This is a genomic window from Streptomyces cupreus (genome assembly GCF_014257025.1).
Lineage (GTDB): Bacteria > Actinomycetota > Actinomycetes > Streptomycetales > Streptomycetaceae > Streptomyces > Streptomyces cupreus.
The window spans coordinates 112482-168704 of the sequence record NZ_JACMSF010000011.1 but is presented as its reverse complement, the minus strand read 5'-3'; the positions used below and the strand labels follow the sequence as shown (position 1 = coordinate 168704).

Annotated in this window: 54 protein-coding genes and 2 pseudogenes (2 of these 56 running past the window's edge); 39 read left to right on the top strand and 17 right to left on the bottom strand. The window is 70.9% G+C overall.

The window, feature by feature from the left end; translation table 11 throughout:
- Positions 1-182, top strand: the final stretch of a protein-coding gene (nadA, locus tag H4N64_RS13390) for a quinolinate synthase NadA (protein WP_186282493.1). Its footprint begins 1003 nt before the window's first position; 182 of the gene's 1185 nt are visible here — the last part of the coding sequence; its start codon lies off the left edge, out of view; it ends in the stop codon at positions 180-182.
- Positions 183-198: 16 nt separating this feature from the next.
- Here nadA and H4N64_RS13385 read toward each other — a convergent pair whose 3' ends face one another.
- The 5 genes from H4N64_RS13385 to H4N64_RS13365 form a co-directional block, all read right to left on the bottom strand.
- Entirely contained in the window at positions 199-2436 is a 2238-nt protein-coding gene (locus H4N64_RS13385) for a protein kinase domain-containing protein (protein ID WP_186282492.1), read from the bottom strand.
- A gap of 70 nt (positions 2437-2506) precedes the next feature.
- Positions 2507-3190 carry a response regulator gene (locus H4N64_RS13380; protein WP_186282491.1) on the bottom strand — a complete coding sequence of 228 codons (684 nt, stop codon included), beginning with the start codon at positions 3188-3190 and terminating at the stop codon, positions 2507-2509.
- Complete coding sequence (locus tag H4N64_RS13375; RefSeq protein ID WP_186282490.1) at positions 3187-4416, bottom strand: histidine kinase; 1230 nt, start codon at positions 4414-4416, stop codon at positions 3187-3189. Before H4N64_RS13375 ends, H4N64_RS13380 begins: the two co-directional genes overlap by 4 nt.
- A gap of 152 nt (positions 4417-4568) precedes the next feature.
- Positions 4569-4847, bottom strand: a complete 279-nt coding sequence (pspAA, locus tag H4N64_RS13370) for a PspA-associated protein PspAA (protein WP_186282489.1) — start codon at positions 4845-4847, stop codon at positions 4569-4571.
- 22 nt (positions 4848-4869) lie between these two features.
- Positions 4870-5700: a PspA/IM30 family protein gene (locus tag H4N64_RS13365; RefSeq protein WP_186282488.1), complete on the bottom strand. Its 831-nt coding sequence runs from the start codon at positions 5698-5700 to the stop codon at positions 4870-4872.
- A 205-nt stretch (positions 5701-5905) separates the two neighbouring features.
- Between H4N64_RS13365 and H4N64_RS13360 the strand changes: the two genes are divergently transcribed.
- Together H4N64_RS13360 and H4N64_RS13355 are read left to right on the top strand one after the other, a co-directional pair.
- On the top strand, positions 5906-6580 hold the full coding sequence (locus H4N64_RS13360) for a DUF3043 domain-containing protein (RefSeq protein WP_186282487.1): 675 nt from the start codon (positions 5906-5908) through the stop codon (positions 6578-6580).
- Positions 6581-6663: 83 nt separating this feature from the next.
- Entirely contained in the window at positions 6664-7365 is a 702-nt protein-coding gene (locus tag H4N64_RS13355) for a methyltransferase domain-containing protein (RefSeq protein WP_186282486.1), read from the top strand.
- A 92-nt stretch (positions 7366-7457) separates the two neighbouring features.
- Here H4N64_RS13355 and H4N64_RS13350 read toward each other — a convergent pair whose 3' ends face one another.
- Positions 7458-7670 carry a hypothetical protein gene (locus tag H4N64_RS13350; RefSeq protein ID WP_186282485.1) on the bottom strand — a complete coding sequence of 71 codons (213 nt, stop codon included), beginning with the start codon at positions 7668-7670 and terminating at the stop codon, positions 7458-7460.
- Between the two features lie 81 nt (positions 7671-7751).
- On the opposite strand from H4N64_RS13350, the gene H4N64_RS13345 reads away from it, so the two are divergent.
- Positions 7752-8954 carry a bifunctional adenosylcobinamide kinase/adenosylcobinamide-phosphate guanylyltransferase gene (locus H4N64_RS13345; protein ID WP_186282484.1) on the top strand — a complete coding sequence of 401 codons (1203 nt, stop codon included), beginning with the start codon at positions 7752-7754 and terminating at the stop codon, positions 8952-8954.
- Positions 8955-8958: 4 nt separating this feature from the next.
- On the opposite strand, the gene H4N64_RS13340 is transcribed toward H4N64_RS13345, so the two are convergent.
- Positions 8959-9657, bottom strand: a complete 699-nt coding sequence (locus H4N64_RS13340) for a methyltransferase domain-containing protein (protein WP_186282483.1) — start codon at positions 9655-9657, stop codon at positions 8959-8961.
- Between the two features lie 132 nt (positions 9658-9789).
- On the opposite strand from H4N64_RS13340, the gene cobT reads away from it, so the two are divergent.
- Positions 9790-10881: a nicotinate-nucleotide--dimethylbenzimidazole phosphoribosyltransferase gene (cobT, locus tag H4N64_RS13335; protein WP_186282482.1), complete on the top strand. Its 1092-nt coding sequence runs from the start codon at positions 9790-9792 to the stop codon at positions 10879-10881.
- Positions 10882-10944: 63 nt separating this feature from the next.
- Here cobT and H4N64_RS13330 read toward each other — a convergent pair whose 3' ends face one another.
- The gene (locus tag H4N64_RS13330; protein ID WP_186282481.1) at positions 10945-11703 is read right to left on the bottom strand and encodes a hypothetical protein; all 759 of its coding nucleotides are present in this window, start codon (positions 11701-11703) and stop codon (positions 10945-10947) included.
- A 93-nt stretch (positions 11704-11796) separates the two neighbouring features.
- On the opposite strand from H4N64_RS13330, the gene cobS reads away from it, so the two are divergent.
- Positions 11797-12582: an adenosylcobinamide-GDP ribazoletransferase gene (gene cobS, locus H4N64_RS13325; protein WP_186282480.1), complete on the top strand. Its 786-nt coding sequence runs from the start codon at positions 11797-11799 to the stop codon at positions 12580-12582.
- On the opposite strand, the gene H4N64_RS13320 is transcribed toward cobS, so the two are convergent.
- The gene (locus H4N64_RS13320) at positions 12579-13361 is read right to left on the bottom strand and encodes an endo alpha-1,4 polygalactosaminidase (protein WP_186282479.1); all 783 of its coding nucleotides are present in this window, start codon (positions 13359-13361) and stop codon (positions 12579-12581) included. The two genes, cobS and H4N64_RS13320, sit on opposite strands and share 4 nt — an antisense overlap.
- Positions 13362-13638: 277 nt before the next feature.
- Here H4N64_RS13320 and H4N64_RS13315 point away from each other — a divergent pair, with 277 nt between their 5' ends.
- The 9 genes from H4N64_RS13315 to H4N64_RS13280 all read left to right on the top strand — a co-directional run bounded on the left by H4N64_RS13315 (position 13639) and on the right by H4N64_RS13280 (position 25663).
- A complete protein-coding gene (locus tag H4N64_RS13315) occupies positions 13639-15162 on the top strand; it encodes a leucyl aminopeptidase (protein WP_186282478.1) in 1524 nt (507 codons plus the stop codon).
- Positions 15163-15407: 245 nt separating this feature from the next.
- Positions 15408-16796, top strand: a complete 1389-nt coding sequence (lpdA, locus tag H4N64_RS13310; protein ID WP_186282477.1) for a dihydrolipoyl dehydrogenase — start codon at positions 15408-15410, stop codon at positions 16794-16796.
- Between the two features lie 61 nt (positions 16797-16857).
- Positions 16858-18639, top strand: a complete 1782-nt coding sequence (gene sucB, locus H4N64_RS13305) for a 2-oxoglutarate dehydrogenase, E2 component, dihydrolipoamide succinyltransferase (protein ID WP_186282476.1) — start codon at positions 16858-16860, stop codon at positions 18637-18639.
- 136 nt (positions 18640-18775) lie between these two features.
- Entirely contained in the window at positions 18776-19021 is a 246-nt protein-coding gene (locus tag H4N64_RS45040; RefSeq protein WP_260859705.1) for a hypothetical protein, read from the top strand.
- A gap of 269 nt (positions 19022-19290) precedes the next feature.
- Complete coding sequence (locus tag H4N64_RS45035; RefSeq protein WP_260859704.1) at positions 19291-19617, top strand: hypothetical protein; 327 nt, start codon at positions 19291-19293, stop codon at positions 19615-19617.
- 844 nt (positions 19618-20461) lie between these two features.
- Positions 20462-21091, top strand: coding sequence for a GntR family transcriptional regulator (locus tag H4N64_RS13295; RefSeq protein ID WP_186282475.1), 630 nt, complete (start codon positions 20462-20464; stop codon positions 21089-21091).
- Between the two features lie 252 nt (positions 21092-21343).
- The gene (gene aceE, locus H4N64_RS13290) at positions 21344-24046 is read left to right on the top strand and encodes a pyruvate dehydrogenase (acetyl-transferring), homodimeric type (RefSeq protein WP_186282474.1); all 2703 of its coding nucleotides are present in this window, start codon (positions 21344-21346) and stop codon (positions 24044-24046) included.
- 55 nt (positions 24047-24101) lie between these two features.
- Positions 24102-25088 carry a helix-turn-helix transcriptional regulator gene (locus H4N64_RS13285; protein WP_186282473.1) on the top strand — a complete coding sequence of 329 codons (987 nt, stop codon included), beginning with the start codon at positions 24102-24104 and terminating at the stop codon, positions 25086-25088.
- A 56-nt stretch (positions 25089-25144) separates the two neighbouring features.
- Entirely contained in the window at positions 25145-25663 is a 519-nt protein-coding gene (locus H4N64_RS13280; RefSeq protein WP_186282505.1) for a DUF4240 domain-containing protein, read from the top strand.
- Here the strand turns inward: H4N64_RS13280 and H4N64_RS13275 are convergent.
- Both H4N64_RS13275 and H4N64_RS13270 read right to left on the bottom strand, forming a co-directional pair.
- Entirely contained in the window at positions 25660-25848 is a 189-nt protein-coding gene (locus tag H4N64_RS13275) for a hypothetical protein (protein ID WP_186282472.1), read from the bottom strand. The genes H4N64_RS13280 and H4N64_RS13275 overlap by 4 nt on opposite strands.
- Positions 25849-26145: 297 nt before the next feature.
- The gene (locus H4N64_RS13270) at positions 26146-26961 is read right to left on the bottom strand and encodes a peptidoglycan recognition protein family protein (protein WP_260859703.1); all 816 of its coding nucleotides are present in this window, start codon (positions 26959-26961) and stop codon (positions 26146-26148) included.
- 187 nt (positions 26962-27148) lie between these two features.
- On the opposite strand from H4N64_RS13270, the gene H4N64_RS13265 reads away from it, so the two are divergent.
- On the top strand, positions 27149-28333 hold the full coding sequence (locus H4N64_RS13265) for a MarP family serine protease (RefSeq protein WP_186282471.1): 1185 nt from the start codon (positions 27149-27151) through the stop codon (positions 28331-28333).
- A 19-nt stretch (positions 28334-28352) separates the two neighbouring features.
- Here H4N64_RS13265 and H4N64_RS13260 read toward each other — a convergent pair whose 3' ends face one another.
- Positions 28353-28850 carry a GNAT family N-acetyltransferase gene (locus tag H4N64_RS13260; RefSeq protein WP_186282470.1) on the bottom strand — a complete coding sequence of 166 codons (498 nt, stop codon included), beginning with the start codon at positions 28848-28850 and terminating at the stop codon, positions 28353-28355.
- Positions 28851-28920: 70 nt separating this feature from the next.
- Between H4N64_RS13260 and H4N64_RS13255 the strand changes: the two genes are divergently transcribed.
- On the top strand, positions 28921-29820 hold the full coding sequence (locus tag H4N64_RS13255) for a TIGR01777 family oxidoreductase (RefSeq protein ID WP_186282469.1): 900 nt from the start codon (positions 28921-28923) through the stop codon (positions 29818-29820).
- A 168-nt stretch (positions 29821-29988) separates the two neighbouring features.
- On the top strand, positions 29989-31332 hold the full coding sequence (locus tag H4N64_RS13250; protein ID WP_186282468.1) for an FAD-dependent oxidoreductase: 1344 nt from the start codon (positions 29989-29991) through the stop codon (positions 31330-31332).
- A gap of 53 nt (positions 31333-31385) precedes the next feature.
- On the opposite strand, the gene H4N64_RS13245 is transcribed toward H4N64_RS13250, so the two are convergent.
- Positions 31386-32828, bottom strand: coding sequence for a regulator (locus H4N64_RS13245; protein ID WP_186282467.1), 1443 nt, complete (start codon positions 32826-32828; stop codon positions 31386-31388).
- Between the two features lie 234 nt (positions 32829-33062).
- Between H4N64_RS13245 and lipB the strand changes: the two genes are divergently transcribed.
- From lipB to H4N64_RS13225, 4 genes are all read left to right on the top strand, one after another.
- The gene (gene lipB / locus H4N64_RS13240; protein WP_186282466.1) at positions 33063-33860 is read left to right on the top strand and encodes a lipoyl(octanoyl) transferase LipB; all 798 of its coding nucleotides are present in this window, start codon (positions 33063-33065) and stop codon (positions 33858-33860) included.
- A gap of 106 nt (positions 33861-33966) precedes the next feature.
- Positions 33967-34932: a lipoyl synthase gene (lipA, locus tag H4N64_RS13235; protein ID WP_186282465.1), complete on the top strand. Its 966-nt coding sequence runs from the start codon at positions 33967-33969 to the stop codon at positions 34930-34932.
- 247 nt (positions 34933-35179) lie between these two features.
- A complete protein-coding gene (locus tag H4N64_RS13230; RefSeq protein ID WP_186282464.1) occupies positions 35180-35380 on the top strand; it encodes an SCO2195 family GlnR-regulated protein in 201 nt (66 codons plus the stop codon).
- Positions 35381-35437: 57 nt separating this feature from the next.
- Complete coding sequence (locus H4N64_RS13225) at positions 35438-36139, top strand: DUF4191 domain-containing protein (RefSeq protein ID WP_186282463.1); 702 nt, start codon at positions 35438-35440, stop codon at positions 36137-36139.
- A 79-nt stretch (positions 36140-36218) separates the two neighbouring features.
- Here the strand turns inward: H4N64_RS13225 and H4N64_RS13220 are convergent, their stop codons facing one another.
- The gene (locus tag H4N64_RS13220; RefSeq protein WP_186282462.1) at positions 36219-36686 is read right to left on the bottom strand and encodes an RDD family protein; all 468 of its coding nucleotides are present in this window, start codon (positions 36684-36686) and stop codon (positions 36219-36221) included.
- Positions 36687-36896: 210 nt separating this feature from the next.
- Between H4N64_RS13220 and glnA the strand changes: the two genes are divergently transcribed.
- The 5 genes from glnA to pspAB all read left to right on the top strand — a co-directional run bounded on the left by glnA (position 36897) and on the right by pspAB (position 43102).
- The gene (glnA, locus tag H4N64_RS13215; RefSeq protein WP_186282461.1) at positions 36897-38306 is read left to right on the top strand and encodes a type I glutamate--ammonia ligase; all 1410 of its coding nucleotides are present in this window, start codon (positions 36897-36899) and stop codon (positions 38304-38306) included.
- Positions 38307-38406: 100 nt separating this feature from the next.
- Positions 38407-38667, top strand: a complete 261-nt coding sequence (locus tag H4N64_RS13210) for an SCO2583/SCO2584 N-terminal domain-containing protein (RefSeq protein WP_186282460.1) — start codon at positions 38407-38409, stop codon at positions 38665-38667.
- A gap of 150 nt (positions 38668-38817) precedes the next feature.
- A complete protein-coding gene (locus H4N64_RS13205; protein WP_186282459.1) occupies positions 38818-41541 on the top strand; it encodes a substrate-binding domain-containing protein in 2724 nt (907 codons plus the stop codon).
- A 53-nt stretch (positions 41542-41594) separates the two neighbouring features.
- Positions 41595-42512 carry a zinc metalloprotease HtpX gene (htpX, locus tag H4N64_RS13200; RefSeq protein ID WP_186282458.1) on the top strand — a complete coding sequence of 306 codons (918 nt, stop codon included), beginning with the start codon at positions 41595-41597 and terminating at the stop codon, positions 42510-42512.
- 2 nt (positions 42513-42514) lie between these two features.
- Positions 42515-43102 (top strand): PspA-associated protein PspAB, encoded by a 588-nt coding sequence (gene pspAB, locus H4N64_RS13195; protein WP_186282457.1) that lies wholly within the window; start codon positions 42515-42517, stop codon positions 43100-43102.
- A gap of 7 nt (positions 43103-43109) precedes the next feature.
- On the opposite strand, the gene H4N64_RS13190 is transcribed toward pspAB, so the two are convergent.
- Entirely contained in the window at positions 43110-43385 is a 276-nt protein-coding gene (locus H4N64_RS13190) for a hypothetical protein (RefSeq protein ID WP_186282456.1), read from the bottom strand.
- 92 nt (positions 43386-43477) lie between these two features.
- Here H4N64_RS13190 and H4N64_RS13185 point away from each other — a divergent pair, with 92 nt between their 5' ends.
- Entirely contained in the window at positions 43478-43594 is a 117-nt protein-coding gene (locus H4N64_RS13185) for a DUF1269 domain-containing protein (RefSeq protein WP_260859702.1), read from the top strand.
- A 46-nt stretch (positions 43595-43640) separates the two neighbouring features.
- Here the strand turns inward: H4N64_RS13185 and H4N64_RS13180 are convergent, their stop codons facing one another.
- Positions 43641-43952: a hypothetical protein gene (locus tag H4N64_RS13180; RefSeq protein ID WP_186282455.1), complete on the bottom strand. Its 312-nt coding sequence runs from the start codon at positions 43950-43952 to the stop codon at positions 43641-43643.
- Between the two features lie 233 nt (positions 43953-44185).
- Here H4N64_RS13180 and H4N64_RS13175 point away from each other — a divergent pair, with 233 nt between their 5' ends.
- From H4N64_RS13175 to H4N64_RS13135, 9 genes and pseudogenes are all read left to right on the top strand, one after another.
- The gene (locus H4N64_RS13175) at positions 44186-44548 is read left to right on the top strand and encodes an arsenate reductase family protein (RefSeq protein WP_186282454.1); all 363 of its coding nucleotides are present in this window, start codon (positions 44186-44188) and stop codon (positions 44546-44548) included.
- Between the two features lie 269 nt (positions 44549-44817).
- On the top strand, positions 44818-45561 hold the full coding sequence (locus tag H4N64_RS13170; RefSeq protein ID WP_260859701.1) for a hypothetical protein: 744 nt from the start codon (positions 44818-44820) through the stop codon (positions 45559-45561).
- A gap of 115 nt (positions 45562-45676) precedes the next feature.
- A complete protein-coding gene (locus H4N64_RS13165) occupies positions 45677-46342 on the top strand; it encodes an RlpA-like double-psi beta-barrel domain-containing protein (RefSeq protein WP_186282452.1) in 666 nt (221 codons plus the stop codon).
- A gap of 332 nt (positions 46343-46674) precedes the next feature.
- Entirely contained in the window at positions 46675-47703 is a 1029-nt protein-coding gene (gene glnII, locus H4N64_RS13160; protein ID WP_186282451.1) for a glutamine synthetase, read from the top strand.
- Positions 47704-47768: 65 nt separating this feature from the next.
- Entirely contained in the window at positions 47769-49562 is a 1794-nt protein-coding gene (locus tag H4N64_RS13155) for a HEAT repeat domain-containing protein (RefSeq protein ID WP_186282450.1), read from the top strand.
- Positions 49563-49611: 49 nt separating this feature from the next.
- Complete coding sequence (locus tag H4N64_RS13150; RefSeq protein ID WP_186282449.1) at positions 49612-50634, top strand: SDR family oxidoreductase; 1023 nt, start codon at positions 49612-49614, stop codon at positions 50632-50634.
- 120 nt (positions 50635-50754) lie between these two features.
- A pseudogene (locus tag H4N64_RS13145) lies at positions 50755-51156 on the top strand (sensor domain-containing protein); the annotation flags it as partial.
- Positions 51157-51552: pseudogene (locus H4N64_RS13140) on the top strand (LuxR C-terminal-related transcriptional regulator); the annotation flags it as partial.
- A 200-nt stretch (positions 51553-51752) separates the two neighbouring features.
- Positions 51753-53303, top strand: a complete 1551-nt coding sequence (locus H4N64_RS13135) for a DUF1996 domain-containing protein (protein WP_186282448.1) — start codon at positions 51753-51755, stop codon at positions 53301-53303.
- A gap of 70 nt (positions 53304-53373) precedes the next feature.
- Here the strand turns inward: H4N64_RS13135 and H4N64_RS13130 are convergent, their stop codons facing one another.
- On the bottom strand, positions 53374-53796 hold the full coding sequence (locus tag H4N64_RS13130; protein ID WP_186282447.1) for a hypothetical protein: 423 nt from the start codon (positions 53794-53796) through the stop codon (positions 53374-53376).
- Positions 53797-53897: 101 nt separating this feature from the next.
- Between H4N64_RS13130 and H4N64_RS13125 the strand changes: the two genes are divergently transcribed.
- Both H4N64_RS13125 and H4N64_RS13120 read left to right on the top strand, forming a co-directional pair.
- Positions 53898-54398, top strand: coding sequence for a tetratricopeptide repeat protein (locus H4N64_RS13125; protein ID WP_186282446.1), 501 nt, complete (start codon positions 53898-53900; stop codon positions 54396-54398).
- A 49-nt stretch (positions 54399-54447) separates the two neighbouring features.
- Positions 54448-56223, top strand: the 5' portion of a protein-coding gene (locus H4N64_RS13120; RefSeq protein WP_186282445.1) for a hypothetical protein. The gene runs 147 nt beyond the window's last position; the window shows 1776 of its 1923 coding nt (coding positions 1-1776); the start codon lies at positions 54448-54450; its stop codon lies off the right edge, out of view.

Here is a 56223-nt window from a genome sequence, read left to right as displayed (position 1 = left end):
AGATCGTCTTCCTCGACAAGACGGTCTGCTTCTGCTCGACCATGAACCGCATCGACCTCCCCCACCTGGTCTGGGCCCTGGAGTCCCTGGCCGAGGGCAACCTCGTCAACCGCATCGAGGTCGACAAGGAGACCGAGGCGTTCGCGAAGCTGGCGCTGGAGCGGATGCTGGCGCTGCCGTAGCCCGCGAGGGGCACGCTCACCCCGATACCGGTTTCCGGTCGGGGTGGGCGGGGTCGAGGTTGAAAACGGTGCCGTCGGGGGTGGGGACGATCAGCGCGCCCTGGTGCAGCAGCACGCGGGGACCGGTCACGCTGCCGGACGAAGCCCCCGCGCGCGGCAGCGTCTCCCACAGCGACGTGCCCTTGCGGGCGTCGAGGGCCGCCACCCGGCCGCTGATGCTGGCCAGGTAGACGGTGCGTGTCCGCGCGTCGTAGGTGGCGTCGCCCGGTTGTTCCAGGCTGGTCTGGGTCCGCCACAGCTCCTTGCCGGTGCGCGGGGACACGGCGGTCACGAGGCCGTTGTCCGCGACGAACCACACGATGCCGCCGGCCAGCCTCGGCTCTCCTTCGTAACTCTTCGTCAGCTTCGCCGTCGTACGGTCGCCCGTGTCCGGGTCCACCAGCAGGATCCGGTCGATCGCCGGGGCCTCGACGGACAGCGCGTCCTGCGCGGCCCACTGCAGCAGCACCAGCCGCCCGTCGGCGACCCCGAGGATGCCGGCCTCGTACGGGGCCTTCAGGCGCCGCTCCGAGCCGTCGGCCGAGTCCAGCACCAGGAGCACGGCGTCCCCGTCCTCCGCCTCGGCCGGAGTGCAGTGGGCGTACACGTCGGGGCCGCCCGGCGTGAAGGAGCAGTGGTGGCCGATGGGCATCCGCGCGGTCCAGCGCACCTCACCGGTGCGCGGGGAGCGAGCCTCCACGGTCCGGCCGCCGCTGGAGGTGATGACCAGGCCGCCGGATACGGCGATGGCGAGGTTGTCATCGTGGATCTGGTGCTTCCAGAGCTGTTCGCCGGTCTGCGCGTCGAAGCCGACGGCATAGACCGGGTCCACCTCCGCGGAATCGGTGGTGATGACCTGCTGCACGACCAACGTGCCGTCCCGGAAGCCGAGCAGCGTGCCGGTGTACGACGCCGTCTCGGTGTCGGAAAGCGCGACATCGGAGCGCCAGAGGGTCTTGCCCGTCCCGGCGTCCAGGCGTGTGGGAAGGATGCTGTCTCCCGTGCAGTAGACCGCGTCCCCGTTCTTCAGGCATTCGGGCTCGCCCGCAAGCCAGCCTTCGTCCGCGCCCAGCGCCTTCCTCGCGCCCAGGGGCGCCGTCTCGAACAGCGTCGTCTCCCAGGGCTTCCAGCCGTTGGGCAGAGCCGCCCACCGGGAGGTCGCCGAAGGCGAAGGGGTCGCCCTGTCGCCGCTGTCCGCCGACCCCGGGCCGAGCAGCAGATAGGCCGTCAGCCCGAGCGCCGCGGCGCCGACCGTGCCGGTCGCGGCCAGCAGCGGGCGGATACGACCCCGGCGGCGGCCCGTGTGGGTGGTGGCCGTGGGGTCGGCGAAGGTCCTGGGGTGGGTGTCCGCCGTGTCCCGGAATTCGTTCAGGCGCAGGGTCAGGGTTTCCGGGTCGCCCGCCGTCGCCTCCGGCAGCGCCGACGCGAACTCCCGGGCGAGTTCGTCCAGTCCGGGCCGGTCCGCCGCCTCCTTCACCAGACAGCGCTCCAGGACCGCCCGCAGGGGCTCGCTCACGCCGTCCAGGGCCGGTTCGTCGTGGACCACCCGGTACGCCGTCAGGTACGGGCTGTCCGCGTCGAACGGGCCCCTGCCGGTGACCGTGTACACCAGCAGCGCGCCGAGGGAGAAGACGTCGGAGGAGGGGCCCACCGAGCGGGCGTCCGTCAGTTGCTCCGGGGACATGAACGGCGGGGTGCCGATCATCTGGCCCGTCTCGGTCAGGGTGATGTTCTCCGCGGCCCGGGAGATGCCGAAGTCGATGACGCGCGGGCCGTCGTCGGCCATCAGGACGTTGGCCGGTTTCAGGTCGCGGTGGATCACCCCCGCACGGTGGATCTCCCGCAGCGCCTCCACCAACCCCAGCGCCAGCCGCCGTAGTTCAGGATCCCGCAGGGGGCCCAGGTCACGGATCCGGGCGGAGAGCGAGCGGCCCGGCACGTACTGGGTCGCCATCCACGGCCGTACCGCCTCCGGATCGGCGTCCACGACCGGTGCGGTGAAGGCGCCGCTCACCTTGCGGACGGCGTCGATCTCCTGGCGGAAACGGGCGCGGAAGACCGGGTCCTCGGCGTACTGGGCGTGCACCACCTTGACCGCGACCTCGCGGCCGGAGCGCGATCTGCCCAGGTAGACGACGCCCATACCGCCGGCTCCCAGCCGGTCGACCAGTTTGTACCCGCCGACCGACTTCGGATCGTCCTTGTGCAGTGGCACGCCCCGATCCCTCTCCCCCGTAAGCCTGTTGAGAGGAAAGGATACGGCCGGGTCCAAGCCAGGACCGCGCTCAGTCCACCCTTGGACGGACCAGCCCCGACTCGTAGGCGATCACCACGAGCTGTGCCCGGTCCCGTGCGCCCAGCTTGGCCATGGCCCGGTTGACGTGGGTCTTCACCGTCAGCGGGCTGACCTCGAGGCGTTCGGCGATCTCGTCGTTGGAGTGGCCTCCCGCGACCTGCACCAGCACCTCCCGCTCCCGCACGGTGAGCGCGTCGAGCCGTTCGGCGCGGGCCGGGTCGCGGTCGTCGTCGCCCCCGTTGCCCTGTGCGAGGAAGCGGGCGATCAGGCCCTTGGTGGCGGCCGGGGAGAGCAGCGCCTCGCCGCCGGCGGCGACCCGGATGGCGTTCAGGAGTTCGTCCGGCTCGGAGCCCTTGCCGAGGAAGCCGGAGGCGCCGGCCCGCAGCGACTGCACGACGTAGTCGTCGACCTCGAAGGTGGTCAGTATGACCACCCGGACATGGGCGAGGGACGGGTCGGCGCTGATCATACGGGTGGCGGCGAGGCCGTCGGTGCCGGGCATCCGGATGTCCATCAGGACCACGTCGGCGCGCTGCTCCTTGGCCAGCGCCACCGCCTGCGCGCCGTCGGACGCCTCGGCCACGACCTCCATGTCGGGCTCGGAGTCCACGAGGACGCGGAAGGCGCTGCGCAGCAGTGCCTGGTCGTCGGCGAGCAGCACACGGATGGTCATGCGGTCTCCCCCGGCTCTGCCGTGGCGGCGCCACGGGTCTTGACCGGCAGGATCGCATGCACCCGGAAGCCGCCGCCGTAGCGGGGACCGGTGGTCAGCGTGCCGCGCAGGGCGGTGACGCGTTCGCGCATGCCGAGCAGTCCGTGGCCGCCGCCGGAGGCCGGGGCCTCCTGGTCGTGGGCCCCGTCGTCGAGGACCGTGATCTCCACATGGGGTCCTACGCGGACGACGCTGACCTCGGCCTTCGCCTCGTTGCCCGCGTGCTTCTGGACATTGGTGAGGGCTTCCTGGATGACCCGGTAGGCAGCGAGGTCGACGGCGGCGGGGAGGGTGGTGCCCTGGTCGGCCCGGGCGACCTCGACGTGGAGTCCCGCGCTGCGGAAGGTGCCGACGAGTTCGTCGAGGCGGTCCAGACCGGGGGCGGGTTCGGTGGGGGCCTCGGGGTCGCCGGACTGGCGGAGCAGGCCGACGGTGGCGCGCAGTTCGTTGAGCGCGGAGCGGCTGGCCTCTCGTACGTGCGCCAGGGCCTCCTTGGCCTGGTCGGGGCGCTTGTCCATCACATGGGCGGCCACTCCGGCCTGCACATTGACCAGGGCGATGTGGTGGGCGACGACGTCATGCAGGTCACGGGCGATACGGAGGCGTTCCTCGGCCACTCGGCGGCGGGCCTCTTCCTCTCTGGTGCGCTCGGCTCGTTCCGCGCGTTCCTGGATGGCGTCGACGAAGGCGCGGCGGCTGCGGATGGCGTCGCCGGCGGTGGCGGCCATGCCGGTCCAGGCGAAGATCGCGAGGTTCTCCTGGGCGTACCAGGGGAGGGGGCCCGCGAGCATGGCGGCGCCGGTCAGGACGGTCATGGTGAGCAGGCCGAGGCGCCAGGTGGTGTGGCGGTCGGTGGCGGAGGCGACGGTGTAGAGCGCGACGACCGCGGACATGGCCACGGGGGCTCGGGGGTCGCCGGTGACGCTCTCGATGATGGACAGGGTGCCGGTGACGGCGAGGACGGTTCTGGGGGCGCGGCGGCGGAAGACGAGGGCGACGGCGCCGAGGGTGATGAGGGTGAGGCTGGGGAGGTCGGGGGTGTGCAGGCCCCAGGTGACGCCGTCCTTGCCGTGCGGGTCCACGAACGAGCCGGCCACCATGCAGATCAGGACGCCGGCTGCGAGGGCCGCGTCCAGTGCGAGGGGGTGCGCTTTGAGGTGGGCTCTGGCGCGGTCGAGGGTGTTCACGGCTGTTTACGGTAGCCGGGCTTGCTGTCCCTGCGAACGGCTCCGCCGAGGTGGCCGGCACCTGGGGGCTGCGCCCCCAGACCCCCATCGGCCCTGAACGGCCTCGTCTCAATCGCCGGACGGGCTGAGAAAGTCGGCCCGACGCCCAGAAGTCAGCCCGGGATCAAGCCGTCGTCGCTCAGTAGTTCCTGGACTTCCTCCAGCGTCGCGTCCGGGGACGGGAGGATCAGCTCCGAGGGTTCCAGGGAGTCGTCCGGTAGGGGCTCGCCCAGGGCTCGGACCTTGGTCAGGAGGGCCTGGAGGGTGAGGCGGAAGCCGGGGCCGTCGCCGTTCTCCATCTCGGCCAGCAGCTCGTCGTCGAGCTTGTTCAGTTCGGCGAGGTGGCTGTCGGCCAGCCTCACCTGCCCCTCCCCCATGATCCGTACGATCATGTCGCCCTCCTAGGCGTGGGCCCTACTGCTTGTCGAAGCGCGGGGTGTCCTGCGGCTGCTGCTGGGACTGCTGCTGCCCCTGGCCGCTGCCGCCCTCGATGGCCTGCTGGCCAGAGGAACCTCCCCCAGTGCCAATAGCCTGGGAGGTGCCCCCAGCCAGCTCCGCCTTCATGCGCTGCAGTTCCAGCTCTACATCCGTACCACCGGAGAGCCGGTCCAGCTCGGCCTGGATGTCGTCCTTGTGCATGCCGGACTGGTCGTCCAGGGCGCCCGAGGCGAGCAGTTCGTCGATGGCGCCGGCGCGGGCCTGGAGCTGGGCGGTCTTGTCCTCGGCACGCTGGATCGCGAGGCCCACGTCGCCCATCTCCTCGGAAATGCCGGAGAAGGCCTCGCCGATCCGGGTCTGGGCCTGGGCCGCGGTGTAGGTGGCCTTGATGGTCTCCTTCTTCGTACGGAAGGCGTCGACCTTGGCCTGGAGCCGCTGGGCCGCGAGGGTGAGCTTCTCCTCCTCGCCCTGGAGGGTGGCGTGCTGCGTCTCCAGGTCGGTCACCTGCTGCTGGAGGGCGGCGCGGCGGGAGAGCGCCTCGCGGGCCAGGTCCTCACGGCCCAGCGCGAGCGCCTTGCGGCCCTGGTCCTCCAGCTTGGACGACTGCGACTGCAGCTGGTTCAGCTGGAGCTCCAGGCGCTTGCGGCTGGTGGCCACGTCCGCGACTCCGCGGCGCACCTTCTGGAGCAGTTCCAGCTGCTTCTGGTACGAGTAATCGAGGGTCTCGCGCGGGTCCTCGGCCCGGTCAAGGGCCTTGTTCGCCTTCGCGCGGAAGATCATCCCCATACGCTTCATGACACCGCTCATGGGCTTCGCGCGCCCCCTTCTGACGGACTCCAGCTCCAGCTCCTGCGACAGAACCCACAGTACGGGCCCTGCATCCATTACCGCACTGTTCGGGGACGGATGCGCTCATCCCCAAGGACGACTGCGTACGCTCCGGCTCCGGCGTAGGGAGTAGGTGCCCCCCGGGGTTCCGGGAAACGCGTGCAACGTCCCCTCTGTCCCCTACATGACGACTGGTGTTGCCGATTCGTTCCCCACCGGACTGGGGTCCATGCGCGGGTACCCCGTACCCTTGGGTTTTGTGTTCCGTAGCCGTGCCAAGGATGAGAAGGCATCGGTCGCCGACAAGGCGCCCCTGACCGACTCCAATCAGCCCCGCGACCCGCAGGCCCCGAAGGGCAGGCCCACGCCCAAGCGCAGTGAGGCCCAGTCCCAGCGCCGCAGCGTCGCCAATACGCCGACCACGCGCAAGGAGGCGGCCAAGCGTTCCCGTGAGGAGCGCCGACAGGCGCTGTCGCGGCAGCGCGAGGCGCTGGCGAGCGGCGACGAGCGGTATCTGCCGGCCCGTGACAAGGGCCCGGTGCGCCGCTTCGCGCGCGACTTCATCGACTCGCGCTTCAACGTCGCGGAGTTCTTCCTCCCGATGGCCGTGATCATCCTCGTGCTGAGCATGGTCCGGGTGGGCGCGCTCCAGAGCATCGCGCTGCTGCTGTGGCTCGTGGTGATCGTGCTGATCGTGCTCGACTCGATCGTCACCGGTTACCGCATGAAGAAGCAGCTGAACGAGCGCTACCCGGACGAGAACAAGCGCGGCGCCGTCGCCTACGCTCTGATGCGTTCCCTCCAGATGCGCCGGCTCCGGCTGCCGAAGCCGCAGGTCAAGCGCGGGGAGCGGCCCTGAGCACCACGCCGTTCTCCGGGGGCGCGGCGGATGCCTGGCTGAGCAAGCTGGGCGGACTGCGGGACGTCGTACGGCAGGAGCTGGTGGCCCGGCAGCTCGACGAGCAGATAGCCGGGCGCTACCCGGTCGGGCAGCGCCTGAGGATCCTCGACGTCGGTATGGGCCAGGGCACCCAGGCGCTGCGTCTGGCGCGGGCCGGGCATCAGGTGACCGGCCTGGAGCAGGACGCGCGGATGATCGCCGCGGCGCGGCAGGCGCTGGCGTGCGAGCCGGACGGGATCCGCGAGCGGATGCGGATCATCGAGGGCGACGGCCGGGACACCGGTGTGCACTTCCTGCCGGGCAGCTTCGACGTGGTGCTCTGCCACGGCGTGCTCATGTACGTCGAGGAGCCCGACCCGCTGCTGGCGGGTATGGCCCGGATGCTCGCCCCCGGCGGGCTGCTGTCGCTGCTGGTCCGCAACGGCGACGCGCTGGCGATGCGCCCGGGCCTGTCCGGCGACTGGTCCGCCGCCCTGGCCGCGTTCGACACCACGGCCTACCGCAACCGCCTTGGCCTGGACGTCCGGGCCGACCGCCTCTCCACCCTCACCGCGACGCTCGCCGGTATCGGCGCCCCGCTGCACTCCTGGTACGGCGTACGGGTCTTCACGGACACCGCGGCGGACGACGCGGAGATCCCGGCGGACGTGGCGACACTGCTGGCGGCCGAGGAGCGGGCGGGCCGGACGGATCCGTACCGCGGTATCGCGGCGCTGCTGCATCTGTGCGGGGTGCGGGGCTGAGCCCCGTTCGGGCGTTCACCAAAGGCCGAACATGGAGAAGGGGGCGGCCTGTCCCGTCGTCCGGCTCTACGGCCACCCCCACCCCCGCTTCCCTACGCCTCCTCGGCGTGCAGACTCATCGGGCCGTAGATCTCCGTGGCGTCCTCGAACAGGCGTACCTGGTCCACTCCGCCCGCGAGGAGGTCCTTCCAGACCTCGCCGATCCAGGACTCGGCGTCTCCCTGCGTGGTGAACTCCTCGGGCTCCACCGCGGGGGCGGCCTCCGTTCCGTCGGCCTTCTCAAACCGCCACGTCCACGTTGCCATGCAGGCCTCCTTGGTGTGAGCACGAGTGCAGGTCAGCCTACTGGCAGCGCATCTCTTCCCGTGACCGGTGAAAATCAAGTTGTGGAACTGACACTGCTCGGCACCGGAGCCCCCGCCGGCCTCCCCCGGCCCGAATGTCCCTGCGCGGTCTGCGCCACCGCGCTCGGGGTGGACGCGCGGGCCGCTACCGCGTTGCTCGTGGACGGGGCGTTGTTGCTGGATCTGACGCCCGGGGCGGCGTTCGCCGCGGCTCGGGCGGGGCGTTCGCTGGGCGGTGTGCGGCAGGTGCTGCTGTCCCATCCGCATGACGGGCCCGCCGTGGAGGTGCCGGCCGGGTTGCCGGCGCCCGGGCGGGTGCCGGACGGGCGGGAGTTGGCGTTGTTGACGGGGCATCGGGTGCGGGCCATGGCGATGGACGCGGGGGGTACGGGGTACACGGTGATCGGGCCCGATGGGCAGCGGCTGCTGTATCTGCCGCCCGGGAGCGCGCCGGCCGGGATCGAGGACGGGGACATCGGGGCGTACGACATGGTCGTCGCCGATGTCTTGGGGCGGCCGGACGCGCTGGCCCGGTTGCGGGCGGTGGGGGCGATCCGGCCGACGACGGATGTCATCGCCGTACATCTGGACCATGGCGTGCCGCAGGGGGCCGAGGTGCGGCGGCGGCTGGCCTCCCTGGGGGCGCGGGCCGTGCCGGACGGGACGACGTTGGTGGTGGGGGCGTACGAGGAGGTGCCGGACGTGCCGCGGCGGACGTTGGTGCTGGGCGGGGCGCGGTCCGGGAAGTCGGTGGAGGCGGAAAGGCGGTTGGAGGCGTTCCCGGACGTGCTGTACGTCGCGACCGGCGGGCTGCGCGGTGGGGACACCGAGTGGGCGGCTCGGGTGGCGGCGCATCGGGAGCGGCGGCCGGGGTCCTGGCGTACGACGGAGACATGCGACCTGGTTCCGTTGCTGGCGGAGGAGGGGTCGCCGTTGCTGATCGACTGTCTGTCGCTGTGGCTGACGGACGCGATGGACTCCGTCGGGGCGTGGGACGACGCGGTGTGGGCGGACGGCGGGGAGCGGGCGCTGCGGGAACGGGTGCGGGAGTTGACGGAGGCGGTGCGGGCCACTCGGCGGACCGTGGTGGCCGTCTCGAACGAGGTGGGGTCCGGGATCGTTCCGGCGACGGCGTCGGGGCGGCGCTACCGGGACGAACTGGGGCGGCTGAACGCGGTGTTCGCGGGCGAGTGCGAGCACGTGCTGCTGGTGGTGGCGGGGCAGGCGGTGACGTTGCGGGGGTGACGGGCTACCCGGGCTGTTTGCGGGCGATGATTCGGTACGCCGTGCAGTAGCGGGCCGGGGCGGTGGTGACGATCGTGCAGGAGCCGGCGTCCAGTTCTGTGCGGATGTTGTCCTGGGGCATGAGGTGGCGGGGGCGGCTGCGGGGGTGCCACCAGCGGCCCAGGAGCTTTGCGAACGGGCTTTGGGGGTCGGGGAGTTCGAGCAGGAGGTGGCCGCCGGGGCGCAGTGCCGTGAGGGCGGCGCGGAGTTGTTCGCGGGGGTTCGGGGTGTACGGCAGGTGGTGCAGGACGCTGACCACGTCGTAGCGGGCGCGCAGGTGTGCCATGAGGTGGGGGTTCATCAGGTCGCCCGCGTAGGCCTCCTCCACGTGGCCCGCCGCTCGGGCCCGTTCCACGCGGGCCGTGGGGTCCACACCGTCGAAGGACGTGTACGGGAAGATCTCCTTCGCCGCCGCCGGGAACGCCGCGTCGCCGGTGCCGATGTCCAGCCAGCTCTCCGGTTCCGGGAAGGGCAGCATCGCGCGGGCGGTGGCGACAAGGCGCCGGTGGCCGTACGGGTCCCCGGTGCCCGGGGCGCGACAGGGGTTCTGGAAGACGTGCGCGCAGTCGTGGCACTCGTCGAGGGCGAACCCGTCGCCGGTGAGGCGGGTGCGCAGGCGGTTCGAGCCGCACCAGGGGCAGTGGTCACGACGCGGTTCGGACATGGGCGGCTCCGGGCGCGAGAGGCATACGACATTCCGCTGCAAACGGAACGTATGGGATCGCGATCTTGGGTGCAACGACGTGGGGGCGATGTGGCGGCGTTCCGTTCGCCCGCTGCCGGTACTGTTCGGCGAATGAGCTCGCTTAATCTCGACGACTTCACCGATCTGATCGAGCGCCCCGACGGCGGGGTGCGCCGCGACGCGGAGGCGCGCCGGGAGCGTCAGATCGTGCCGCCCGGGTCGCTGGGCCGCCTCGACGACCTGGGTGAGTGGCTGGCGGCGGCGCAGGGCGCGGTGCCGGTGCGGCCGGTCGAACGGCCTCGGGTGGTGCTGTTCGCCGGTGACCACGGGATCGCCGAGCTGGGTGTCTCGGCGCGACCGGCGGGCAGCGGGGGGCAGTTGGTGCGGGACGTCCTGGAGGGCGGCCGGCCCGTGTCCGTGCTCGCGCGGCGCCTGGGTGTTCCGGTGCGGATCGTGGACATGGGTCTTGAGTGCGACCCCGAGACGCTGCCCGAGGACGTCGTACGGCACCGGGTGCGGCGCGGCAGCGGCCGGATCGACATCGAGGACGCGTTGACGCTGGAGGAGGCGGAGGCCGCGTTCCGGGTCGGGGTCGAGATCGCCGACGAGGAGGCCGACTCCGGTACCGATCTGGTCGTGCTCGGTGATGTGAGCGTGGGCGGTACGACGGCGGCGGGTGTGCTGGTCGCCGCGCTGTGCGGGACGGACGCGTCCGTGGTGACCGGACGTGGTGGGCTCGCCATCGACGACCTGGCCTGGATGCGCAAGTGCGCGGCGATCCGGGACGCGCTGCGCCGGGCTCGGCCGGTGCTCGGGGACCAGTTGCAGTTGTTGGCGACGGTGGGCGGCGCCGACCTCGCCGCGATCACGGGCTTCCTGCTCCAGAGCGCGGTGCGGAAGATGCCGGTGATCCTGGACGGGGTCGTGGTGGCCGCGTGTGCGCTGGTGGGGCAGCGGGTCGCGTTCCGGGCGCCGGACTGGTGGCTGGCGGCCCGCGACAGTGGGGAGCCGGGGCAGGCGAAGGCTCTGGACCGGATGGCCCTGGAGCCCCTGCTGACCCAGGGCGTGAAGGTCGGCGAGGGCGCGGGCGCCCTGCTGGCCCTGCCGATGGTGCAGGCCGCGGCGGCGCTGGCGGCGGAGCTGCCGGAGATTGCGGAGGCCGAGGAGAAGCCTGAGGACGACTCGGACTCGTCGGAGGAGTAGGCGGGTCGGGCAGCGCCGTACGAGGGCCGCTTGTGCGGCGGGGGTGGCGGTGGCCGAACCGCGTCAGCGGGGGTCCAGGAAGCGGTCCGGGTCCGGCTTGCCGCCGATCCAGTCCTGAAGTTTGCGGCTGAGGCCCGCCCAGCGTTTGTCGTGGCGGAAGGCGCGCAGCACGGATTTCGCGCGGGCGCGCGGGCGGCGGCCGTAGAAACGTCGGGACCAGGGGGAGTCCGGGCGGGCCAGGCGGATGGCGCCGACCAGGGCCAGGACGGGGACGATCACACCGAAGACGGCCAGCCGGACCTTGCCCTTGTAGAGGGCCACCAGGGAGAAGACGAAGTTCGTCGCGACCGTCCAGATGACCGAGCCGCGGTCCTGCAGCTCGTCCTCGCCCAGGTCGTTGACGCCGAACGGGGAGAAGCCGGAGAGGACCAGGCCGACCAGGGCCGCGGTGAGGACGACGGCCTCGACGCTCTGGCGGCCCGCCTCGGTCCAGTAGACGTCGGCCAGGTGCAGGATCAGCGCGAACTCGTCGAGGACCAGTCCTGCCCCGATACCGAAGACCACGGCGAACACGGCCGCGCCGAAGCCGTACCGGCTGCTCGCCACCGCGCCGAAGCCGCCGAGGACGGTGAGGACCACGCCGGGGACGACGTGGTGGATGTGCACTCCGCCGGCCTGGACGTTGCCGAAGGGGCCCTTGCCCGCGCGGATGAGGCGGGTGACGACCCGGGTGATGACGAAGGTGAGGACGAAGGCCGTGAGGGCGAGCAGGAGGGGCAGCTTGCCCGGTTCGATGATGTTGCGGTGTAGCCAGTGCCCCATGGTGGCGAGTCTGCCCGGGATGGAGTGAGGCTGCGGCCGGGGTTGGGCCGTGGGGGTGGTTTCGCTCGGTCGCCCGTCGGCTAGCCTTCCCGGATGTCCCGAGCTCCCGGCCTGCACGGTCTCCGTTTCTCCTTCGGCACCCTCACCGTTCTTCCGGTCAGGGTCGAGCGGTGGGATCGGGATGCCGCACGTGGGGGCATGCTCGGTGCTCCACTGGTCGGGGTGGTCGTCGGGGGGTTCGCCGGGGCCCTCGGGCTTGTGTTGCTCTTCCTGGGGGCCGGGGTGCTGCTCGCCGCCGTCGCCTCTGCCGCCGTGCCCGCTCTGCTCACCCGTGGGCTGCATCTCGACGGGCTCGCCGACACCGCCGACGGGCTCGGCAGCGGTAAGCCGGCCGAGGACGCGCTGCGGATCATGAAGCAGTCGGACATCGGACCCTTCGGCGTCATCACCCTCCTCTTCGTGCTGCTCGCCCAGGTCGCCGCCCTCGCGCGGCTCTACGACGACTCCTGGGCCCGCGGTGCCCTCGCCGCCCTGGTCTCGGCCGTCGCCGCCCGGCTGGCGCTCACCCTCGCCGCCCGCGCCGGAGTGCCCGCCGCCCGGCCGGAGGGGCTCGGCGCGGCCGTCGCCGGAGTCGTGCCGGTGCGGTCGGCGGTGGCCGTGACCGTCGCCGTCGCCCTGGGCGCGGGCGCCGCCGGGGCGCTCTTCGGCGCCGACGACGTCATACGCACCGCCCTCGCCGTCCTCGCCGCCCTCGCCCTCGCCGAACTCCTCCTGCGCCGCTGCGTCAGCCGCTTCGGCGGAGTCACCGGCGATGTCTTCGGCGGGGTCGCGGAGACCGCCGCCACGACCGCCCTCGTCGTGCTGACGCTCGGTCTCTAACAGGCCTCGCGCCAGGCCCCCAGCTCGTACTTCTTCAGCAGCGAGCTCAGTCCCAGGCGACGGGACTGCGGGCAGAAGCGGCTCGTCGGCAGTTCGTACTCGACGTGGAAGACCGCCTTGTCCGCGTCGATGAACGGCTTCAGCGCGCCGCACTCCCCGTACTGCGCGCACTGTTCGTTCACCGCGAAGTCGAAGTCGCCGACCAGTTCCGGGATCTGCTCCAGGTCGTTCTTGAGGCCGACGGCAAGACCACGGTCATGGGCCAGTTTCGCGATCAGGCGGTTGTAGCGGAGCTGGTCGCGGGCGGTGAGCGGGAAGCCGGTGCGGTTGCGGTAGCCGTCCATGTTGTCCGGCTCGACCGCGTCGAAGCCCTTGTCGCGGCACATGTCGAGACGGGCGGCCATGAGCGGCTCCAGTACGTCCGTGCGGCGGATGTCCAGCCAGCGCTCGCCCTCCCAGCCGTTCCCCCGCCCCAGCACGTCGTCCGGGAACTCGTCCGCGTCCGGGCGGAAGTCCTCCCAGGCGCCGGTGGAGAGATAGCAGATCACCTTGCGGCCGTCCCCGTGCAGGCCCTCGACCGTCCTCTCCGAGTGGTCGAAGCCGTCGATGTCGTAGACCGGCACGTCCACGGACGTGTCCAGGCGGCCGCTCAGCTGCCACTGCCAGTCCGTGCGGGGGCGAGGCTGCCAGCGGGGGCCCGGTGACTTGCCGTCGGAGGCGGTCGTGCAGCCCGCGAGCAGCAGGGTGAACAGGGCGGCCAGAGCGTAAAGGCGTCTCACCGGGCGGGCTCCAAGGCGTGCGGCAACGTACCCCATGGATGATCTCCCACTCCGGGCACCTCGCGGGAAGTGGCCGTGACGCCACCGACAGGTGAACGCCCGTAGGAATGAGCGAACGGGACACACGCGCGTAGGCTCGTCCCGAGTGTCAGCCGCACCGGGGAAGGCCCCGCTGAGCCCGCACCCTCACCTCGGAATTAGGGTCGGCCGTCGGGCCCGGTCGACCCACCACCTTTCGGCCACTGCAACTTCACATCGGAAGCGAGATTTCACCACCGTGACTGCTCTCACTCTCAGCACCGCCGCGGCGCCCGGCCTGCGGGCCGACGCGATCGTGATCGGTGTCGCCAAGGGCGCCAAGGGCCCCGTGGTCGCCCCGGGCGCCGAAGCCCTGGACAAGGCCTACGACGGCCGGCTCGCCGGCGTCCTGGAGACCCTCGGTGCCTCCGGCGGCGAGGGCGAGGTGACCAAGCTCCCGGCGCCGACCGGCTTCAAGGCTCCCCTCGTGGTGGCCGTCGGCCTCGGCGCGGAGCCCGAGAAGGACGCCGAGTACAGCGCGGAGGCGCTGCGCAAGGCCGCGGGTGCGGCGGCGCGTGCGCTGGCCGGCTCCAAGAAGGCCGCCTTCGCTCTTCCCCTCGCCGACGCCGCGGACGCCGGTGCCGTCGCGGAGGGCGCGCTGCTCGGCGCGTACTCCTTCGACGCCTACAAGGACAACGCCAAGGACGCCAAGGGCAACGCCAAGGGTCCGCTCGGCGAGGTCGCCCTGCTCGGCGGCAAGCCCCGGGACAAGGCGTACAAGGCCGCCGTCGAGCGGGCCACCGCCCTCACCGAGGAGCTCAACCGCGCCCGGGACCTGGTCAACACCCCGCCGAACGACCTCAACCCGGAGGCATTCGCCGCGGTCGCCCAGGTGGCGGCCAAGGAGCACGGCATCAAGGTGCAGGTGTTCGACGAGAAGGCCCTCCAGAAGGGCGGCTACGGCGGCATCCTCGGCGTCGGCGCCGGGTCCGCGGCGGGGCCGCGGCTGGTGAAGCTGTCCTACACGCACTCGAAGGCGAAGAAGCACCTCGCGTTCGTGGGCAAGGGCATCACCTACGACTCGGGCGGCATCTCGCTGAAGCCCGCCGGGCACAACGAGACGATGAAGTGCGACATGAGCGGCGCCGCCGCGGTTTTCGCCGCCGTCGTCGCCGCGGCCCGGCTCGGCCTGGAGGTCAACGTCACCGGCTGGCTGGCGCTGGCCGAGAACATGCCCTCCGGCTCCGCCACCCGCCCCGGTGACGTGCTGCGCATGTACAGCGGCAAGACCGTGGAGGTCCTCAACACCGACGCCGAGGGGCGCCTGGTGCTGGCGGACGCCCTGTGGGCGGCGTCGGAGGAGAAGCCGGACGCGATCGTCGACGTGGCGACGCTGACCGGGGCGATGGTGCTCGCGCTGGGGAACCGGACGTTCGGGGTCATGGCCAACGACGACGCCTTCCGTACGGCGATCGTCGAGGCCGCGGAGGAGGTCGGCGAGCCGTCCTGGCCGATGCCGCTGCCGGAACACCTGCGCAAGGGCATGGACTCCCCCACCGCCGACCTCGCGAACATGGGTGAGCGGATGGGCGGCGGCCTGGTCGCCGGGATCTTCCTGCGCGAGTTCGTCGGCGAGGGCATCACGTGGGCGCACCTCGACATCGCGGGCCCGGCCTTCAACGAGCAGGGACCGTTCGGGTACACGCCGAAGGGCGGCACGGGCTCCGGTGTGCGGACGCTGGTGCGGCTGGCGGAGCTGACGGCGGCCGGCGACCTGGGCTGATCTCCTCGACGGGGCCTCGCACGCGGGTAGAGCGGGGCCCCGTCCTCACTTTGGCCTGCCGCTCCCTTGTGAGCGTGTGGTGTCTCACACGTCGGCCCGGCGTCTCGTCCGGTGCCGACAAGTGCGAAGATGGGGCTCGGCAGGACAGGGCCCCCACCGAAGGGCCGAAAGCAAAGAGCGGCCGGACACCAGCCGCCGACCGGTCACTGGAGACCGGCGTGGCGCACATGCATGGAGGACGTGACGTGGCGAACGACGCCAGCACCGTTTTCGACCTAGTGATCCTCGGCGGTGGTAGCGGTGGTTACGCCGCGGCCCTGCGCGGGGCGCAGCTGGGCCTGGACGTCGCCCTGATCGAGAAGGACAAGGTCGGCGGCACCTGCCTGCACCGGGGTTGCATTCCCACGAAGGCTCTGCTGCACGCGGGCGAGATCGCCGACCAGGCCCGCGAGAGCGAGCAGTTCGGTGTGAAGACCACCTTCGAGGGCATCGACGTCCCGGCCGTCCACAAGTACAAGGACGGCGTCGTCGCCGGCCTGTACAAGGGGCTCCAGGGGCTCATCGCCTCCCGGAAGGTGACGTACATCGAGGGTGAGGGCCGTCTGTCCTCCCCCACCTCCGTCGACGTGAACGGCCGGCGCGTCCAGGGCCGTCACGTCCTGCTGGCGACCGGCTCCGTGCCGAAGTCGCTGCCCGGCCTGGAGATCGACGGCAACCGCATCATCTCCTCGGACCACGCCCTCGTCCTGGACCGTGTGCCGAAGTCGGCGATCGTCCTCGGCGGCGGCGTCATCGGCGTCGAGTTCGCCTCGGCGTGGAAGTCCTTCGGCTCCGACGTCACCGTCGTCGAGGGCCTGAAGCACCTCGTCCCGGTCGAGGACGAGAACTCCTCCAAGCTTCTTGAGCGCGCGTTCCGCAAGCGCGGCATCAAGTTCAACCTGGGCACCTTCTTCCAGAAGGCCGAGTACACCCAGGACGGTGTCAAGGTCACCCTCGCCGACGGCAAGGAGTTCGAGGCCGAGGTCCTGCTCGTCGCCGTCGGCCGTGGTCCGGTCTCCGCCGGCCTCGGTTACGAGGAGCAGGGTGTCGCCATGGACCGCGGCTACGTCCTGGTCGACGAGTACATGCGCACCAACGTCCCGACCATCTCCGCCGTCGGTGACCTCGTCCCGACCCTCCAGCTCGCGCACGTCGGCTTCGCCGAGGGCATCCTGGTGGCGGAGCGTCTGGCCGGTCTGAAGGTCGTCCCGATCGACTACGACGGTGTCCCCCGTGTGACCTACTGCCACCCGGAGGTCGCCTCCGTCGGTATCACCGAGGCCAAGGCCAAGGAGATCTACGGCGCGGACAAGGTCGTCGCTCTGAAGTACAACCTGGCGGGCAACGGAAAGAGCAAGATCCTCAACACCGCGGGCGAGATCAAGCTCGTCCAGGTGAAGGACGGTGCGGTGGTCGGCGTCCACATGGTCGGCGACCGCATGGGCGAGCAGGTCGGTGAGGCCCAGCTGATCTACAACTGGGAGGCGCTGCCGGCCGAGGTCGCCCAGCTCATCCACGCCCACCCGACGCAGAACGAGGCGATGGGCGAGGCCCACCTGGCCCTGGCGGGCAAGCCGCTTCACGCGCACGACTGACCCCTCGGTCGACGAACGCGACGACACAGACTTCCGCAATCCGTTAGGAGCAACCGAAACCATGGCGGTTTCCGTAACCCTTCCGGCGCTCGGCGAGAGCGTCACCGAGGGCACTGTCACCCGCTGGCTGAAGGCCGAGGGCGAGCGCGTCGAGGCCGACGAGCCGCTGCTCGAAGTCTCGACCGACAAGGTCGACACCGAGATCCCCTCGCCTGCCGCCGGTGTCCTGGCCTCCATCAAGGTCGCCGAGGACGAGACCGTTGAGGTCGGCGCCGAGCTGGCCGTCATCGACGACGGCACCGGTGCGCCGGCTGCCGCTCCGGCCCCCGCCGCTGCCGAGGCTCCGGCCCCGGCCGCTCCGGTGGCCGAGGCCCCTGCCCCCGCCCCGGCCCCCGAGGCCCCGGCCGCCCCCGCCGCTCCGGCCGGTGGCGCCGAGGGCACCGACGTCGTCCTTCCCGCGCTCGGTGAGTCCGTCACCGAGGGCACCGTCACCCGCTGGCTGAAGTCGGTCGGTGACAGCGTCGAGGCCGACGAGCCGCTGCTTGAGGTGTCGACGGACAAGGTCGACACCGAGATCCCGGCGCCCGCCTCCGGCACGCTGCTGGAGATCGTGGTCGGCGAGGACGAGACGGCCGAGGTCGGCGCCAAGCTGGCCGTCATCGGCGCCGCGGGTGCGGCTCCGGCCGCTGCCCCGGCCCCCGCCGCCCCTGCCCCGGCCGCCGCTCCGGCGCCCGCGCCCGCTCCGGCGGCCCCGGCCGCGCCTGCCGCTCCGGCCCCGGCTCCCGCGCCGGTCGCCGCCGCCCCGGCTCCGGCCGCCCCGGCGCCGGCCGCCCCGGCGCCCGCCCCGGCCGCTCCGGCCCCGGTCACCCCCGCTCCGGCCGCTCCGGCGCCCGCCGCGCAGGCGACCGACGAGGGTGCCTACGTCACCCCGCTGGTGCGCAAGCTCGCCGCCGAGAACGGCGTCGACCTGGCCGCCATCAAGGGCACCGGCGTCGGCGGTCGTATCCGCAAGCAGGACGTCATCGCCGCCGCCGAGGCCGCGAAGGCCGCCGCCGCTGCCCCGGCCCCCGCCGCGGCTGCTCCGGCCGCCGCCAAGAAGGCCCCGGCGCTGGAGGTCTCCCCCCTCCGCGGCCAGACCGTCAAGATGCCGCGCATCCGCAAGGTCATCGGCGACAACATGGTCAAGGCGCTGCACGAGCAGGCGCAGCTGTCCTCGGTCGTCGAGGTCGACGTCACCCGCCTGATGAAGCTGCGCGGCCGGGCCAAGGACGCGTTCGCGGCCCGTGAGGGCGTCAAGCTCTCCCCGATGCCGTTCTTCGTCAAGGCCGCGGCCCAGGCGCTGAAGGCCCACCCGGCCATCAACGCCAAGATCAACGAGGCCGAGGGGACCATCACCTACTTCGACACCGAGAACATCGGTATCGCGGTGGACTCCGAGAAGGGCCTGATGACCCCGGTCATCAAGAACGCCGGTGACCTCAACCTCGCCGGCATCGCCAAGGCCACCGCCGACCTGGCCGGCAAGGTCCGGGCCAGCAAGATCACGCCGGACGAGCTGTCGGGCGCGACCTTCACCATCTCCAACACCGGTTCGCGCGGTGCGCTCTTCGACACGATCATCGTGCCGCCGGGCCAGGTCGCGATCCTCGGCATCGGCGCCACGGTCAAGCGCCCGGCCGTCATCGAGACGGAGGAGGGCTCGGTCATCGGCGTCCGCGACATGACGTACCTGACCCTGTCCTACGACCACCGCCTGGTGGACGGTGCCGACGCGGCCCGCTACCTGACCGCGGTCAAGGCGATCCTGGAGGCGGGCGAGTTCGAGGTCGAGCTCGGTCTGTAACCCACTTCGTCTGTACGACGGCGCCCCCGTCCGGAGCTTTCCGGGCGAGGGCGCCGTATTCGCCTGTATTCGCCTGATGAGGCTTCCCCTGTCCCGCTACCGTGAGTGAACTCACGCGCAACGGGGGAGCCGCCGCATGAAGCGCGCACCTGTCCATGACCTTGTGGTGGTGCTGCCGGGCATCATGGGGACCCGGCTGGCGAACGCCGACGGCGGCGCGGTCTGGGATGTGTCCGGGGGTGCGTTATGGCGAGCCCTGCACACTTTCAGCCGGTCGATGAAGGGATTACGGCTGCCGGTCGACATCGGCGACGACCACCCCGGCGACGGCATACTACGACTCCCTGCTCCGCTGGCTCGAACAGAATTTCACCCTGCGTAGCCGCCAGCCGAACGGCCCTCCCAACACCCCCGCGAACCTCGTGGAGTTCGGCTACGACTGGCGGCTCTCGTGCCGCTACAACGCGGGTCTGTTGAAGAGGCGCGTCGCGGAAGAACTGGAGCGTTGGCAGTCCTCGGCCCCGGAGCGCCGTAACGTCCGTGTCTCATCTGCCACTCGATGGGCGGGCTGGTGGCCCGGTTCTAGGTCGAGTGCCTCGGCGGCCATGAGGTCACCCGCTTGCCCGGTCTCTGCCCTCGCTGCATCAGCTGGTGCCGGACTACGCGTGCGTCTCGACGGCCGAGGGTCTCGTTCATGCCCGCGACCTCACGGGGCTGCCCGGCCCGGACGGAAGGCTCTTGGCCGACGCGCGCGACTTCCACGACGAGCTGCGCCGGGCGGCCGAGGCTCCCGGCCGCGACTCCCGAACCGACCTGGTGACGGTCGTGGGCGTCCGCCAGCCGACGGCGACGACCGGGGTGTACGCGGACGGTGTGCTGGTCCCCTCCTGGGAGATCGACGGGTGGACGAGGGCGGGGACGGCACGGTGCCGCGCTTGTCGGCTCGGCCGGCCAATACCGCCGGTACGGGGCATCTGATGACTACTTCGCTCACCTCCAACGAGCAGCACGGCTCGCTCCAGCACAACCGTGGAGTGCGGGATGCGTTGTTCGAGTGGCTCGGGCATCCGGCGCCGTTCCATCGCGGGTAGGAGGACATGGACATACCGGCGCTGAGCGTGCTGGCTCCGTCGTTGCTCGCGCATGGGGAGCCGTATGAGGTGGCGGTTTCGGCGCCCGGGCACGAAGAGCTGCTGGTGGTCGCTGAGCTGCGGCCGGCGGATGGGCGGGGCCCATCGTCCCGGTCGCTTCGGAACCTTGGGGGTGGGCGGTATCGGGGCGTTCTCCCTGCTCCGGAGGGCGGGGCTTATCGGTTGGCGGTACGGGTCGAGGGGCGCGCGGAGTCGACGGTTACCGCGCTGACGTTGGTGGGTGAGTCGGGTGAGTGAGCAGGGGATTCGGGGGACTGTTCTTGGGGTTGTGGTCCAGAGATACGAGAGTGGTTCATCTCTCGAACTCGCGGGGGCCAGCGACCAGTTGAGCGAACTCTGCTCGCTGTTGGAGGAGTACGGATATACGCCCACTGTGGTGGAGGATCCGAGCCGCGACGGCCTCAGCCGCGCACCGCACCGGGTGTCTTCGCCGAGGCCCTGCACCTCGTCGGCCCCGAGTACCGCGTGCCGCCCAAGCGGGACACCGTCAAGCCGCGAGGTGGTGGATTCTCCACGCGGCTGCGCAAAAAGCCGCTGCTCGGTGGCCCGGATGGTCGGCCGTAGCGTGTAAGTCTCGTCTCACCTGCACGAAAGCGTCCCTGTGCACCCCTACGGGACCCCAAGGCGGCCTTATTGTCTAAAACGTCAAACGCGCGCCCTAAGGAGCCCTCATGACCGCGCCCGTCGTCCACTCGCTGCGGGAACAGATCCGCGAGCACATCCTGGAAGGGATCATCAGCGGGCGCTGGCAGCCGGGTGAGCGGATCGTGGAGCGGCGGATCGCGACCGAGCTTGAGGTCAGCCAGACGCCGGTGCGTGAGGCGCTGCGTGAGCTGGAGTCGCTGCGGCTGATCGAGTCGGCGCCGAACAAGGGCGTGCGGGTCAGGAATCTGACCGCCGCCGATCTGGAGGAGAGCTACCCCGTGCGGGCCGGCCTGGAGGCCATCGCCGCGGAGCTGGCCGCGGAGCGGCTGGCGGAGGACTGCTCGGCGCTGGAGCCGCATGTCGCCGCGCTGTACGACGCCGACCGGGAGGCCGACGGTACCGCCCAGGTCCGGCACACCGTCGGCTTCCATCGGGAGCTGGTGCGGGCCGCCGGGAACTCCGTGCTGCTGCACACCTGGGAAGGGCTCGGCATCGAGGTCTTCACCGCGCTGTCGATCCGGTGGCTCGGGACCGTGCAGCAGTCGTACGCCGAAGAGCACGAGGAGCTCGTGCAGGCGTTTCGGAGGCGGGATCCCAGGATCGCGGAACTGGTCAAGGCTCACGTCCTCGGCTGCGCCCCGCGCCACGAGCCCTGAGCGGGGCCCCGCTCATACGTGGGCTCACCTGCGGAAACGCGAGTCACCCGGTGCCACCGCCGGAGGCACCCCGTGCCGACTTTCTCGCTGTCGAGAGGTTTTGCCCTTCACCCCTTTGATCGATCATCGATCAGGGAGTTACAGTCGCCGACGGGTCTGAACCGAGACCCACGCCCTGTCCTGCCAAAGACCAAGGGCACCCCCGAACCCTTACCGATGAGGGAACCCCCTTCGACTGAGGAAGGCGGCGACATGACCGACCCCTACGCCATCCAGTCCAGCGAGCTCGACCAGCTCCACGACCGGGACCCGGAGGAGACCGCCGAATGGCAGGCCTCCCTGGACGCGGTCGCCAAGGCGGCCGGCCCGCACCGTGCCGCGTACCTGATGCGCCGCACGCTGGAGCGCGCGGAGGGCACGGGCATCGCGCTGCCCAAGCTGCTGGAGACCGACTACCTCAACACCATCCCCACCGCCGCCGAGACAGCCGTCCCCGGTGACGAGGAGATGGAGCGGAAGATCACCGCCTGGAACCGCTGGAACGCGGCCGCCATGGTGACCCGCGGCAGCAAATACGGCGTCGGCGGCCATATCGCCACCTTCGCCTCCGCTGCCTGGCTGTACGAGACCGGCTTCAACCACTTCTTCAAGGGCAAGGAGGCCGACGGGTCCGGCGACCAGCTCTACATCCAGGGCCACGCCTCCCCCGGCATCTACGCCCGCGCCTTCCTCGACGGCCGGCTGAGCGAGCACCACCTCGACAAGTTCCGTCAGGAGGCCGGCGGCAACGGCCTCCCGTCGTACCCGCACCCGCGCCGCCTTCCCTGGCTGTGGGAGTTCCCGACCGTCTCGATGGGTCTCGGGCCGCTCTCCGCCATCTACCAGGCGCGATTCAACCGGTACCTCACCAACCGCGGCATCAAGGACGTCTCCGCCTCGCACGTGTGGGCGTTCCTCGGCGACGGCGAGATGGACGAGCCCGAGTCGACGGCAGCCCTCGCGCTCGCCGCCCGCGAGGAGCTGGACAACCTCACCTTCGTCATCAACTGCAACCTGCAGCGCCTCGACGGCCCGGTCCGCGCCAACTTCAAGATCGTGCAGGAGCTGGAGGCCCAGTTCCGCGGCGCCGGCTGGAACGTCATCAAGACGCTGTGGGGTACGGCGTGGGACGAGCTGTTCGCGCTCGACACCACCGGCGCGCTGGTACGCCGGCTGCGCGAGGTACCGGACGCGCAGGTCCAGACGTACCAGACGCGTGACGCCGCCTATATCCGCCAGGACTTCTTCGGCGCCGACCCGGCGCTCGTCGAGATGGCGAAGCTGCTGAGCGACGACAAGATCCTGGAGTGCTTCCACCTCTCGCGCGGTGGTCACGAGGCGCGCAAGGTGTACGCCGCGTACAAGGCAGCCGTCGAGCACAAGGGTGCGCCGACCGTGATCCTGGCCCAGACCGTCAAGGGCCACACCCTCGGCGAGGGCTTCGCGTCGAAGAACGCCAACCACCAGATGAAGAAGCTGACGGTGGACGAGTTCAAGACGATGCGTGATCTTCTTGAACTGCCCATCTCCGACAGCGACTTCGTCGACGGTGTGGTGCCCTACGGCCATCCCGGCGCCGACTCCCCCGAGGTCCGCTACCTCCAGGAGCGCCGCGCGGCCCTCGGCGGTCCCGCCCCGGCCCGTCGTACGCACGCGCTCGCCCCGCTGCCGGCGCCCGCCGAGAAGGCCTTCGCCTCCTTCGACAAGGGCTCCGGTTCGCAGAACGTCGCCACCACCATGGCCTTCGTCCGCCTCGTCAAGGACCTGGTCCGCGACAAGGAGTCAGGCAAGCGCTGGGTGCCGATCGTGCCCGACGAGGCGCGCACCTTCGGTATGGAGAGCCTGTTCCCGTCGCTGGGCATCTACTCGCCCAAGGGTCAGACGTACGAGCCGGTCGACCGTGACCAGCTGATGTACTACAAGGAGGCCAAGAACGGCCAGATCCTCAACGAGGGGATCACCGAGGCCGGTTCGATGGCCGACTTCATCGCCGCGTCCACCGCGTACGCGACGCACGGCGAGGCGATGATCCCGTTCTACATCTTCTACTCGATGTTCGGCTGGCAGCGCACGGCCGACCAGATGTGGCAGCTCGGCGACCAGCTCGGCCGCGGCTTCCTCGTCGGCGCCACCGCCGGTCGTACGACCCTGACCGGTGAGGGCCTCCAGCACGCCGACGGCCACTCCCCTGTTATCGCGGCCACCAACCCCGCCGCCCTCACCTACGACCCGGCCTTCGCCTACGAGGTCGCGGCCATCGTCAAGGACGGTCTGCGCCGGATGTACGGCGAGGCGGCGCCGGGTGAGGACCCGAACGTCTTCTACTACCTGACCGTATACAACGAGCCGCTGCCGCAGCCCGCCAAGCCGGCCGGGCTGGGTATCGACGAGGGCATCGTCAAGGGCCTGTACCGGTTCAACACGGCGGAGTCGGCGGGCGTGACCGTGCCTGCGAGCGCCCCGCGGATCCAGCTGCTGGGCTCCGGTACGGCGATCCACTGGGCGCTGAAGGCGCAGCGGATGCTCGCCGAGGAGTGGGGTGTCGCGGCCGACGTCTGGTCGGCGACGTCCTGGACGGAGCTGCGTCGGGACGCCCTGGAGGCGGACGCGGCGCTGCTGCGCGGCGAGGAGCGGGTGCCGTACGTCCGTCAGGCGCTGCAGGGTGCCGAGGGTCCGGTGCTCGCGGTCTCCGACTACATGCGGCAGGTCCCGGACCAGATCGCGCAGTGGGTCGAGCAGGACTGGTCCTCGCTGGGTGCCGACGGCTTCGGCCTCTCCGACACCCGTGAGGCGGCCCGCCGTCACTTCGGTGTCGACGCCGAGTCCATCGTGGTCGCGGCCCTGGCCCAGCTCGCGGGGCGCGGCGAGGCCAAGGCGACGGCGGTGAAGGAAGCGCGGGAGAAGTACGGCCTGTAAGACAGGACGTCAAGGAGGCCCTCACTTCGGTGGGGGCCTCCTGCATGATGGCCGTATGCGCGCTGCCCGTCTCATCAAGATGGTCCTGCTGCTCCAGTCCCGGCCCTCCATGACCGCGGCCGAGTTGGCGCTGGAGCTTGAGGTGTCCGAGCGGACCGTGACCCGGGATGCGCAGGCGCTGTCGGAGGCCGGGGTACCGGTGTATGCGGATCGGGGGCGGGCCGGGGGGTACCGGCTGATCGGCGGGTACCGGACGCGGCTGACGGGGCTGCATCGCAGCGAGGCCGAGGCGCTGTTCCTGTCCGGCGTGCCCGGGGCGCTGAGGGAGATGGGTCTTGAGGATGCCGCCTCCGCCGCGCGGCTCAAGGTGTCCGCCGCGCTGCTGCCGTCGCTGAAGGACGCCTCGCGGACCGCCTCCCAGCGGTTCCATCTCGACGCGCCCAACTGGTTCAAGGAGCCCGAGACGCCCGCGCTGCTGCCCGCCGTCGCGGAGGCCGTGTGGGACGACCGGCGGGTCCTCGCGGTGTACCGGCGGGGCGAGGGCGAGGTGCGGCGGGAGCTGGAACCGTACGGGCTCGTGCTGAAGGCCGGCGTCTGGTACCTGTGCGCGCGGGTCGCCGGGCACGGGACGTACCGCGTCTACCGCATAGACCGGTTCACCGCCGTCGAGGCCGACGAGGAGCGGTTCGCGCGGGACGAGGAGTTCGATCTGCCCGGCTTCTGGGAGGAGCGGGCCGGGCAGTTCGCACGGTCCATCCTGCGCGCCGAGGTGGTCGTACGGCTGTCTCCGGACGGTGCGCGCAGGCTGCCGTACGCCGTCGATCCGCAGGCCGCGCGGGAGGCGCTCGCGTTGGCGGGCGAGCCGGACGGGGACGGGTGGGTGACCGTGACATTGCCCGTGGAGTCCGAAGAGGTCGCGCACACCCAGCTCGCCTCGCTGGGCCCCGAGGCGGAGGTGCTGGCGCCCGAGAGCCTGCGGGCGCGCTGCGCGGCCGACGCGCTGCGTCTGGCGGCCCTGTACGGCACGCGGGATGCCCGATAACAATCCGCCACACTCCACGTGCGCCCCACCCGTCAAGGGCCGATGCTGGACCCGTGATGGACGAGACGGAGTTCTGGGAGCTGGTGGACGCCACGCGCGAGGCCGCCGAGGGCGACCCCGAGGAGCAGGCGGACCTGCTGGTGGACCGGCTGCTCCAGCTGGACCCCGAGATGATCCTGGACTTCGCCCGTCACTTCGAGGCCCGCTACAACCGCGCCTACACCTGGGACCTGTGGGGTGCCGCCTGGGTGCTGCTGGACGGCGCGAGCGACGACGCCTTCGATTTCTTCCGGTGCTGGCTGATCGGCCAGGGCCGGGAGGTGTACGAGGGCGGGGTGCACGATCCCGACTCGCTCGCCGATCTGCTGGACGAGTTCGACGAGGAGTTCGACGGCGACGGCGAGGAGCTCGGCTACGCGGCCGACGAGGCCTACGAGCAGCTCACCGGCACCGTCGCCCCGGACCTCGGCATCCCACCCGCCACCGCGGAACCGGAGGGCACCCCGGTCGACTTCGAGAACGAACGGGCACTGGCGGATCGTTACCCCAAGCTGTGGGAGCGGTTCCGGGACTAGAACCTTCGGCGGCTTGAGTCCGACGGGATGTACGCCTGCGTCTGGTCGACCTTCACGGCGTGGTGCGGCGGGGCCGCGTTGGCCTGGTCGAGGGCCGATGCCGTGACGGCGGCCGGTCCCAGGACGACGGTCGCGACCGCGCAGACGACCGTCCACACACGCCTGCCGCTCATGCTGCTGCTCATGATCCCCACCTCTGTTCGGCTTGTGGGCACGACGGTAGGGCGGCGGGATCTGAGCGGCCTGCGCACCGGCTGTGGCGTCCCTGTGAGCCTTGGAGCCTGTGTCACATCCCCGGTCGGATCAGCGCGCGGCGGCGATGGGGGTGCCCCCGCGCGAGTCGGCGAAGCCGTTCGAGCGTGGGGGAGGAGTCACGTGGGCGGTTCGGCAACGCGGCTGGGGGTCCCCCCTCTGGGGGAGTGCGTGCCAGGCGGCGGGCGCCCGGCCGGGGATGTGACACAGGCTCTCGGAGCCTGTGGCTCTCAGTGGCGGCCCTGGAGGCGGGCCGCGAGCTGTCGGATCTCGGGGAGGTGGGCGCTGAGGGCCGCGCCGGGGCAGCTGGTCATGTAGCCGTCGTTGTGCCCGGCGAGGGCGGGCAGGGTGGCTTTGGTGCCGCGCGCGTAGCGGCTGAGGCTGTTGCTGGAGACCAGGCGGACCTTCGCGCGCGGGTCGGTGCCGGACAGGCCCAGCTTCCAGGCGGCGAGCGCGGCGATGGAGTCGGTCATCGCCTTGGGCACCTCGGCGCCGGCGGTGAAGGTGCCGAGGGCGGCGATCCCGGCGGTGCGGTGGTTGAAGCCCTGGGTGTGGGCGCCGGTGACGGGGCGGTCGACGCCGCCCGCGCGGCCCTCGTAGATGGTGCCGCAGCGGTCGACGAGGAAGTTGTAGCCGATGTCGTCCCAGTCCCGGGGGCCCGTCTGGCCCGTGTACAGGTAGCGGATGATGCGGGGGGCCTCGGCACAGGCGTAGGCGTTGGGCGAGTCGGTGTGGTGGATGAAGACGGCGGCGACCTTGTCGTCGTAGCGCGGTGGCGGCTGTTCGCGCCGGATGTCCTGGTCGAGCCATTCCGAGCGCGGCACGATGGGCGGCCTGGTGGCGGTGTGCAGGGCTGAGCGGGACGCGAGGGGCCGTGCGGCCACCGTGGAGGGGCGCTCCACGCCGCTCGCGCACAGCGCCAGCGCCGTGACCGCGGCGAGTCCCGGCAGACAGCCGAGCGCGGCGAGCGCCGGGCCGGGTATTCGGCCGGTACGACGCCTTCGTGCCCCCCGCGATCTTCGGAAGGCCGGTCGGAAGACACGCATGGACCCACTGTCCGACGGATCCGCTCCGCCCGCGACGTGTGCGCTGCCACCGGGTGGAACCATCGTCATGGTCTGCGGCGTTTCCCGAGGTACACGCGCGCGTAGCTGATTTCCGCGGACACGCGCGCGTGGCTGATCACTGGGCCCGTTCCGTGCGTACTGGATGGTCCGAGAGAAAGGCGGCTCCGTGGACCTGCTCGACATCCTGCTGTTGCCGGCGATCCTCGCCTACGCGGCGTCCGGCTACCGGCGCGGTCTGGTCGCCGGGTGCGTCTCGCTCGCCGGGTTCGTGGGCGGCGCGGTCATCGGTGTGTGGGTGCTGCCGTGGGTCATGGAACTGGTGACGCCGGGGACGACGACGGCGACGGTGACCGCGGTGCTCACGGTGCTGGTCCCGGCGGCGGTGGGGCACGAGCTGGCGGGGCGTCTCGCGCTGCGGCTGCGCCGGGAGCTGGACCGGGGGCCGCTGAGGGTGGCCGACGGGATGGGCGGGGCGGTGGCCAACTCGGTGGCCGTGCTGATCGTGGCCTGGGTCGCGGCGAGCGTGCTGGCCGCGTCCTCCTCGCCGCTGCTGACGTCGGCGATCCGGGACTCCCGGCTGCTGGGGACCGTGCAGGACGCGATGCCGGACACCACTCCGGCCTGGTTCTCCAACGCCACCTCGGCGCTGACGCAGGCGGGCTTCCCGCAGGTGTTCAACCCGTTCGAGAACGAGTCGACCGCCGAGGTCGCCAGGCCCACCGGCGACAGCGTCACCGCCGCCGCCACCAACGCCGCCAAGCTGAGCACCGTCAAGATCGAGGGCGTCGCGGGCAGCCAGGGCCGCGAGGGCAGCGGCTTCGTGTACGTGCCCCGGCATGTGATGACCAATGCCCATGTGGTGGCCGGTCTCGACGAACCGAGCGTGCGGGTCGGCGGGGTGGGTCCGGCGTACGAGTCGCGGGTGGTGCTGTTCGACCCGGACAAGGACGTGGCGGTGCTGTACGTGCCCGACCTGCGGGCGCCGGTGCTGAAGTTCGACGATGATGCGGCCCGGGGCGACTCCGCGGTCGTCGCCGGTTATCCGCAGGACGGCGATCTGAACCTCCAGGCGGCCACCGTGGCCAACCGGGTGCGGGCGACGGGTCAGAACATCTACAACGACGAGACCGTGACCCGCGAGATCTACTCGATCCGCTCCACCGTCCGCCCGGGCAATTCCGGCGGCCCGCTGCTGACCGCCGAGGGCCGGGTGTACGGCGTGGTCTTCGCCCGCTCCACCTCCGACGACGAGACCGGCTATGTACTGACCGCGGCCGAGGTCGCCGAGGACGCCGAGCGGGCGGCGGGGGCGACGCGGGCGGTGGACACGGGCGAGCTGGTCACGTCGTAAGAGCCGGTGGCTCCAAGGGTCACAGAGCGCGCCCCATGACGATGTCGTCGACGTAGACGCCGTTCAGGCAGAACTCCTCGGGCAGCACGCCCTCCACCACGAACCCCTCGGACTCGTAGAGCTTTCGGGCCGGGGTGTTGTGGCCGAGGACGCGCAGGGTGAGCCGGCGGGCGCCGCGGCGGCGGGCCTCCTCGACGGCCGCCCGGATCAGCGCGCGTCCCACGCCGAGGCCGCGTGCCTCGGCGGAGACGGCGAGGCCCTGGATCTGCCGGACATGCGCGTTCGAGGCGAGCGGCGTGGGAAAGGCGAGCCGGATGTAGCCGACAACGCGGCGGTCGAGCTCGGCGACCAGATAGTCCTCGGGGGCGTGCCGCTCGTCGAAGAAAGCGCGGTACGGCGGTTGCGGGCGTGGCGTGACCGCGTGCAGCGTCGACCAGGTGTCACGGTCGAGCCGGGCCAGCTGCTCCTCGTCCTCGGGGAGGGCGATGCGTATGTGCGGCGACTGGGACTCGGGCATGTGGGTCACCTTACGGCGGCGACAGGCTGAGCTGACCAGGCATTTATCACCGCAGGAACAGGATGGGATCATGGAACTTTCAAGAATCGCGGTGGCCGGCGCGTCCGGGCTCATCGGCGGTGCCCTGCTGCGGTCCCTGAGGGCGGACGGGTTCGAGGTGGTGCGCCTGGTGCGGCGGGCGGCGCGGGCGCAGGACGAGGTCTGCTGGGACCCCGAGGCCGGTTATGTCGACGCGGCCGGGCTCGCCGGATGCGACGCAGTGCTCAACTTCGCGGGGGCCGGGGTGGGTTCGCGGCGCTGGACGGACGCGTACAAGAAACGGATCCGGTCCAGCCGGGTGCAGGGCACGGCGGCGCTCGCGGAGGCCATGGCGTCGCTGCCCGAGCCGCCGCGGGTGTTCGTCAACGGCAGCGCGATCGGCTATTACGGCGAGACCGGCGACCGGGTCGTCGACGAGAGCGCGCCGCACGGGCAGGGCTTTCTGCCCGAGCTGTGCGTGGAGTGGGAGGGGGCGGCGGCACCCGCGGAGCGGGCCGGCGTGCGGACGGTGTTCGTGCGCACGGGTCTGGTGGTGGCCCGGCAGGGCGGGGCCTGGGGGCGGCTGTTCCCGCTGTTCAAGGCGGGGCTCGGCGGGCGGATGGGCGACGGGAGCCAGTACTGGTCGTACGTCTCGCTGCACGACGAGGTGGCGGCGATCCGGCATCTGATGGCGGCCGACGGTCTTTCGGGGCCGTTCAACGTGACCGCGCCCGAACCGCTGACGAACCGTGAGATCACCGCGGCGATGGGGCGCGTGCTGCACCGGCCGACGCTGTTCACGGTGCCGGCGCCGGTGCTGCGGGCGGTGCTCGGGGAGATGGCCGGGGATGTGCTCGGCAGTGCGCGGGTGGTGCCGAAGCGGCTGCTGGAGTCGGGGTTCAGCTTCGCGTTCCCCGACATCGAGGGGGCCGTACGGGCCGCACTGTCATGACGTACGGCCGGCTGCCTGTCCGTATGCGACCGTTGTGCGACCGTGCCCTGTCGATGCGCGACTTCCCCTGACCGATCACGGCCCTAACCTCGACGCGAACTCGGGTATCCCCGGAGCCTGTTGGGGGCATGACGTCTCCACCGGCCGCGCAACGTCGAGGAGGGGCACGTGCTTGAGCCCGCGTACCAGGCGGACGTCGTCGTGGTGGGAGCCGGGATCGCCGGCCTCGCCGCAGCGCATCGGCTGACCAGCGCAGGAATGACCGTCACAGTCCTGGAGGCCGCCCATGACGTGGGCGGCCGTATGTCGACCGAGAAGGTCGACGGCTTCCGGCTCGACCGGATCGGGCAGCTGATGTCCACGTCGTATCCCGAGCTACGGCTGACGCCGGGACTCGATGTGCTCGCCCTGTCCGCCTTCGACCCGGGGGTGCTGCTGCACAGCGACGGACGACACCATCGCGTGGGCGCTCCGGCGCCCCAGGGTGGCGCGAGGGGCGCACTCCACGCGGTGCGCGCCTTGGCGAGCGCCCCCCGTCCTGTCTCGGCGCCGCGCGCGCCGCTGGGCACGGCGGTCGACCAGGCGCGGCTCGCCGCCGCGCTGGCCCGGCTCGCGGGCACGCCGGTCGAACGCCTGCTGGCCCGCCCCGAGTCGACGGCCGGTCAGTCGCTGACGGCCCGTGGTCTTCCGGCCCGCACGGCCGACGGCTTCCTACGGCCGCTGCTGTCGGCCCTGTTGTGCGATCCGGAGCTGACGGCTTCCAGCCGGTGCGCGGATCTGGCGCTGCACTCCTTCGCGAGCGGGCGGTTGTGTGTGCCGGAGGGGGGCGCGGAGATGCTGCCTCAGCTCCTGGCACGGTCGCTGCCCGCGGGGAGCGTGCATACGGGGGTGCGGGTCACCTCGGTCTCCACGACCTCGGTGACCACGGCGGAGCACGGGGAGATACGGTGCCGGGCGGTTCTGCTGGCCACCGGCGCGCGCACCGCGGCCGAGCTGCTGCCGGGACTTCGAGTGCCGGACTTCCACCCGGTGACGGTGGTCCACCACACGACGGACGAGCCGCCGGCCACGGGCGCCGCGCTGCTGCTGGACGCCGACAGGGGCGGCCCGGTCGCGCACACGGCGGTGGTCAGCGCGGTGGACCCGACCCGGGCCCCTGCGGGCCGGGGGCTGGTGTCGTCGACGGTCCTGGGCAGACCACCGGCGGACATCGATACGGCGGTCCGCACGCACCTCGCCCGCCTGTACGGCACGTCCACAGCCCGCTGGGAAACCCTGGCGGTACACCACACAGCAGACGCGGTCCCGTCCATGCGGCCCCCGCACGATCCCCACCGCCCGGTACGCCTCCTGGCGGGTCTGTACGTCTGCGGCGACCACCGCGACACCAGCACGATCCAGGGCGCCCTCCACTCGGCCCACCGAGCGGCGACATCGATCGCGACAGACCTGGAAGCGACGGGCTCGCTCCACAGGACCGACCCCCTGCCGACGGTACCGAGGGCGGCGTAGGGCAGGTTCGGCACCGCCGGTCAGGAACGTCGGCCGGCGGTGCCGCACCCCCCTCAGCCCAGGGCCGCCACCTTGTCGCGATAGCCCCTCACCGGGGCCGCGTCCTTGTACGGTTCCAGCCTGCGTTCGAAGTCCCTGATGTACTCCACCGCCCGTACCGAGCGCATCTCAGCCGCCTGGACCGCCGCTTCCGCTCCCAGGGCGCAGGCCTGGTCGAGTTCGCCGAGGCCCAGACGGGCGGAGGCGAGGACCACGCGGCAGAACAGGCGGCTGCGGGCGAAGGCGGGGGCGCGGAGTTGGAGCGAGCGTTCCGCGTGCTGGGCCGCGGCCCGGAACTGTTGCAGGTCGCGGTGGCAGTGGCCGAACTCGTCCGCCAGTTGCGCCTCGTCGAAGAAGCGAGCCCAGTGCGGGACCTCGTCGCCGGGCCGGGCCGCCTCCAGCGCGCGCTCGGCGCGGACCAGGGACGCCGTGCCCGCCCGTACCTCCCCCAGCACGGCGTGCCCGCGCGCCTCGGCCGCGTGCAGCAGCGCCTGGACGGTGGGCGGGGCGGTCGTACCGACGCCCTGCTGGGCCACCCGCGCGAGCTGCACCGCCTCCCGCCCGTGCCCGAGATAGACGGCCTGCCTGCTCATCGTGACCAGCACATACGAGCCGTACGCCCGGTCCCCCGCCGCCTGGGCAAGACGGAGCGACTGGACGTAGTACCGCTGCGCGAGCCCGTGGGCTGCGATGTCGTACGACGTCCAGCCCGCGAGCCGGGTCAGATCGGCGGCCGCGGCGAACAGACGGCGGCCGGTCTGCTCGCCGTAGGTGCCGCGCAGCATCGGCTCGCACTCGTGCTCCAGGTAGCGCACGAGGGCCTGGCGGGCGTGGCCGCCGCCGTACATGTTGTCCAGGGTGCGGAAGAGCTCGCCGACCGAGCGCAGCGCGTCGATGTCGCCCCCGGTGACCCTCTGGCCGGGGCCGCGCTCTGCCTGGCCGCGCTGCCGGGGCACCGAGGGACGGCTCTGCACCCGCACCGGCACCCGCACCGGCGCCTCGCCGTGCGCGACCTTGTCGTCGGCCCGGCCGATCAGCCAGTCCCGGCTGGGCACCACGAGCCCGGCCGGGGTGAACGCGATCTTGCGCAGCTCGGCATGACTGCCGGAGTCCTTGCGCCACAGACCGCTGACGATGTCGACGGCCTCCTCGGGCGTCGCGGCGAACTCCAGACCCGCGTAGACGGGCGCGCAGGCGTCCAGGCCGAGGTCCTGGGCGGTGAGCCGGCGGCCGAGCCGACGGGTGAAGACCTCGGCGATGAGGGCGGGGGTGGTGCCGCGCGGCTGCTGTCCGCGCAGCCAGCGGGTCACGGATGTCTTGTCGTATCTCAGGTCCAGCCCGTGTTCGAGTCCGAGCTGGTCCACGCGACGGGCGAGACCCGCGTTGGAGAACCCCGCTTCTGCGATGAGCGCGGCGAGCTGGCGGTTGGGAGTGCGCTGCGCGGGTCGTTCCGTCATCTGCGGTGCGGTCTCCTGCCTTCCAGGCCTTTGACTTGCCCGGATTGCCTGTGAGCAGCCCTTATGGCCTCTGCGAACGGCGCGAATGTAGCGGAGAGTGAGCAAGTGATCGCACATTTCGTCACCCGTTCATCCGATCGTGTGAGGATTGACCCCGGGGCTGACGCTCGACCGGCAGTCGTACAGTGGCGTAGGCACCCTTCGTGCCTTACGACGTCCAGGGAGGCGCTTGCCGTGAGTGAGTTGCGGTTCGTCCGTATGGGGTTCGGCGGACACGCCGTCGAGTACCAGGAGGCCTGGGACGAGCAGCGCCGGGTGCACGCGGCCCGGTTCGCCGACGAGGTCCCCGACACCGTGCTGCTCCTCGAACACCCGCCGGTCTACACGGCCGGCCGGCGCACGGCGGACAACGAGCGGCCGCTGGACGGCACCCCGGTCATCGACGTGGACCGCGGCGGCAAGATCACCTGGCACGGCCCGGGCCAGCTGGTCGGCTACCCGATCCAGAAGCTCCCGCGTCCGGTGGACGTCGTGGCGCATGTACGGCGCCTGGAAGAGGCCCTGATCCGCACCTGCGCGGAGTTCGGCCTGGAGACCACCCGGGTCGAGGGCCGCAGCGGTGTGTGGGTGCTCGGCGATCCGGTCGAGACGCGTCCGGCGCTCGGCGGCCTCTCCCTCGACTTCGACCCACGGCTCCAGGACGAGGAGTTCGACCCTCGCCTGAACGGCCCCGAGTACGCCCCGTCCAACGCGGGCCAGCGCCGCGAGGACCGCAAGATCGCCGCGATCGGCATCCGGGTCGCCAAGGGCGTCACGATGCATGGCTTCGCGTTCAACGTGAACCCGGACAACAAGTGGTTCGACCGGATCATCCCGTGCGGCATCCGGGACGCGGGCGTCGCCTCGCTGGCCGACGAGCTGGGCCGGGACGTGACGATCGACGAGGTGCTGCCGGTCGTCGAGCGGCACTTGACCGACGTACTGGAGAACGCGGAGCTGAAGCCGCGGGAGATCGAGAAGGCGACGGCCTGACACGGGGAATCAGCCCCAGGGCCATGGGGTTGGCCTGACAGCAGGGCTGAGTAAACACGGGCGTACCCTGGTGTACGCCGAAGAATCGAAGCTACAGGGAGCCGATGTGTCCGCAGTCACACCCGACGGACGCAAGATGCTGCGCCTTGAGGTCCGGAACGCCCAGACCCCCATCGAGCGCAAGCCCGAGTGGATCAAGACCCGGGCGAAAATGGGTCCCGAATACACGAAGATGCAGAACCTCGTGAAGAGCGAGGGCCTGCACACGGTCTGCCAGGAAGCCGGCTGTCCCAACATCTACGAGTGCTGGGAGGACCGCGAGGCGACCTTCCTCATCGGCGGCGACCAGTGCACCCGGCGCTGTGACTTCTGCCAGATCGACACCGGCAAGCCCGAGGCGCTGGACCGCGACGAGCCGCGCCGCGTCGGCGAGTCCGTGGTCACCATGGACCTGAACTACGCCACCGTCACCGGCGTCGCCCGCGACGACCTGGAGGACGGCGGTGCCTGGCTGTACGCCGAGACGGTCCGCCAGATCCACCAGCAGACCTCCTCCCGCGAGGCCGGCCGCACCAAGGTCGAGCTGCTGGCCCCCGACTTCAACGCGGTGCCGGAGCTGCTCCAGCAGGTCTTCGAGTCCCGCCCCGAGGTCTTCGCGCACAACGTCGAGACGGTCCCGCGGATCTTCAAGCGGATCCGCCCGGGCTTCCGCTACGAGCGTTCGCTGAAGGTCATCACCGAGGCCCGTGACTTCGGCCTGGTCACCAAGTCGAACCTCATCCTCGGCATGGGCGAGACCCGCGAGGAGATCAGCGAGGCGCTCAAGCAGCTGCACGAGGCGGGCTGCGAGCTGATCACCATCACGCAGTACCTGCGCCCCTCCGTGCGCCACCACCCCGTGGAGCGCTGGGTCAAGCCGCACGAGTTCGTGGAGCTGAAGGAGGAGGCCGAGCAGATCGGCTTCTCCGGTGTGATGTCCGGCCCCCTGGTGCGCTCCTCCTACCGGGCCGGCCGGCTGTACCAGATGGCCGTCGAGAAGCGTGGCGCCTACGTCGCCTCGCAGGCGGTCTGATGGCACGGAGTGCCATCGTGCGCGTGTGAAACTGCGCACAAGCAACTACCGCTCGGTAAAGGCCGATTGACGCGGTCCTGAGCGTCCCCGCAGATGGGGGCGCAGTCAGGGCCGCGTCAGCGTTTTCGGGCCACATATCAAGGCTTCATTGGCGTTTGACCGGTCGGTCATGCCCTGGTAACACCAATCAGTGACGCTGGACTCACACCACGTACACCCGAAGCCGCTCCGAGGGGGGACCTCCACCATGCAGGCCGCGCCGGTACGCGCCACCGCCATCCCGTCCTTCGCCACTGCACTCCGTGCCGTCGAATCGCTGCTCATGAGCGGGGGCCAGCGCACCGCCCGCCGCAACGCCTGGACGTCCGTCCTGGAGGACCGCCGCCGCGCCAAGGACCGTGTCGAGGCCCAGCAGGTGCTGGAGCGCGCGCTCTCCTCCCGTCCCTGACTTCGGTGACCGGCACTGCCGTCGTCGGCGCTCCCGGGGCCACGTAGACTTCGTGCCATGGCGAGAAGTGACAGCGCGGCGGATGCCGCTAACCCCGGGCGTCTGAAGCAGATCGCCCTGACGTACAAGATGACCCGCAGGGCCGACAAGAAGATCGGCCTCGTGCTCGCGGGCGTCTTCCTCCTCATCCTCGGTGTCTTTCTCGCGATCGGCTTCCTGATCGGTCACCCGATCTATCTCGGCATCCTGGGTCTGCTGCTCGCCTTCCTCGGCACGGCGATCGTGTTCGGGCGGCGGGCCGAGCGGGCCGCCTTCGGACAGATGGAGGGCCAGCCGGGCGCGGCCGCGGCCGTACTGGACAACGTCGGCCGGGGCTGGACGACCACCCCCGCGGTGGCGATGAACCGCAGCCAGGACGTGGTGCACCGGGCCGTCGGCAAGGCCGGCATCGTGCTGGTCGCCGAGGGCAACCCGAACCGGGTGAAGAGCCTGCTGGCCGCTGAGAAGAAGAAGATGAACCGCATCGTGGCGGACGTGCCGGTGCACGACCTGATCGTCGGCGTCGGCGAGGGACAGGTCGAGCTGAAGAAGCTGCGCACGACCATGCTCAAGCTGCCGCGGGTGCTCTCCGGCCCCCAGGTGACCGCCACCAACGACCGGCTGCGCGCCCTGGGCGACCTGATGAGCAACATGCCGCTACCGAAGGGCCCGATGCCCAAGGGCATGAAGCTCCCCAAGGGCGGCCCGAACGGCCGCTGACCCACCCTCCACGACGAAGGGGGCACCCGGAGTGATCCGGGCGCCCCCTTCGTCGTGGAGCAGCTTCTTCGCAGAGCCGTCAGATCCGGACCTCGACGGTGCGGGCGAGACGGTCGTGCAGGCCACGGCCGTCGCGGTCCCAGATCAGGGCCGGGACGGCGAGGCAGAGCAGGACCGTGCGCAGCAGGGCGCGCAGCGGGTTGACGCGGCCGGTGTCCAGGGCGAGCACCCGCAGGCCGAAGAGCCGCTTGCCCGGGGTGAAGCCGACGCTGCCGACGGTCAGGGCGCTCATCACGAACAGGATGAGCAGCGCCCAGTTGCCGGTGGCGGTGTCGTAGCCCTGGGTGATCAGGCCGTATGCGATCAAGAGGCACAGGCCCCAGTCCACGGCCAGGGCGCCGAGGCGCCTGCCCGGGCGGGCGATGGAGCCGGGCCCGTGCTCCGGCAGACCGAGTTGCTCACCCCGGTATCCGAAGTCGACACCGGCGTTCTCCATGGCCGCGCGGGGCCCGGAGAGCCACGATCCGATTGCTTGCCTGTTGTCCACCCGTCCACGGTACTGCGCCCTTATTTGACCGGGGACAGGTGGGGTGCCTCGGGGCTACCGTGGAACGAGGGCCGGTTAACTTGTGCGAAACAAATGGGTCACGCCCGAGAAATCACGCGTCCCTAGGGTCGAGGTCAGCGTGTGCCACCGCACTGGCCGCACGAACGAACTACCACCCCGGCACGGACGGTCGGGAGTAGGAGGAGCTGGATGTTCCAGAACGCCGACGAGGCCAAGAAGTTCATCGCGGACAAGGACGTCAAGTTCATCGACGTCCGATTCTGCGACCTGCCGGGCGTCATGCAGCACTTCACGGTGCCCGTCGAGGCGTTCGACCCGGACGAGGAGCTCGCGTTCGACGGTTCGTCGATCCGTGGTTTCCAGGCCATCCACGAGTCCGACATGGCGCTGCGCGCGGACCTGTCGACCGCCCGGGTCGACCCCTTCCGCCGTGACAAGACGCTGAACATCAACTTCTTCATCCACGACCCGATCACGGGCGAGCAGTACTCCCGTGACCCGCGCAACGTGGCGAAGAAGGCGGAGGCGTACCTCGCCTCGACCGGTATCGCGGACACCGCGTACTTCGGTCCCGAGGCCGAGTTCTACGTCTTCGACTCGGTCCGCTTCGCGACCTCCGCGAACGAGTCCTTCTACCACATCGACTCCGAGGCGGGCGCCTGGAACACCGGTGCGCTGGAGGACAACCGCGGTTACAAGGTCCGCTACAAGGGCGGCTACTTCCCGGTTCCGCCGGTCGACCACTTCGCCGACCTGCGCGCCGAGATCTCCCTGGAGCTGGAGGCGGCCGGCCTGAAGGTCGAGCGCCAGCACCACGAGGTGGGCACCGCCGGCCAGGCGGAGATCAACTACAAGTTCAACACGCTGCTCGCCGCGGCCGACGACCTGCAGCTCTTCAAGTACATCGTGAAGAACGTGGCCTGGCGCAACGGCAAGACCGCGACCTTCATGCCGAAGCCGATCTTCGGTGACAACGGCTCGGGCATGCACGTGCACCAGTCGCTGTGGAGCAACGGCGACCCGCTGTTCTACGACGAGGCCGGCTACGCGGGCCTGTCGGACACCGCCCGCTACTACATCGGCGGCATCCTCAAGCACGCCCCGTCGCTGCTGGCCTTCACCAACCCGACGGTGAACTCCTACCACCGTCTGGTGCCGGGCTTCGAGGCGCCGATCAACCTGGTGTACTCGCAGCGCAACCGCTCCGCGGCCATGCGTATCCCGATCACGGGCTCGAACCCGAAGGCCAAGCGCGTCGAGTTCCGTGCGCCCGACTCCTCCGGCAACCCGTACCTGGCCTTCTCGGCCCTGCTCCTCGCGGGCCTGGACGGCATCAAGAACAAGATCGAGCCGGCCGAGCCGATCGACAAGGACCTCTACGAGCTGGCTCCCGAGGAGCACGCGAACGTCGCCCAGGTCCCGACCTCGCTCCCGGCCGTCCTCGACTCGCTGGAGCGCGACCACGAGTTCCTCCTCGCCGGCGACGTCTTCACGGCCGACCTGATCGAGACCTGGATCGACTTCAAGCGCGCCAACGAGATCGCCCCGCTGCAGCTGCGTCCGCACCCGCACGAGTTCGAGCTCTACTTCGACGTGTGATCGACGCCTGAGCCGTCCCGCGGCGCCCCCGTTCCTGTTCCTCAGGGCGGGGGCGCCGTCGTATCGTGGGGGTACTGCTGTTCGAGAAGGGTTAACGGGGATGTCCGAACGGGACGACGGCGAGCGGGAGTTCGACATCAAGTGGGCGGACGCCGCCGCCCACAAGGAGCCCTCCGCGCGGGCCCGGATGCTGGCCGCGCGCTGGAAGGAGAACCCTCCTGGGCCCGTACCGTTCCGTGGCGACCCGGATCCGGTGCGTCACAGTCGGCGCCGGTCGTGGATATCCACGGCCGTGGTGCTGGGGAGCGTCGCGGCGATCATCGTGCTGCTCGGGTACAGCGGTTTCCGGGCGGGTTATTAAGAAGCGGTTTCTTTGAAAGCGCTCTAGTCAATCCCCGTGCCTGCCAGGGGTATTGGGCTGCATGATGTTGCTGCGCCTCTTGGGCGATTCGCTTCGCAGTCCGCCTCACGATCGGTTGGTCCGGTGGCAGTAGCCCGTACCCGCACAGCGATGATCTTCACGGCCCTTCCAGTGGAGTACGAGAAGGTCGAACGGCATCTCAAGGCGGCCGGCGCGACGCGCTCCGGTCCCGACGAACTCGACGGCGGTACCCGCGCGGCCGTCTACGAGCTGAGCGGTCGGGTTCCCTGGCGCGTGTACCTGGCCAAGACCGGGACCGGCAACACCACGACCGCCACGGCGGTGAGCAGTTGGCTGGCCAAGGTGCAGCCGGAGGCCGCCTTCTTCGTCGGTATCGCCGCGGGTCGCAAGGACGCCGTTCCCAGGGATGTCGTCATCTCCGAGACCGTGTACGAGTACCAGCGGGGCAAGCAGTCGGAGCAGGGATTCCACGCCCGCCCCAGGAGCTGGGAACCCCCGGGCGAGGTCCTCAGCACCGCGGAACAGGTGGCGGACGAGCTCACCCCGCTGATCACCGGCAGCATCCATGTCAAGCCGATCGCGTCCGGGGACACGGTGATCGACTCCCCGTACGCCCCCGAGCACCGGATCATCCGTACTCACTACGAGGACACGGCGGCGATCGAGACGGAGGGCGCCGGCTTCGCCCGGGCCGTCCAGAGCCGTGCCTCCACGGGGCTCAAGTGGCTCCTCATACGGGGTATCAGCGATCTGGCGGACGGGGACAAGAAGGGGCTGGAGGCGGCAGACGGACAGAAGGACGCCGCGCTCAACGCGGCGCACGTGGCCGTCCGTATCCTCCTCGCGCTCGACATCGAGCCGTCCGCGCAGCCTGCTCGCTCCACCGCGACCCTGTCCTTACGGATGCCCAGGAAGCCGGGCAGGCCTCCTGTCGAGCCCAGGGCGAAGGGCGATCCGGGCCCCCCGCCACGGAGAAGGCCGACCGTCTCGGGCCCCGGTCGGCGGCGGCTGCTGTGGGGCGTTCCGCTGATCGCCACGGCGACGATCCTCGCGGTCGTGGCCGCGCAGTCCTTCGGCGGCGGTGACTCCGGTGACGACGACAAGCCGCCCGCCGCCTCCCTCCCACGCTGCGGCAAGGCCGACACCGAACTGCACATCGCCGCCTCCGTCGACAAGTCGGAATCCCTGCGGCGGGCGGCGGAGCACTACGGCCACCGAAGCGATGGCGGCACGTGCGTGGAGGTCGTCATCGACGACAAGAACTCGGGCGAGGCGATGCGGGCGCTGACCCGGGGCTGGGGGGAGAACGACGGACCGCTGCCCGACGTATGGTCGCCGGCCGGGGGCGCATGGCTGTCGTTGGCTCGGACCAACGCGAAGGACGAGACCAGGGGCCTGTTCCCGGAGCAGGCGGAGCCGATCGTCACGAGCCCGCTCACCATCGCCATGCCGCGGCCGATGGCCGAGGTGCTGGAGTGGCCCGAGAACCGGTTCAGCTGGAGTGAGCTGGCCGGCTGGTCGAGGAACGCCAAGGGCTTTTGGGGCAAGAAGAACCGGGGCAAGCCGGACTGGGGGGACTTCAAGCTCGGCAAGACCAACCCCGAGTACTCCACCTCCGGACTCAACGCGACCATCGGCGCCTTCTACGCCGCGACCGGCACCAGCGGCGAGCTGAGCAAGGGCCGCCTCGACGACTCCGGCAACCGCGCGTTCGTCAAGGACATCGAGCAGTCCGCGGTGCACTACGGCGACACCACGCTGACCTTCACCGCCAATCTCCGGCGAGCCGACGAGCAGAACAAGGACAAGGCCATGTCGTACATCTCCGCCGTCACGCTGGAGGAGAGCACCGTGGCGGCCTACAACGCGGGCTACCCCTGTGGCGCGCTCAGCCAAGAGAAGGTCTGCGAGAAGACCACCAAGCCGGAGACGCCCCTGGTGTCGTTCTATCCGACGGACGGAATCCTGTTCTCCGACCACCCCTACATCAAGCTGAACAACGGCATGGACGAGGCGAAGGAGGCGGTGGCCGACGACTTCCTCACCTACCTGCACGCCCCCGAGACCTTCGCCCGTGACTTCGCGCCCTTCGGCTTCCGCACCCACGAGGGTGCGGTCCCGAAGAACTCCCCGCTGCTCACCGAGGCCAACGGAGTCAAGCCCGACACCGAGCTCGATCCCCTGTCCACGCCCCAGGACGACGTACTGAAGCATCTGCTGGACATCTGGCCCGCGCTGCGGCGGCCCGCCAATGTGCTTCTCGTCATCGACACCTCGGGGTCGATGAACGACGAGATCACAGGTACCGGAGACAGCAAACTGCAGCGTCTGAAGCAGGCGGAGACCGAGCTGCTCGGTGAGTTCACCGGGTCGGACAAGGTCGGGCTGTGGAAGTTCTCCGACGCCGAGGATCTGGGCGGCGGCGCGGACTACCGGGAACTCGTACCGCTCGGCCCCTACCACGGGGCCAGCAGCAAGCTGATGTCCGAGAACTTCCGCGCCCTGGAGGCGGAGGGCGCGACCGGCCTCTACGACACGCTCGACGCGGCGACCGAGGCCATGCGGGACAAGTACGACCCGAGGGCCATCAACGCGATCGTCCTGCTCACCGACGGTCGCAACGAGGACCGGGGCAGTCTGACCGAGGAGGAGCTGCTGCGGCACATCAGGGACACCTCACAGCCTCAGGTGCGCGTTTTCACCATCGCCTATGGCAGCAAGGCCGACGACCGGGACAAGGGCGGCAGGAGCGTGCTCCAGCGGATCGCGGACGCCGGCGGCGGAAAGATGTACGACGCGCGCAATGCCGAGACCATCGAGAAGGTGATCACCAGCGTGATCTCCAACTTCTGACGCCCAGGTGCACACTGGCAGTGGGACGAGTGCCTGACTGCGGGGTGAGGCAGATGCAGAGCCGCTTCCGGAGCGATCGGGGGCTGACCGCCCGTATGGGCGTCACCCTGTTCCTGCTGGGACTGCTGTACGTGGTCTTCGTGGGCGCCCTGATCGTGTTGCTGAAGTCCTGGGTGCTGGTCGTGGTGGTCGCCGCGGGGTTCCTCGGGGCGCAGTACTGGTTCTCCGACCGGGTCGCGCTGTTCGCGATGCGTGGGCGGGTCGTGGAGCGGGAGGAGTATCCCGAGCTGCACGGCGTGGTCGACCGGCTGAGCACGCTGGCCGACATGCCCAAGCCGGTGGTCGCCGTATCCGATATGGACATGCCCAACGCGTTCGCGACCGGGCGCAATCCCGATCATGCCGTGGTGTGTGTGACCACGGGGCTGCTGCGGCGCCTTCAGCCGCAGGAGCTGGAGGGTGTGCTGGCGCACGAGCTGTCGCATGTGGCGCACAAGGACGTGGCCGTGATCACGATCGCGTCGTTCCTCGGGGTGATCGCCGGGCTGATCGTCCGGTTCGCCTTCTACTCGCAGCTCTTCGGCGGTGGGCGCCGCGATCAGAACACCGCCGTGGTCTTCGCCGCCGTCATGGGGGTGTCGGCGGCCGTGTACGCGATCAGCTTCCTGCTCATCCGGGCCCTGTCCCGGTACCGGGAGCTGGCGGCGGACCGGGCGGCGGCGCTGCTCACCGGGCGGCCCTCGGCGCTGGCCTCCGCGCTCACCAAGGTGTCCGGGGACATCGCCCGCATCCCGACCAAGGACCTGCGGACGGCACAGGCCTTCAACGCCTTCTACTTCACCCCGGCGCTCGGCCGCGAGCCCGGTATCGCGCAGCTCTTCTCCACCCACCCGAGCCTGGAGCAGCGCCTCGATCAACTGGGGCGGATCTCCGCCGAGTTGGGTGAGGCGGCGGCTCCCGGAGGGGCGTGAGCATGGGACTGCTGGACATCCTGCTCGGCCGTACGAAACCGGTCGCGCCCGATCTGGACCGGCTCTTCGGGTTGCCGTCGGCGGCCATCACCCTGGAGGCGGCCACCGGGTTCGTCCCGACCGGGAGCGGGGCCGTCTGCTTCGCCACCGTCGAGGGCGCCGTCTTCGAGCAGACGCACCGCGAGGTCCAGGCGCTGCTGGACGCGGACGCCGAGCGCGACGGACCGCCCGTACGGCTGACGCGGGACGACTACGGCTACTCCTGGCTGGTCTCCGAGCGCACCCCCGACCAGCTCCCCCAGCTGGTCAACGATCTGCACGCGGTGAACAGTTCCATGGAGGTCAACGGCTTCGGCCCGCAGCTGCTGTGCTCCCTCGCGGGCTTCCGCAACCCGGCCGAGGACCGCGCGCTGGCCCTGGTCTACCTCTACAAGCGCGGCACCTTCTACCCCTTCGCGCCGCTGCCCGGCGAGGCGCAGCGGCGCGACAACGCGCTCGAACTCAGGGTGAGGGCAACGCTGGGAAACGACCTGCGACTGGAGGAGGACCTCACCCGCTGGTTCCCGGTGTGGGGCGCCCCCGGCCTGTGACCCCCGCTCATCGGTTACGACCGCGGTCCTGGCGGCGGGCCTCCATGGGGCGCTCGCGGCGGTAGCGGCGCTCCCACTTGGCCTGTGTGTCGCGGCGGTCCCGGTAGGCGCGGTAGTCCGACGGCATCGTGCCGGATCCGCCGCCCGACTTGGGGGTCGGCGACGCGTCCCGCCCGTACTGCACGTACAGGAAGAGCACGGCGACGGCGGCGAGCCAGTAGAGAGGGTTTCCGAATCCCATCACGACGAGGACGACGGTCCCGGAAAGAACGATGGTGCCCATGACGGCCTCCCCTCCGTGGGCGTGGGTGGCTGAGATTAGTCCAGGCTAGGGAGCCGGGCACTCGGCGTGCATCCCCTTTTCCACCGGCCTGGGTGATCCCGCAACTCACCCCGTACGGCCGCGAGTTGGTGCAGACCTCGCTCAGCAAGGCCGACGAGGACCATCTGCGGGAGGCCATCGCGGCGGCTCGGAGGACGCCGGCGAGTTGAGGTCTCGTGCCGGGCGCCCCGTGACCCAGGGCACCCGGCATCGCGCTCACCTCGAATAGCGCATGAACGCTCGCACCATGTGGCACGTCGTGTCCGACGGGGGATGTACGCCGATCAGTTCCGCCGTGTCGCGGATCGTCTCGTTGCGGGCCTGGTTCGGGACGTAGATGCCCGAGTCGAGCAGGGCTATGGCGAGGCGCATGGCCTTGAGGCGGCGGTTGTGGGTGACGTACCACTCGCGGGGGCGGCCCGGGGGCAGCGGGCGCTTCTCCAGCGGTGCTGCGTACGGCAGGTCCAGCAGGACCGGGCGCTTGGCGGTGGACTGGGTCGGCTTCGGCTTCAGTGCGGCAGCGGGCACAGGCATCCTCCTGTCGCGGTCAGGGCGCCGTCCGTCCGGACGCTCCGGCGACACCCTCGAACACTGCTTCCAGTCTACTGCCCACCACTGACAATCAGCAGAGCGCCTCCGCCATCAAACTCCCTGGTGGAGAAGGTAATTGGCGGTCTGTCACAGCGGATCAGCGAGAGGCTCCTGGGGCGACACGAATTCGAACAGAGGGGACGTCCACCCCACCGCTTACCGTTGTCGCCATGGAGATCTGGATCAACCCCGCCTGTTCCAAGTGCCGCAGCGCCCTCACCCTCCTCGACGCCGAGGGCGCCGACTACACCGTCCGCCGCTACCTGGAGGACGTCCCGAGCGAGGACGAGATCCGTGCCGTACTCGACCGGCTCGGGCTCGAACCGTGGGACATCACCCGCACCCAGGAGGCCATGGCCAAGGAGCTCGGGCTGAAGGAGTGGGCGCGGGACGAGGACTCCCGGGAGCGGTGGATCGCGACGCTCGCCGCACATCCCAAGCTGATCCAGCGGCCGATCATCACCGCGGAGGACGGCACCGCGGTCGTGGCCCGTACGGACGAGGCGGTGCGGGACGCGCTGTCCCGAAAGTAACGGCCACATACGGTTGTTGACGGTTTGCCGCTCGGCGTGAGCGGAGGTCCCGCGGGCTGTTACCCTCCGCGGCCATGACACTCGGTGACCATGGAACGCCGTACGGGCAGCCGCAGAATTCTTACGGGCAACCGGAGCCCTCACCTTACGGGCAGCCGGAGCCCGCACCGTACGGGCAGCCGCCGTACGGGTACCCAGGGACCCCTTACCGGTACCCCGGCCAGCCGGACCCCCATGCCGCCTGGGCAGCCGAGCAGGAGCGGATACGGATGCGCCGGCGCCGCGGGCGGCGGGTGGCGGCCGGAGTGACGGGTGGGGTGCTGGCCGTGGCCGTCGTCGCCGGAGCCCTGCTGCTCACCGGCGGCGACGACGAGGACCCGGCGGCGGCCTCCGACTCGACGCCGAGCACCACCTCCGAGCCGTCCGCCTCCCCCACGGTTCCCCGCGTCGACGTCGGCATGCCGTCCGACGCCCCGAGCGCGCTGCCCTCGCTCCTGACCCGCCCCATCATCAGCCCGGAGCAGGCGTTCCCCCAGGAGACCGTGACACTCAAGGACGGTTCGACCTACGAGCGCGTCGACTGGGCGACCACCACGGACTGCACGCCCGGGATGACGCAGGAGCTGGCCGAGCTGATCGAGCAGGGCAAGCCGTGCGCGCGGATGACCGCGGCCCTGTTCACGGACGCGGACCGGCGCTCGCAGGTGACGGTCTCCGTGCTGAGTTTCGAGCGCCCCGAGGACGCCTCGCGGGTGTTCATGATGGCGTCGATGGACCCGGTGACCTATCAGGTCGTCTCCCTCGACCCGCCGCCGGAGGCGGGGCTGCCGACCGTGCCGCCGGGGTCGTCAGGAGTCTTCGAGCGGCTGATGACCGTGCGGTCCGTGGTGTTCGCCAACGGTCAGTGGGGCGACGGCTCCGCGACACGCGAGGAGGAGATCACCCGGCAGACGCAAGGGCTGCTTCAGCACGTCAACGACACGGTCGTGGCCTACGAGGACGGGGACGACTGAACGCCTCAACTCCCATGTGACGTAGGTTACTTGGATATCTTGTGTGACGCCTGAGTAACTTCGTTCGGTATCTCGTACATAGCGGCGAACAGCACCCCACCTCGCAGGAGGCGCTATGTCACGCAGGAGAACGCTCAGTACGAAGAAGAAGGTCGCGCTGCTCGTCAGTGCCGCGACGGTGGCGGGCGGTGGTGCCTTCGTCATGGCGAGCACCTCGAACGCCGCGCCGCCGAAGACCGCCGCGGAGTCGAGTGTCTGCCAGGGCCTCGCCACCGCGCTCGGCAACAACGAGCGGTTCATCGCGGACCAGAAGGCCAATCCGGACGCGCAGTCGCAGGCCCGCATCGCCAACCGCGAGGCGGTCATCAAGCAGATCAAGGTCCAGCAGGAGGCGTCCGGGTGCGTCGTCGGGGAGTCGGCTCAGGGCTCCCAGGCCGCACAGCCCGCCGCGCCTCCCGCGCAGTCGGAAGAGGCGGAACAGCCGGCGGAGCAGGCCCAGCCCGCCGAGCCCTCGCAGCCTGCGGCTGGGGCCGGGGAGCAGGTCTGCAACGGCTCCACCGTCACCCTCTCCGGTGAGGGCGGCGCCCCTGCCGCGTCCAGCAACCAGTTCCCGGCCGGCACCAAGCTGAAGGTCACCAACCTGGACAACAACAAGTCCACGACGGTGGAGGTCACCTCGGTCTCCGGCTCCTGTGTCCTGCTGAACAACGCGGCCTTCGAGCAGGTCCGCGAGCCCGGCAAGTTCCTGATCCGCCGGGCCGTGATCGAGAAGGTGGGGTGAGCCCCGAGCTCCGGCCTCGGGGGCGCCTCTGAGGCACCCCTGAGGGCGACCGGCTGTTACCGCGGGGGGCAGCCGGTCGCCGCTCAATCTCATCGCATACGAGTCCGGGGGACGGCGGCCGCACGCTCCACGACCGCCCTCGCCGCCGTCCGCCCGGCCCTCACAGCGTGAGTCGCACCACAGCACCACCAGGTAACACGGGGTTCACATTCGAGCAATGACCGGGAAATCGCCTGTTGACAGGCTCGCGGGCATCAAGCGCGGCGCCCCAGTGCCGCAGCGCCGCAGCACCCGCAAGTGCGCCTAGAGACCCACCCCGAAGGATGTGGCCCGTGAGCTTCAAGGCTGAGTACATCTGGATCGACGGCACCGAGCCGACGGCCAAGCTGCGTTCGAAGACCAAGATCCTTGGCGACGACGCCAAGGGCGCCGAGCTGCCGATCTGGGGCTTCGACGGGTCCTCCACGAACCAGGCCGAGGGCCACGCCTCGGACTGCGTGCTCAAGCCGGTCTTCTCCTGCCCGGACCCGATCCGCGGCGGCGACGACATCCTCGTCCTGTGCGAGGTCCTGAACATCGACATGACCCCGCACCCCACGAACACCCGCGCCGCGCTGGTCGAGGTCGCCGAGAAGTTCGCCTCCCAGGAGCCGATCTTCGGCATCGAGCAGGAGTACACGTTCTTCAAGGACGGCTACCCGCTCGGCTTCCCCAAGGGCGGCTTCCCGGCCCCGCAGGGCGGCTACTACTGCGGCGTCGGCGCCGACGAGATCTTCGGCCGTGACGTCGTCGAGGCCCACCTGGACAACTGCCTGAAGGCGGGTCTGGGCCTCTCCGGCATCAACGCCGAGGTCATGCCCGGCCAGTGGGAGTTCCAGGTCGGCCCGCTGTCCCCGCTGGAGGTCTCCGACCAGATGTGGGTGGCCCGCTGGCTGCTCTATCGCACCGCCGAGGACTTCGGTATCGCCGCCACCCTCGACCCCAAGCCGGTCAAGGGCGACTGGAACGGCGCCGGCGCCCACACCAACTTCTCCACCAAGGCGATGCGCGAGGGCTACGACGCGATCATCACCGCGTGCGAGTCGCTCGGTGAGGGCTCCAAGCCGCTCGACCACGTCAAGAACTACGGCGCCGGCATCGACGACCGTCTGACCGGTCTGCACGAGACCGCCCCGTGGGACAAGTTCTCCTACGGCGTCTCCGACCGTGGTGCCTCGGTCCGCATCCCGTGGCAGGTCGAGAAGGACGGCAAGGGCTACATCGAGGACCGCCGTCCGAACGCCAACGTCGACCCGTACGTGGTGACCCGCCTGATCGTCGACACCTGCTGCTCCGCCCTGGAGAAGGCCGGCCAGGTCTGATCCGCAGCCTCCCGACAAGGGGCGCCCGCCATCTGGTGGGCGCCCCTTGTGCGTATCGTGCGCCCATGGAGATCGACGGCATACCGGACGTGGCCGACCTGCTGCGGGACATGGAGTCCGACGACGTGGCCGTGCGCGAAGCCGCGCTGGGGTGGCTGGTCTCCGCCGCGTGGCGCGACGACGACTTCGCCGCGGCGACGGGGCGCGCGGTGCCGGAGCTGGCCCGGCTCGCCCGTCAACTGCCCGGTCACCGGGCGGAGTTGCTGGAGCTGCTCGGCGATCTCGCGGACCGCACCGACTGGTCCGACGGCGCCGAACCGACACGGCGGACGGTCACCGCCGAGCTGCCGTCCCTGCTGCCCTACGCGCACGACGCCGACCCGGGCACCCGCCACGCCGTGCTGTCGGCCGTCGTCGCATGCCGTCACCAGGACGCCCTGCCCCTGCTGCGGGCACGCCTCACGCAGGAGCCCGACCCGGTCGTGCGCGGCCATGTGGTGACCGCGCTGGCGCTGCTGGAACCGGGCGAGGGCGACTGGCGGCACGCGCTGCTCACGGACCCCGAGCCCCGGGTGCGGCTCGCGGCGGCCGAGGATCTGCTGCGTACGGCCGAACTGCCGCTCCCCCACGACCTGGTGGACATCGGCGCGCGGGCCTACGCGGCCGACCCGCACGAGCGGCAGCGCGGCTACTGGCCGAGCCCGTACGAGCCCTTCACCGAGCGCCTCCTGGAGGACCCCGAGGCAGCCGTGCGGGCCCTAGCCGGCGGGGTGCCGCTCGCCTTCGAGATCGTGGGGCGCTGGCGGGACCGCGAGGCGGACGTCCTGCCGTGGGCGCTGGGCGAGCTGGAGTCCTGGGAGCTTCGGGAACTGGCGCAACTGGCCTGCGTACTGCCGGCGGAGCAGCACGCGCGCGTACGGGACCATGTGCGGCCGTATCTGGCGGGGGATCCGCACACGCGGGCGGCGGCGGTCGACGCGCTGGCCCGCGCGCATGCGCCGGAGGCGATCGAGGAGGCCGTACGGCTGATCCACGAGAACTCCGGTCCGCCGCCCGTTCCGTACGAGGTGTTCCGGGCCGTCGTGGCGGTGACCGAGACCTTCGGGGCCGACGCGCTGCCCGTGGCGCGGGCGGTGGCGCGGGCCATGGCCCATCGGCCGGAGGAGATGTCCCCGTATCTGACGGGGGTGCTGACGGGGTACCCGGAGGTGGCGGCGGAGATCGTCGAGGAGCTGGCCGCACTGGTGCCGCGGCTGTCGAGCGGGTACGCGGGGCCCGCCGTGGAGGTGCTCGGCCGGCTGGGCGCGGCGGGCGGCGAAGTGGCCGAGCGGGCGCTGCTGGCGGCGACCGGGATCGACCACGCCGACCTGCGGACGCGCGCCGCGGTGGCGCATCACCGGGTGAGCGGGGACCCCGGGCCTGCCCTGGCCGTCCTGCGGCGGGAGTTGGAGCGCGACGAGTCGTCGTGGTCGGCGGGCCGCGCCGGTGAGCTCGGCCCCGCAGCCAGGCCCCTGCTGCCGCTCATCGAGCCGTTCCTCGCCGCCGACCGGATCGCCGCCTACCGGGCCGAGGCCGCGCTGGCCGTCTGGCGCATCACCGGCCGCACCGAGGACACCGTGGAGCCCATCGCCCGCCCCCTGGCCTCGACCGAGAGGTTCTACCCCCGAGAGCTGCGCGCCGTGGAGACACTCACTGAGATCGGTCTCCTCCCCCGCTTCGCCGTGGCCCCGCTGCGGCGGGCGGCCGAATCGCCGCGCCGGGTCGCCTCCGACGTGATGAACACCGAGGGCCGGCACCTCGACTACACCGTCCGGGACGCCCTGCGGGAGCTGTTGGCGACCGCCGAGGTGATCTGCTGACGGCAGAGTCCTGTTCCCAGCCGCGCCCGAGCAGGGCAGAGTCACCCTCATGAGACTTCTGGTGCTGGGTGGTACGGAGTTCGTGGGGCGGGCCGTGGTCGAGGCGGCGCTCGGGCGGGACTGGGAGGTGACCGTCTTCAACCGGGGGCGGCACGAAGCCCCGCCCGGGGCAAGGGCGTTGCACGGCGACCGCACCGCCCCGGACGGGCTCGCCGCGCTGGAGGAAGGCGGCGAGTGGGACGTCGTCGTCGACACCTGGTCGTCGGCGCCGCGCGCGGTACGGGACGCCGCACAGCTGCTCCGGGACCGCGTCGCGCGGTACGTCTACGTGTCCAGCTGCTCGGTGTACGACTGGGCCCCGCCCGCCGGTTACACCGAGGACGCGGCACTGGTGACCGGCGCCTCCCCCGACGCCGGGCAGACCGCGTACGCCCAGGACAAACGCGGCGCCGAGCTGGCCGTCCTCGACGCCTTCGGGCCCGACCGCTCGGCGCTGGTGCGGGCGGGGCTGATCATCGGGCCGTACGAGAACGTCGGCCGGCTGCCCTGGTGGCTGAACCGTATGGCCCGCGGCGGCCCGGTGCTGGCCCCTGGACCGCGGGAGCTGCCGATCCAGTACGTCGACGTCCGCGACCTCGCGCAGTGGATCCTCGGCGCCGCGGAACAGAAGTTGAGCGGCCCGTACAACCTGATCGGCCCCTCGGGACACGCCACGATGGGCACCCTGCTCGACGCGTGCGCGGCGGTCACCGGCGGCCGGGCCGAACTGCGCTGGACCGAGCCGGAGTTGATCCTGGAGGCCGGGATCGAACCCTGGATCCAGTTGCCGGTGTGGGTGCCGCCGGGCAGCGATCTGCACGACGCGCTGCACTCTGCGGACGTCTCCCGGGCCGTGGCGACGGGGCTGCGCTGCCGCCCCGTCGAGGAGACCGTCGCCGACACCTGGAGCTGGCTGCAGGGCCTCGGCGGTACGGCGCCGCAGCGCCTGGACCGGTCGACGAAGGGCCTGGACCCGGAGGTGGAGGCGAAGGTGCTGGCGTCGGCCGGGGGTGCTCCTGGCGCCACCCCCTGAGCCCGGGGGTGTATCTGGCACCACCCCCTGAGCGGGGTGTTCGGCCCCGTGACCCGCTCCCCCCGGCTCGTCCAGACTTGCGGCATGACGACCACAGAGGCGAAGAGCAGGGCACGGTGCATGGTGCTGGCGGCACTACGGGGACCCGGGCTTGCGCTGGTGCTGCTGCCGGGGGCCGTTCTCTGTTTCACGCTCTCCCTGGTGTCCATCGCGCTGATCCCGATCGGGGTCGGGATCGTGACGACACCGTGGGTGCTGACGGGGGTACGGGCGTTCGCGAACTGGCGGCGGGTAATCGCGGCACAGTGGGGCGGGGTGCGGATCCCTCCGGCGTACCGGCCGATACCGAAGGACGCCAACCCCTGGACCCGCACCTTCGGGATGCTGCGCGACCCGGCGACCTGGCGGGATCTGCGGTGGCTGCCGGTCGACATGACGGCGGGTTTCGTGACCGCGCTGTTGCCGGCCGTGCTGGTGCTGTACCCGCTGGAGGGGTTCGCGCTGGCGGCGGGGCTGTGGCGGGAGCAGCTGTACGCACGGGAGTTGCTGGCCGACGGCAGCGGCGGGGTGGGGTATCTGCTGAAGGACCGGGTGTTCGACGCGGACCAGTTCGTGGACGCCGTACGGCGGGTCGCGGCGGGCGGTACGGCGATGGACCCGCAGGTGATCCAGCAGCTGCTGACCCGGCGCGCGGCCGACGACCAGCCGCCGGCGCGGCTCACGCCCCGCGAGACGGAGGTGCTGGAGCTGATGGCGCAGGGGCGGTCGAACGCGACGATCGCCGACCGGCTCGTCGTCACGGAACGGGCGATCGCGAAGCACACCGCCAATATCTTCGCCAAATAGGGCCTGGAGGTGTCGGACGACGACAACCGTCGCGTGCTGGCGGTTCTCGCGTATCTCGACCACGGCCGCTGAAAACGGACCGGCCCGTGCACCCGCCGTGCGGGATCAACAACTCCCGGTATTTCTGGGGAAGTTGGTTCCACAGTGCCCTCACCAACTTCCCATCAATTCCCGAGACGACTGAACACCCGTGGGACGCCCTCCGTATGAGAGGGAGCCGCTTCACTCCTGTCGGGCGCCTCGCTGCCCCGCAAGGAAGTCAGAGGAGTTCCATGGGACGCAACACAAGAAAACGCCGTACGCCGCTGGCCACCAAGGCCATAGCCGCATCGGCGGCCCTAGCGCTCGGTGGGGGCGGGCTTGTATGGGCCAACTTCTACGCTTCGGCACATGAAGACGACTCCGGAGGGAACCGGACGAAGGCCACGGCCGCCCAGGTCGCGACGATCAACTGCCCGGACGTCGGCCAGAAGCTGACGGACGTGCCGGAGAGCGCGCGCGGAGGCGTCGCCAAGGAGCTGGCGCTCCTCGACAGGCAGATCACGGACGCCTACACGCGTCTCGCCGAGACGCGCCAGGCGCAGGCGGGTGACCCGAACTACGTCAACAACGCCATCCTCGGCCCGCTGAAGTCCAAGCGGGTGGCCACCCTCGACCGGATCGGCATCAACATCAACCGCGTCGGTGGCAAGGCTCCGCAGGGTCTGCAGGACCTCGCCGAGTGCCAGGGCGTCCCGGCCGAGCAGCCGCAGGTCGTCGACGGCGACGGCGGGGACCAGAACAACGACGGTCAGGACGGTCAGGACGGTCAGGACCAGAACAACGACGGTCAGGACGGCGGTCAGGACCAGGATCAGGACGGCGGTCAGGAGCAGGGCGGCAACGGCGGTCAGGCCGGCAACGGCCCGGTGGCCGACGACTTCATCAACATCGAGGACGTCCAGCCCAACTCGCGCAACCTGCCGAACGGTCTGGCCGCGAACGGCGACGGCGGTTCGACGGGCAGCTTCACCACGAACTGCGGCGTCAACGAGAACGAGAACCGCAACTCGGACAACGTGATCGTCGCTCCCGGTGTCAGCAACGGTGCGCAGCACCAGCACGACTACGTCGGCAACCAGGCCAACAACGCCTTCGCGAGCGACGAGGACCTGGCGAACGGCGACACCACCTGCCAGAACCAGGGTGACAAGTCGTCGTACTTCTGGCCGGTGCTGCGTATCCAGGACGGTACGCAGGACATCGACCAGGGTCAGGCCGGTGGCGGTCAGGACGGCAACGTCGGCAAGATCGTCGAGGCCAGCCAGGCGGAGCTGAAGTTCGTCGGCAACCGGACCAGCGATGTCGTCGCGATGCCGACGGCCCTGCGCATCATCACCGGTGACGCCAAGTCCTTCACCAACGGCCTGAACAACGCCAACACCTCCTGGAGCTGCACCGGCTTCGAGGACCGGCAGGTGACGGACAAGTACCCGATCTGCCCCGAGGGCAGCAGCGTGGTGCGGACGTCCAACTTCCAGAGCTGCTGGGACGGCCAGAACATCGACAGCGCCAACCACCGCACGCACGTGGACTTCGTCGAGGCGGACGGCAGCTGCTCGAACGGCTTCCAGGCCATCCCCCAGCTCCAGGTCCGCCTGGTCTACGACGTCCCGGCCCCGCAGATCAACAACGGGCAGGTCGTGAACCCGTTCGCGATCGACTCCTTCCCGGAGCAGCTGCACAAGCCGATCACCGACCACAACGACTTCATCAACTTCTTCGACGAGAACCTGATGAACGAGATGGTCAACTGCATCAACAGCGGCCAGGACTGCCAGTAGTTCTGAGCCATGGGGAAGCCGGCGGTGGGATTTCCCACCGCCGGCTTTCGCTTGGTTCCGGACTGTTCGGTCAGCCGTGGTGGCTGCCACTGTTGTTGTGACTGCCACCGGGATTCATGTGGGCGGAACCCTCCTCCATGGTCCCCCCGAGCGTGCTCTGCAGCGCTGTGACCGTCTTCTCCGCGCCGACGGCGACCCATTTGCGGCCGACGAGGTAGTAGCCGCCGTAGTCCTTCGCCCCGTTCAGCCACTCGCGCTGACCGCGGTCGGTGGCGAAGGTCGCGAGGACGAACTTGCCGCCGGTGTTCTTGCAGAGGGCCTGCCGGATCTCGTCGGCGTCGGTCTGCATGTCGGGCGTGCACTTCACCTCGGCGGCCAACTGCTCCAGACTGCCGGACGCCGTCTCCGGTACGGCGCTCTCGTCGCCGCCGGAGCCACACCCCGCGAGCATCAGCACCGCCACCGCCGCGAGCATCGGTCGGGTCACCTTCATCTGTTCCTCCATACAGGGGCCTCCCCGTGGATACGGCTCCCGCGCACGGACCGCTCAAAATACCGCTGCCGGGCTGCACGCGCGCGTGCGAGAGTGACGCCGTGAACCAAGACTGGGACGACCGAGTGACCGCCGCCTGGGCCGGCTTCGACGATTACGCCGAGGAGGAGGCCGCCGACTTCCGGGCCGTGATCGACGCCCTGGTCGCCGAACTCCCGGACGACAGCCCGCTCGGCCCCTTCGAGCAGGCCTGCGCCTGGGACTCCACGGGCCACTCCGACAAGGCCGTACCGCTTTACCGTCAGGCCCTGGAGCGCGGGCTGAGCGGGTACAAGGGCCGCCGGGCGAAGATCCAGATGTCCAGCTCGCTGCGGAACATCGGGCAGGCCGAGGAGGGCGTCAAGCTGTTGACGCCGGAGCTGGACGCGCCCTCCGACGAGTTGGACGACGCGGTACGGGCCACTCTCGCGCTCTGCCTCTCCAGCCTCGGCCGGGACCGCGAGGGGCTCTCCCTGGTACTGGGCGCGCTGGCGCCTCATCTGCCGCGCTATCAGCGGTCGATGGCGAACTACGCTCGGGAGCTGGTCGAACCCGGAGAGTGAGTCACCCGGGTGGAGGTGACCAAACAACGGTTCGCTCGTTTGGCTGGACGTGCAGTCACAGGATGTCGCCCCGCGCCCCACACCCGCCTCCGCCACCGGCCCCGTCGTCGACGTCGAACAGGCCGAGGCCGCCCTCGTCGAGCACTACCCCCGGCTGGTCAGGCTCGCCTACCTGGTCCTGCCCCCGGGCCTCGGCCGCAACCGGCGCGTCCTGACCGCCCACGCCCTCACCCAGCGCGCGCTGCCCCGGGGCCGCACGTCCACGCCTGTGATCCCGCCCCAGTCGACAGGCCGGGAGGGCGATCCCGGGTACGCCTTCCTCCGCCTCCACGTAGTGCGGGCGGCGCTGGAGGCGGGACTGCCGCTGGCCCGCAGGGCGTGGCCCAAGCGGTCCCAACTCCCGCCGCTGCTGCCCCAGGTGTGGGGCCTGCGGCTCTTCCCGCGCTCGGGCGGCGCCGACGAGCTCGCCCTCGACCAGCAGCTCTCGGCGCTGAGCGGCCCGGCACGCGCGGCGTACGTGCTGCGCGGCCTGGAGAAGCTCCCCGACGACGACGTACGCACGATGCTGACGGCGGCCGGGGCCGAGGACGTGGACGCGGCACTGCAGGAGGCCGGCGGGGTCGCCGCGCGGTACGCGCTGCTCAACTCCCCCGAGTTCGATCCCTGTTCGCTCCAGGCCCGGCCCACCGATCTGATGCGGCGGCGTCAGCACATGAAGGCCGCCCTAGTCGCCGGGGCCGCGCTGGCGGTGTGCGGGGCGCTGCTCGGGCTGCCGGGTGAGGGCTGGGGCCCCGACGGCGCGGCGGCTCCGGCGTACGCGCAGAACCCGGCCGCCGAGGCCGCTCTCGACCCGAGCCGGCTGCTGAAGGTCCCCCCGGCCGCCTGGCAGTCCGCGTCCCGGGGCGACTTCTCCGTCTGGCCCGCGCGCGGCGAACTCACCGGCGACCGGGACCTGTTGCGCCGCGCCCTCGCCGTCTGGGCCCGCCCCGGCGAGAAGGTCCGTGTCTCCGCCACCCCCGGCACCCCCTCCGGCGGCCCGGCGGGCCCGCCGCAACTCCTGTACGCGGGCGCCGTCGACAGCGCGCGCGTGGTGATCCTCTACGACGGACTGCGCATCGCCCGCTACGCCGAGCCCAAGGACGGCACGGCCGGTGCCGCCATGGACTTCGCGCGGGTCGACAACGCGACCGGCGCCGAGGCGAACGCCCTGGTGCTGGGGCGGTCCGACGGCAACGTCCGCTATCTGATGGCGCCGTGGGTGAAGAAGGCCGCCGAGCGGGACCTGCTGAAGCCGGGCTCCGGGGCGATGGCGCTCACGCTGACCGACGGGGTGACCTCACCGCTGGCCAGCCCGGCCGCCCAGCAGTCCGGCTGCACGTCCTGGAACGTCCTTCAGGTGACCGACGGCGAGGGTGCGCGCCTGATGTCGGACCTCGGTGAGCTGGTCCCGGCACGGCTGACGGCCGGGCGGCCGGACTCCGTCAAGGACGCATCCGGCACGGAGGAGCTGCGGACCTGGGCGCCGTACGCCTGCTCGCTGTCCGCTCTGCGGGTGCAGGGGGTGCGGACGGTGAACGCCTGGGCGTACGCGCGGCAGCCGCTGCCGGAGTCGAGCGGCTCGGCCGACTGGGTGTGCACGCGCGCCGAGACCTGGCGGGGTGGCGGCACACGCGTGCTGGCCCAGTTCCGTACCTCGGGCGGGAGTTACGGGGCGGTGGCGGCGAAGGCCGAGAACGTCCCGGCGTGCGGCCCACGCGATCCGCATGTGCTGGCCGGGGTCCTGTGGAAGTCGCAGGCCGGGTCCTGGTACCTGCTGGCGGCGGGC

Coding starts and splice junctions, on each gene's coding strand:
- aceE (WP_186282474.1), top strand. CDS start 21,344: ATGACCGACCCCTACGCCATCCAGTCCAGCGAGCTCGACCAGCTCCAC.
- H4N64_RS13150 (WP_186282449.1), top strand. CDS start 49,612: ATGAGACTTCTGGTGCTGGGTGGTACGGAGTTCGTGGGGCGGGCCGTG.
- cobT (WP_186282482.1), top strand. CDS start 9,790: ATGAGCTCGCTTAATCTCGACGACTTCACCGATCTGATCGAGCGCCCC.
- pspAA (WP_186282489.1), bottom strand. CDS start 4,847: ATGATCGTACGGATCATGGGGGAGGGGCAGGTGAGGCTGGCCGACAGC.
- pspAB (WP_186282457.1), top strand. CDS start 42,515: ATGGGACTGCTGGACATCCTGCTCGGCCGTACGAAACCGGTCGCGCCC.
- H4N64_RS13270 (WP_260859703.1), bottom strand. CDS start 26,961: ATGCGTGTCTTCCGACCGGCCTTCCGAAGATCGCGGGGGGCACGAAGG.
- H4N64_RS13330 (WP_186282481.1), bottom strand. CDS start 11,703: ATGGGGCACTGGCTACACCGCAACATCATCGAACCGGGCAAGCTGCCC.
- H4N64_RS13365 (WP_186282488.1), bottom strand. CDS start 5,700: ATGAGCGGTGTCATGAAGCGTATGGGGATGATCTTCCGCGCGAAGGCG.
- H4N64_RS13175 (WP_186282454.1), top strand. CDS start 44,186: ATGGAGATCTGGATCAACCCCGCCTGTTCCAAGTGCCGCAGCGCCCTC.
- glnA (WP_186282461.1), top strand. CDS start 36,897: ATGTTCCAGAACGCCGACGAGGCCAAGAAGTTCATCGCGGACAAGGAC.
- H4N64_RS13275 (WP_186282472.1), bottom strand. CDS start 25,848: ATGAGCAGCAGCATGAGCGGCAGGCGTGTGTGGACGGTCGTCTGCGCG.
- H4N64_RS13260 (WP_186282470.1), bottom strand. CDS start 28,850: ATGCCCGAGTCCCAGTCGCCGCACATACGCATCGCCCTCCCCGAGGAC.
- H4N64_RS13350 (WP_186282485.1), bottom strand. CDS start 7,670: ATGGCAACGTGGACGTGGCGGTTTGAGAAGGCCGACGGAACGGAGGCC.
- H4N64_RS13130 (WP_186282447.1), bottom strand. CDS start 53,796: ATGAAGGTGACCCGACCGATGCTCGCGGCGGTGGCGGTGCTGATGCTC.
- H4N64_RS45040 (WP_260859705.1), top strand. CDS start 18,776: ATGAAGCGCGCACCTGTCCATGACCTTGTGGTGGTGCTGCCGGGCATC.
- H4N64_RS13295 (WP_186282475.1), top strand. CDS start 20,462: ATGACCGCGCCCGTCGTCCACTCGCTGCGGGAACAGATCCGCGAGCAC.
- H4N64_RS13205 (WP_186282459.1), top strand. CDS start 38,818: ATGATCTTCACGGCCCTTCCAGTGGAGTACGAGAAGGTCGAACGGCAT.
- H4N64_RS13170 (WP_260859701.1), top strand. CDS start 44,818: ATGCGCCGGCGCCGCGGGCGGCGGGTGGCGGCCGGAGTGACGGGTGGG.
- H4N64_RS13360 (WP_186282487.1), top strand. CDS start 5,906: ATGACGACTGGTGTTGCCGATTCGTTCCCCACCGGACTGGGGTCCATG.
- H4N64_RS13165 (WP_186282452.1), top strand. CDS start 45,677: ATGTCACGCAGGAGAACGCTCAGTACGAAGAAGAAGGTCGCGCTGCTC.
- H4N64_RS13155 (WP_186282450.1), top strand. CDS start 47,769: ATGGAGATCGACGGCATACCGGACGTGGCCGACCTGCTGCGGGACATG.
- H4N64_RS13245 (WP_186282467.1), bottom strand. CDS start 32,828: ATGACGGAACGACCCGCGCAGCGCACTCCCAACCGCCAGCTCGCCGCG.
- H4N64_RS13210 (WP_186282460.1), top strand. CDS start 38,407: ATGTCCGAACGGGACGACGGCGAGCGGGAGTTCGACATCAAGTGGGCG.
- cobS (WP_186282480.1), top strand. CDS start 11,797: ATGTCCCGAGCTCCCGGCCTGCACGGTCTCCGTTTCTCCTTCGGCACC.
- H4N64_RS13230 (WP_186282464.1), top strand. CDS start 35,180: ATGCAGGCCGCGCCGGTACGCGCCACCGCCATCCCGTCCTTCGCCACT.
- H4N64_RS13225 (WP_186282463.1), top strand. CDS start 35,438: ATGGCGAGAAGTGACAGCGCGGCGGATGCCGCTAACCCCGGGCGTCTG.
- H4N64_RS13190 (WP_186282456.1), bottom strand. CDS start 43,385: ATGGGCACCATCGTTCTTTCCGGGACCGTCGTCCTCGTCGTGATGGGA.
- H4N64_RS13255 (WP_186282469.1), top strand. CDS start 28,921: ATGGAACTTTCAAGAATCGCGGTGGCCGGCGCGTCCGGGCTCATCGGC.
- H4N64_RS13135 (WP_186282448.1), top strand. CDS start 51,753: ATGGGACGCAACACAAGAAAACGCCGTACGCCGCTGGCCACCAAGGCC.
- H4N64_RS13340 (WP_186282483.1), bottom strand. CDS start 9,657: ATGTCCGAACCGCGTCGTGACCACTGCCCCTGGTGCGGCTCGAACCGC.
- H4N64_RS13280 (WP_186282505.1), top strand. CDS start 25,145: ATGGACGAGACGGAGTTCTGGGAGCTGGTGGACGCCACGCGCGAGGCC.
- H4N64_RS13380 (WP_186282491.1), bottom strand. CDS start 3,190: ATGACCATCCGTGTGCTGCTCGCCGACGACCAGGCACTGCTGCGCAGC.
- sucB (WP_186282476.1), top strand. CDS start 16,858: ATGGCGGTTTCCGTAACCCTTCCGGCGCTCGGCGAGAGCGTCACCGAG.
- H4N64_RS13285 (WP_186282473.1), top strand. CDS start 24,102: ATGCGCGCTGCCCGTCTCATCAAGATGGTCCTGCTGCTCCAGTCCCGG.
- htpX (WP_186282458.1), top strand. CDS start 41,595: ATGCAGAGCCGCTTCCGGAGCGATCGGGGGCTGACCGCCCGTATGGGC.